General features: G+C 73.3%; 41 protein-coding genes, 1 other RNA gene and 1 pseudogene (2 of these 43 cut by a window edge). 14 read left to right on the forward strand and 29 right to left on the reverse strand.

Translation table 11 applies throughout. The features are described from left to right. The 6 genes from AB0C96_RS23070 to AB0C96_RS23095 all read right to left on the reverse strand — a co-directional run. Positions 1-170: the start of a xanthine dehydrogenase family protein molybdopterin-binding subunit gene (locus AB0C96_RS23070; RefSeq protein WP_362919582.1), read on the reverse strand. It extends 2,164 nt beyond the left edge of the window; 170 of the gene's 2,334 nt are visible here — the first part of the coding sequence; it begins with the start codon at positions 168-170; the stop codon falls past the left edge of the window. After that, a complete protein-coding gene (locus AB0C96_RS23075) occupies positions 167-2,230 on the reverse strand; it encodes a 2Fe-2S iron-sulfur cluster-binding protein (RefSeq protein WP_362919583.1) in 2,064 nt (687 codons plus the stop codon). The genes AB0C96_RS23070 and AB0C96_RS23075 overlap by 4 nt, the downstream gene beginning before the upstream one ends. Then, complete coding sequence (locus tag AB0C96_RS23080) at positions 2,227-3,123, reverse strand: FAD binding domain-containing protein (RefSeq protein ID WP_362919584.1); 897 nt, start codon at positions 3,121-3,123, stop codon at positions 2,227-2,229. Before AB0C96_RS23080 ends, AB0C96_RS23075 begins: the two co-directional genes overlap by 4 nt. Before the next feature lie 332 nt (positions 3,124-3,455). Further along, a complete protein-coding gene (locus tag AB0C96_RS23085) occupies positions 3,456-5,108 on the reverse strand; it encodes a beta-N-acetylhexosaminidase (protein WP_362919585.1) in 1,653 nt (550 codons plus the stop codon). A 317-nt stretch (positions 5,109-5,425) separates the two neighbouring features. After that, complete coding sequence (locus AB0C96_RS23090) at positions 5,426-5,719, reverse strand: DUF3039 domain-containing protein (RefSeq protein WP_362919586.1); 294 nt, start codon at positions 5,717-5,719, stop codon at positions 5,426-5,428. After that, positions 5,706-6,959, reverse strand: coding sequence for an MFS transporter (locus AB0C96_RS23095; RefSeq protein WP_362919632.1), 1,254 nt, complete (start codon positions 6,957-6,959; stop codon positions 5,706-5,708). The genes AB0C96_RS23090 and AB0C96_RS23095 overlap by 14 nt, the downstream gene beginning before the upstream one ends. A gap of 133 nt (positions 6,960-7,092) precedes the next feature. On the opposite strand from AB0C96_RS23095, the gene AB0C96_RS23100 reads away from it, so the two are divergent. Next, a complete protein-coding gene (locus AB0C96_RS23100; protein ID WP_362919587.1) occupies positions 7,093-8,019 on the forward strand; it encodes a LysR family transcriptional regulator in 927 nt (308 codons plus the stop codon). A gap of 48 nt (positions 8,020-8,067) precedes the next feature. On the opposite strand, the gene AB0C96_RS23105 is transcribed toward AB0C96_RS23100, so the two are convergent. Both AB0C96_RS23105 and AB0C96_RS23110 read right to left on the reverse strand, forming a co-directional pair. Then, a complete protein-coding gene (locus AB0C96_RS23105; RefSeq protein WP_362919588.1) occupies positions 8,068-8,748 on the reverse strand; it encodes a hypothetical protein in 681 nt (226 codons plus the stop codon). Positions 8,749-8,909: 161 nt separating this feature from the next. Continuing rightward, positions 8,910-9,581, reverse strand: coding sequence for a YqgE/AlgH family protein (locus AB0C96_RS23110; RefSeq protein WP_362919589.1), 672 nt, complete (start codon positions 9,579-9,581; stop codon positions 8,910-8,912). Between the two features lie 315 nt (positions 9,582-9,896). On the opposite strand from AB0C96_RS23110, the gene murA reads away from it, so the two are divergent. Then, entirely contained in the window at positions 9,897-11,243 is a 1,347-nt protein-coding gene (gene murA, locus AB0C96_RS23115; protein ID WP_362919590.1) for a UDP-N-acetylglucosamine 1-carboxyvinyltransferase, read from the forward strand. Between the two features lie 343 nt (positions 11,244-11,586). On the opposite strand, the gene AB0C96_RS23120 is transcribed toward murA, so the two are convergent. From AB0C96_RS23120 to AB0C96_RS23145, 6 genes are all read right to left on the reverse strand, one after another. Next, positions 11,587-11,868, reverse strand: a complete 282-nt coding sequence (locus tag AB0C96_RS23120) for an HU family DNA-binding protein (protein WP_006605312.1) — start codon at positions 11,866-11,868, stop codon at positions 11,587-11,589. 333 nt (positions 11,869-12,201) lie between these two features. After that, positions 12,202-13,635 (reverse strand): NAD-dependent malic enzyme, encoded by a 1,434-nt coding sequence (locus AB0C96_RS23125; protein WP_362919591.1) that lies wholly within the window; start codon positions 13,633-13,635, stop codon positions 12,202-12,204. Between the two features lie 405 nt (positions 13,636-14,040). After that, positions 14,041-16,587 (reverse strand): UvrD-helicase domain-containing protein, encoded by a 2,547-nt coding sequence (locus AB0C96_RS23130; RefSeq protein WP_362919592.1) that lies wholly within the window; start codon positions 16,585-16,587, stop codon positions 14,041-14,043. 164 nt (positions 16,588-16,751) lie between these two features. Continuing rightward, a complete protein-coding gene (locus tag AB0C96_RS23135) occupies positions 16,752-17,498 on the reverse strand; it encodes a zf-HC2 domain-containing protein (protein WP_362919593.1) in 747 nt (248 codons plus the stop codon). Then, positions 17,495-18,025, reverse strand: a complete 531-nt coding sequence (locus tag AB0C96_RS23140; RefSeq protein ID WP_362919594.1) for a sigma-70 family RNA polymerase sigma factor — start codon at positions 18,023-18,025, stop codon at positions 17,495-17,497. The genes AB0C96_RS23135 and AB0C96_RS23140 overlap by 4 nt, the downstream gene beginning before the upstream one ends. A gap of 110 nt (positions 18,026-18,135) precedes the next feature. After that, positions 18,136-18,846, reverse strand: a complete 711-nt coding sequence (locus AB0C96_RS23145) for an ABATE domain-containing protein (RefSeq protein ID WP_362919595.1) — start codon at positions 18,844-18,846, stop codon at positions 18,136-18,138. A 278-nt stretch (positions 18,847-19,124) separates the two neighbouring features. Between AB0C96_RS23145 and AB0C96_RS23150 the strand changes: the two are divergent. Next, a pseudogene (locus AB0C96_RS23150) lies at positions 19,125-19,748 on the forward strand (class I SAM-dependent methyltransferase); the annotation flags it as partial. A gap of 21 nt (positions 19,749-19,769) precedes the next feature. On the opposite strand, the gene AB0C96_RS23155 reads toward AB0C96_RS23150, so the two are convergent. Both AB0C96_RS23155 and AB0C96_RS23160 read right to left on the reverse strand, forming a co-directional pair. Further along, the gene (locus AB0C96_RS23155; protein WP_362919596.1) at positions 19,770-20,960 is read right to left on the reverse strand and encodes a uroporphyrinogen-III synthase; all 1,191 of its coding nucleotides are present in this window, start codon (positions 20,958-20,960) and stop codon (positions 19,770-19,772) included. Positions 20,961-21,218: 258 nt separating this feature from the next. After that, positions 21,219-22,661 (reverse strand): nitrate/nitrite transporter, encoded by a 1,443-nt coding sequence (locus tag AB0C96_RS23160; RefSeq protein WP_362919597.1) that lies wholly within the window; start codon positions 22,659-22,661, stop codon positions 21,219-21,221. A 343-nt stretch (positions 22,662-23,004) separates the two neighbouring features. On the opposite strand from AB0C96_RS23160, the gene AB0C96_RS23165 reads away from it, so the two are divergent. After that, entirely contained in the window at positions 23,005-25,083 is a 2,079-nt protein-coding gene (locus AB0C96_RS23165) for an asparagine synthase-related protein (RefSeq protein WP_362919598.1), read from the forward strand. Positions 25,084-25,149: 66 nt separating this feature from the next. On the opposite strand, the gene AB0C96_RS23170 is transcribed toward AB0C96_RS23165, so the two are convergent. Then, positions 25,150-26,130: a LysR family transcriptional regulator gene (locus tag AB0C96_RS23170; protein WP_362919600.1), complete on the reverse strand. Its 981-nt coding sequence runs from the start codon at positions 26,128-26,130 to the stop codon at positions 25,150-25,152. A 119-nt stretch (positions 26,131-26,249) separates the two neighbouring features. Here AB0C96_RS23170 and AB0C96_RS23175 point away from each other — a divergent pair, with 119 nt between their 5' ends. Beyond that, positions 26,250-27,554: an MFS transporter gene (locus tag AB0C96_RS23175; protein ID WP_362919601.1), complete on the forward strand. Its 1,305-nt coding sequence runs from the start codon at positions 26,250-26,252 to the stop codon at positions 27,552-27,554. A 98-nt stretch (positions 27,555-27,652) separates the two neighbouring features. Here the strand turns inward: AB0C96_RS23175 and ssrA are convergent. The 5 genes from ssrA to ftsE form a co-directional block, all read right to left on the reverse strand. Continuing rightward, positions 27,653-28,023: a transfer-messenger RNA gene (gene ssrA, locus AB0C96_RS23180) on the reverse strand. Between the two features lie 104 nt (positions 28,024-28,127). Then, the gene (gene smpB, locus AB0C96_RS23185; protein WP_362919602.1) at positions 28,128-28,634 is read right to left on the reverse strand and encodes an SsrA-binding protein SmpB; all 507 of its coding nucleotides are present in this window, start codon (positions 28,632-28,634) and stop codon (positions 28,128-28,130) included. Positions 28,635-28,652: 18 nt separating this feature from the next. Continuing rightward, a complete protein-coding gene (locus AB0C96_RS23190; RefSeq protein WP_362919603.1) occupies positions 28,653-29,873 on the reverse strand; it encodes a S41 family peptidase in 1,221 nt (406 codons plus the stop codon). Positions 29,874-29,942: 69 nt separating this feature from the next. Next, positions 29,943-30,854, reverse strand: coding sequence for a permease-like cell division protein FtsX (gene ftsX / locus AB0C96_RS23195; RefSeq protein WP_362919604.1), 912 nt, complete (start codon positions 30,852-30,854; stop codon positions 29,943-29,945). Positions 30,855-30,863: 9 nt separating this feature from the next. Beyond that, the gene (gene ftsE / locus AB0C96_RS23200; RefSeq protein WP_362919605.1) at positions 30,864-31,553 is read right to left on the reverse strand and encodes a cell division ATP-binding protein FtsE; all 690 of its coding nucleotides are present in this window, start codon (positions 31,551-31,553) and stop codon (positions 30,864-30,866) included. A 251-nt stretch (positions 31,554-31,804) separates the two neighbouring features. On the opposite strand from ftsE, the gene AB0C96_RS23205 reads away from it, so the two are divergent. Further along, entirely contained in the window at positions 31,805-31,999 is a 195-nt protein-coding gene (locus AB0C96_RS23205) for a hypothetical protein (protein WP_362919606.1), read from the forward strand. A gap of 112 nt (positions 32,000-32,111) precedes the next feature. On the opposite strand, the gene AB0C96_RS23210 is transcribed toward AB0C96_RS23205, so the two are convergent. From AB0C96_RS23210 to AB0C96_RS23225, 4 genes are all read right to left on the reverse strand, one after another. After that, positions 32,112-32,987, reverse strand: a complete 876-nt coding sequence (locus tag AB0C96_RS23210) for a hypothetical protein (protein WP_362919607.1) — start codon at positions 32,985-32,987, stop codon at positions 32,112-32,114. A gap of 365 nt (positions 32,988-33,352) precedes the next feature. Beyond that, a complete protein-coding gene (prfB, locus tag AB0C96_RS23215) occupies positions 33,353-34,459 on the reverse strand; it encodes a peptide chain release factor 2 (protein ID WP_362919608.1) in 1,107 nt (368 codons plus the stop codon). 78 nt (positions 34,460-34,537) lie between these two features. Beyond that, complete coding sequence (locus AB0C96_RS23220; RefSeq protein ID WP_362919609.1) at positions 34,538-35,878, reverse strand: protein kinase; 1,341 nt, start codon at positions 35,876-35,878, stop codon at positions 34,538-34,540. 189 nt (positions 35,879-36,067) lie between these two features. Next, positions 36,068-37,711, reverse strand: a complete 1,644-nt coding sequence (locus AB0C96_RS23225) for a serine/threonine-protein kinase (RefSeq protein ID WP_362919610.1) — start codon at positions 37,709-37,711, stop codon at positions 36,068-36,070. A gap of 518 nt (positions 37,712-38,229) precedes the next feature. Between AB0C96_RS23225 and AB0C96_RS23230 the strand changes: the two genes are divergently transcribed. From AB0C96_RS23230 to AB0C96_RS23250, 5 genes are all read left to right on the forward strand, one after another. Continuing rightward, positions 38,230-41,775 (forward strand): FtsK/SpoIIIE domain-containing protein, encoded by a 3,546-nt coding sequence (locus tag AB0C96_RS23230; RefSeq protein WP_362919633.1) that lies wholly within the window; start codon positions 38,230-38,232, stop codon positions 41,773-41,775. Positions 41,776-42,743: 968 nt separating this feature from the next. Then, positions 42,744-44,078: an ABC transporter substrate-binding protein gene (locus tag AB0C96_RS23235; protein ID WP_362919634.1), complete on the forward strand. Its 1,335-nt coding sequence runs from the start codon at positions 42,744-42,746 to the stop codon at positions 44,076-44,078. 247 nt (positions 44,079-44,325) lie between these two features. After that, positions 44,326-45,621, forward strand: coding sequence for a sugar ABC transporter permease (locus tag AB0C96_RS23240; protein WP_362919611.1), 1,296 nt, complete (start codon positions 44,326-44,328; stop codon positions 45,619-45,621). Further along, positions 45,618-46,532, forward strand: coding sequence for a carbohydrate ABC transporter permease (locus tag AB0C96_RS23245; RefSeq protein ID WP_362919612.1), 915 nt, complete (start codon positions 45,618-45,620; stop codon positions 46,530-46,532). The genes AB0C96_RS23240 and AB0C96_RS23245 overlap by 4 nt, the downstream gene beginning before the upstream one ends. 435 nt (positions 46,533-46,967) lie before the next feature. After that, positions 46,968-47,921: a class I SAM-dependent methyltransferase gene (locus AB0C96_RS23250; RefSeq protein WP_362919613.1), complete on the forward strand. Its 954-nt coding sequence runs from the start codon at positions 46,968-46,970 to the stop codon at positions 47,919-47,921. A 57-nt stretch (positions 47,922-47,978) separates the two neighbouring features. Here AB0C96_RS23250 and AB0C96_RS23255 read toward each other — a convergent pair whose 3' ends face one another. Beyond that, positions 47,979-48,665, reverse strand: coding sequence for a class I SAM-dependent methyltransferase (locus AB0C96_RS23255; protein ID WP_362919614.1), 687 nt, complete (start codon positions 48,663-48,665; stop codon positions 47,979-47,981). A 247-nt stretch (positions 48,666-48,912) separates the two neighbouring features. Here AB0C96_RS23255 and AB0C96_RS23260 point away from each other — a divergent pair, with 247 nt between their 5' ends. The 3 genes from AB0C96_RS23260 (at position 48,913) to galE (ending at position 55,461) form a co-directional block, all read left to right on the forward strand. Further along, entirely contained in the window at positions 48,913-52,512 is a 3,600-nt protein-coding gene (locus tag AB0C96_RS23260; RefSeq protein WP_362919615.1) for a CDP-glycerol glycerophosphotransferase family protein, read from the forward strand. Between the two features lie 279 nt (positions 52,513-52,791). Continuing rightward, positions 52,792-54,438, forward strand: a complete 1,647-nt coding sequence (locus tag AB0C96_RS23265; protein ID WP_362919616.1) for a glycosyltransferase family 2 protein — start codon at positions 52,792-52,794, stop codon at positions 54,436-54,438. A gap of 45 nt (positions 54,439-54,483) precedes the next feature. Beyond that, a complete protein-coding gene (gene galE, locus AB0C96_RS23270) occupies positions 54,484-55,461 on the forward strand; it encodes a UDP-glucose 4-epimerase GalE (protein WP_362919617.1) in 978 nt (325 codons plus the stop codon). A gap of 137 nt (positions 55,462-55,598) precedes the next feature. Here galE and AB0C96_RS23275 read toward each other — a convergent pair whose 3' ends face one another. Beyond that, positions 55,599-55,874 carry a DUF1876 domain-containing protein gene (locus AB0C96_RS23275; protein WP_362919618.1) on the reverse strand — a complete coding sequence of 92 codons (276 nt, stop codon included), beginning with the start codon at positions 55,872-55,874 and terminating at the stop codon, positions 55,599-55,601. 73 nt (positions 55,875-55,947) lie between these two features. Further along, positions 55,948-57,671, reverse strand: the 3' portion of a protein-coding gene (locus tag AB0C96_RS23280; protein WP_362919619.1) for a glycosyltransferase. Its footprint extends 178 nt past the window's final position; only the last 1,724 of its 1,902 coding nucleotides appear in the window; its start codon lies beyond the right edge, outside the window; its stop codon occupies positions 55,948-55,950.

A 57,671-nucleotide genomic window follows, 5' to 3' on the forward strand; every position in this document is an offset into this window, starting at 1 on the left:
TCGGCCCACAGGTCGGCGGCGTACGGGAAGGTGCCCTCGGTCTTCGCCGCGGCGTCGGCGGGCGGCAGGGAGACGCCCAGGCCGCGCAGCGGCGGCTCGTCGGGCGGGATCGGGACGCCCGCCGCGGGGGTCGCGGTGATGGCGGCGGCACCATCCGGCGTGCCACTCATGCGGTGCCTCCCGGGTACGGGTCCTGGTCGTGCGGGGCATGGCCCATGGGGTCGGCGGGGCCTGCCTGGTGGGGGATGCGGGCGGTGTCCGCCGGGGTCGCCCCGGCCGGCTCGTCCGCCGCGAAGGGCGCCTCGGCGGCCTCCGCGCGGGACTTGACGACCTCTTCGACGGCGTCCAGCACGCCCCGGTAGCCGGAGCAGCGGCAGAGGTTGCCGCACAGCGCCTTGCGGGTCTCCAGCTCGGTGGGGGCGTGGTTGCCCTCCAGGAGGTCGTGCACGGTCATCGCCATGCCCGGTACGCAGAAGCCGCACTGCACGGCACCGGAGGCGGCCAGGGCGCGCTGGACGTCGGAGGGCACGCCGTTCTGGGCGAGGCCCTCGACCGTACGGACCTCGCTGCCCGCGGCGGTCGCCGCGGGCACCAGGCAGGACGCGACCAGCCGCCCGTCCACCTGGACGGAGCAGGCGCCGCACTCGCCCTGCGAGCAGCCGTCCTTGGCGCCGGCCAGACCGAGCCGCTCGCGCAGCACGTACAGCAGCGACTCGCCGATCCAGGCGTCGGTGACCGGGCGGTCGATGCCGTTCACCCGCAGGACGTAGGAGGCGGCGGGGTGTTCGTCGTGGTCGTCGGCGGACGCCTCGCTGCCGGGGGCCGCGGCGGGGTCCTCGACGGCGGGGACCCCGGCGCCCGTGGGGCCGGTGTCCTCGGCGGTGTCCGCACCGGTGGCGAGGCCGGTCGCCCCGGTGCCACCGCCGTCGTGGTCCGCGGGCTCGCCGGGGGCCTCGGGGCCGGTGGCGACGTCCGGTACGACGGCGTCCAGGGGCGCGTCCACCGCGGCCGCGGCATCCACTGCGTCCACGGGGCGCTCGGTGTCGCCCCCGGCCGCTCCGGCGGCCGGGGCAGCCGCGGACGAGGCGGGCACGACGGGACCGGTCGGCTCCGCTTCGCCGGACCCGGTGAAGTCGGCGGGGTCCGCCGGGTGTTCGCCGTCGGCCGCCGGGGCCGCCCAGCCCTCCGCGCCGGCCGGGGCGGGCACGTCGGACGCCGTGTCGTGTGTCGACGGAGCGTGCTCGGTGGCCGGCGGCCACTGGGCGAGCGCGTCGGCCGGCAGCGACCAGTGCCCGGTCGCCGCGCCCCCGGCCGCGGCGTGCGGGTCGCCCGCGACCGGCGGGTACCCGCCGGCGCCCGACAGACCGCCGCCGGGCAGTTCGACGCCCGGGTCGCCGGCGTGGCCCGGGGCGGGCGCCGTGCCGTGACCCGCAAGGCCGCTCTCCGGCGCGTACGGGCCGCCCGCGGGGTCGCCGTAGGCGTCGTCGGCCGGTGCGCCCGGCGGGGCCTCCTGCGGCTCTCTGGAGTGCGTCTCGGCCCCGCTCGTGGCGCTCAGGCCGGCGGTGAAGTTCCAGTGGCCGGTGCGTGCGGTGGCACCGGCGTCCGCGCCGCCGGGCGCGCCGTCGTACGCGCCGGCGCCCGGGTAGCCGCCCGGGTAGCCGCCGGTCGGTCCCGGGTGTCCTGCCGGTCCGTCGTGGCCGACCAGGTACTCGCCGGACTCCTCCAGGCCGTCGTCGGCCGCCGCCGGAACCGTCCACGCGCCGCCGCCCGCCTCCGGGCTGCCCGCCACGGGCCACTCCACGGGGGCGCCGCCCCAGGGCTGCGCCACCTCGGGTGCGCCACCCGGGTAGCCCGCGGACGGGCCCTGGTGGGCCGCGTGCTCGGGGTGGGCGGGGTAGCCGGTGGACGGGTCGGCGTATCCGGCCGACTGGTCCGCGAACGGCATCGTCCACTGGCCGGTGGCCGCCGGGTCGGCGTTCCCCCCCGCGACCGGCGGGGCGGCGTGCGGGGTGAACGAGGACGGCGGAGTGTAGCCGTGGCCGGGCGCGGCGAGCGGGTCGGCGCCCGGGGGGTAGCCGGGCGTCCGGCCGCCGTAGACCCCGGTGGTGAAGCCCTCGGGCAGCTGCACGAAGGCCGTAGCCTCCGACTCGTACTCGCCGCCCTGCGGCAGCGGTTGCCAGCCCTGATCGGCGTGCGGCTGCTGCGGATGGCGGTTGTCTGCCTCACTCACGAGAGCGCCCTCCCAAGTGCGCGGCGGGCCAGGGCTGCCACCGTACGCCGCAGGTGCAGCGCGGCCGGCGGCAGGGTCGCCGGTTCGGAGCCGTCCTCCGGTGGTGCCGGGTCCGGGATGCAGGCGGCGGCGACGTAGTCGCCGAAGGCGGTCAGCGCCTCGGGCACCAGGCCGCGTTCGCCGTCCCAGTCGATGATCGAGGCCACCCACTGCTCGGCCTCCAGGGGCCGCAGCGGCATGGCGGCGACCGCGCCGACCGCGCAGCGCACACCGCGCCGGGCGGGGTCCAGGACCAGCGCGACCGACGCGGTGGCGCGCCCGGGGCCGGTGCGGCCGCTGGCCTTCAGGAAGGTCTGCGGGGCGTGCAGCAGCGGCACCCGTACGAAGCCGACGAGTTCGCCGGGGTGCAGGATCTCGCGGCCGGCCAGGAGGTGGCTGACCGGGATCTCGCGACGGCTGCCCCCGGGGCCGGCGACGATCACGGTGGCTTCCAGGGCGGCGAGCACCGGGAGGGTGTCGCCCGTGGGTGCCGAGGTCACGATGTTGCCGCCGAGCGTGCCGGCGTTGCGGATCTGCGGCGGGCCGGCCGCACGGGCGGCGGCGGCCAGGGCCGGGATCAGGGCGGCGAAGTCGGGGCGTCCCATGCGGGCGAGGGTCAGTCCGGCGCCGAGCAGCGCATGGCCGTCCAGGTACTGCCAGCCGCGGATCTCACTGATCCGCCCCAGGCCCACCAGGCCTGCGGGTCTGAGGAGTCCGGCGTTGACCGCCGCCATGAGATCGGTGCCGCCCGCGACGGGCACGGCGGCGGGCATGGCGGTGAGCGCCGCCACCGCCTCGTCGAGCGAGGCCGGCAACGTCACCGTGTGCGACGCGTGCGGTGCGTGCGTGGTCAAGCCAGCTGCCCCTTCCCCGGGTGTCCCGGCAGTTCCGCTCCGCCGTACGGTACGTGCTCACTGCCCGGACGTGGCAACTCTGGCACATCTTCCCGGCCCCTCGGCGCGAGGGTCCAGGAAGCGACGATCCGTCCCCGAACAGGGTGCTGGTCCGGTTTCGTCCGCCACAGCCGGTGAAGGATGCGGCGTCAGGGCGTCGGGGGCGCTGTACGGGGAGCGCCCCGGCGGTACGGCGGTGCCCCCGGGGTCCACCGCGGCGCGGGGGTGGCAACCGCCGTACGCCACCAGGGTCCCAGGGACCGGCCGACCGGGGGCCGTCGGTGCACCGGGGCTCACACGTTTGGGGGCGCCCCGTCGATCGGGCGTCCGAGCACTCCGGGGCGTTTCTGCCAGGGGCGGGGGCCGCCGGGCGGGCGGTAGTCGACGCCGAGGGCGTCGAGGCGGGTGTAGTGGACGGCCATCCTCCGGGTGAAGTCCCGGTAGTCGCGGTCGGCCGGGGCCGGCAGTCGTGACCAGGCGACCTCGGCGAACGCGGCCAGCCGCGGGAAGACCTGGTAGTCGAGGCGCGCCGGGGTGTCCATGACCTCGGTCCAGGCGTTGGCCTGGGTGCCCAGGACGTGCGCGGCCTGTTCGTCCGTCAACTCGGATGGCACCGGCTCGAAGCGGTAGACGTCCTCCAGGGTCCGTACGAAGCCGATCGGTACCGGCTCGTCCGGGGAGGGGTGCTGACGGTGGTCCAGGTACACCTGTTGTTCGGGGCACATGACGACGTCGTGGCCGGATTTGGCCGCGGCCACACCGCCGGCGTAGCCGCGCCAGGAGGAGACGGCGGCACCGTCGGCCAGGCCGCCCTCCAGGATCTCGTCCCAGCCGATGAGCCGCCGGCCGCGGTCGGCGAGCCAGCGGTCGAAGTGCCGGATGAACCAGCTCTGCAGCTCGTCCTCGCCGGACAACGACAGCTCGGCGATCCGGGCCTGGGCGGCGGCGGACGCCCGCCACTGGTCCTTGGGGCACTCGTCGCCGCCGATGTGCACGAACGGCGAGGGGAAGAGGTCGAGGACCTCCGCGAGGACGTGCTCGTAGAACCGCAGGGTGGTGTCGGTGGGTGCCAGTACGTTGGGGTTGACGCCCCAGGTGTCCCAGACCTTCAGGGAGGTGGTGTCGACGACGTCGGCGTTGCCGAGTTCCGGGTAGGCGGCGATGGCGGCCTGCGAGTGTCCGGGGACGTCGATCTCGGGGACGACGGTGATGTGCCGCTGGGCGGCGTAGGCGACGATCTCGCGGATGTCGTCGTGGGTGTAGTAGCCGCCGTGCGGACGGTCGTCCCACAGCGGGGAGGCGCGGTGTCCGAGCTTGGTGCGCTCGCGCCAGCCGCCGATTTCGGTCAACTTGGGGTAGCGCGCGATCTCGATGCGCCAACCCTGGTCGTCGGTGAGGTGGAGGTGGAGGACGTTGAGCTTGTGGGCGGCGAGCAGGTCGAGGTAGCGCAGCACGCCGTCCTTGGGCAGGAAGTGCCGGGCGACGTCGAGCAGCATGCCGCGCCAGCCGAAGCGGGGGCCGTCCTCGATGGTCTGCTGGGGCAGGACGACGGGGCGGTCCGGGGCGAGCGGGGCGCGGCGGAAGGCGAGCGGGCCGAGGAGCTGACGGAGCGTCTGGGTGCCCCAGAAGACGCCGGCGGGACCGCCGCCGGTGATCCGTACGCCCCACCGTGCGTCGGCCTCCAGGCGGTAGCCCTCCGCCGGGAGGGCGGGGTCGAGGGCGAGCGCCAGGGTGTCGGTCGCCTCGGGCGAGCCGGGCGGCAGTGGCAGGCCGAAGGCCGCGCCGAGGGTGGCGCGCAGCCAGCGCGCGGTGTCCTCGGTGCCCGGCGCGGCGGCGAGGGCGGTGTCGGCGCCGAGGCGGACGGTGCCGCGGTGCGGGCCGTCGATGCTCAGCGGCGCCGGGACGAGGCCGGCGGCCCGTCCCGGGTGGGTGTCTGTGTCCGGCATGCCGTCAGTCCTTCACCGCGCCGCCCGGGCCGCAAACCCGTCGGCGCCGTACGCATGCGGAGAAGACCCGCCCGGCGGCCCCTCCCGGTCGGTGGCGCCGCCTGCACAACGGACTCTCGCCCGGCACAACTGCCGCGGGCCCGAAGGGAGTTGATCACTCCGCCGAGGGGGCGGGAACGACGACCGGCCGGGAACGCCGGCGGGCCCGGGTCCCCGAGGAACCCGGGCCCGTCCTCACGGCGGGGCACCGTTACCGCATGACCGACGGCTCCGTCACACGGCTGCTGCTGTTCGACCGGGCGCTGCGCCCGCGGTCGCTACTTCTTGCCGTCGCCCTTGCCGCCCTTGTCCTTGTCGCCGCCGGCGCCCATGGACTCGTAGATCTCCTTGCACATGGGGCACACGGGGTACTTCTTCGGGTCACGGCCCGGCACCCACACCTTGCCGCAGAGCGCCACGACGGGGGTCCCGTCGAGCGCGCTCGCCATGATCTTGTCCTTCTGGACGTAGTGGGCGAAGCGCTCGTGGTCGCCGTCGCCGTGCGACACCTGCGGCGTCGGCTCTACGAGGGTGCCCGTACCTGCCCCGCGCTCGGGCTCAACAGTGCTCATAACTGCCAAGGGTACTCACGCCCGCGGCGACCCGGGCGCGTCGGCCCGCCACCACGTGGAGCAGGAGGCCCACCGCCGCCACCCCGGCGGCCGCCCACGGCAGCGCGTACGGGGCCAGCCCCGATCCGAGCGCCAGCCCGCCGAGCGCCGAGCCGACCGCGCTGCCCAGATAGAGCGCCGAATTGTTCAGGGCGAGGGCGACCGTGCCGCGCCGTGCGCTCAGCCGGAGCAGCCGGTGCTGCTGGGGCACCTGGAGCGCCCAGCCCGCGGCGCCCCACACCACCAGCGCGGCCACCGCACCCGGCAGCGCCGTGCCGGCCAGCCACGGCAGCAGCGCCTGTGCCGCGACGATCGCCACCAGCACCCCGCCGACCAGCACCCGGATCCGGCGCCCACCGTCCACCGCCCGCCCCGTGGGGTCCGCCGGGGTCCGCCCGGTCGGGCGCCCCGGCCCGGACGGTCCGCTGCGGTCCACCAGCGGCCCGACCAACAGACTGCCCAGCACGCCACCGACGCCCCACGCCCACAGGTACGGGGCGACCTCGTCGACACCGCCCGCCGCGGCGAGCACCGGCGCGAGGTAGGTGTACAGCCCGAGGCTGGCCACCGCGGCGAGGAAGGACACCCCGACGACGGGGGCCAGCGCGCGGTCCGTGAGGGCCGCCAGCCGGGCACGGACCGGCACCGCGGGACCGGCCGGCACCTGTGGCAGCAGCACCGCCAGACCGGTGAGCGCCAGCCCGCCGAGGCCGGTGAGCAGCCACATCGTGGCCCGCCAGCCGGTGTGTTCGGCCAGCAGCACCCCGATCGGCACGCCCAGCACCGTGCCCGCGCTCATCCCGCCCATCACCAGCGCCAGCGCCCGGCCGCGCCGCCCCTCCGGCGCCAGGGCGGCGGCGGCCGCCGTGGACAGCGCCGAGTAGACCCCGGCCCCGGCGCCCGCGACCGCCCGGGCGGCCAGCAGCGCGCCCAGCGAGGGGGCCAGCGCCGTCGCGCCGTTCCCGAGCGTGAAGACCGCCAGCGCGGCGAGGATCAGCAGCCGGGGCCGGGCGCCGGAGAACAGGCCGGCGACCAGCGGGGCCGAGACCGCGTAGGCCAGCGTGAAGACCGTGACCAACTGGCCGGCCAGCGACACCCGGGTGCCGATGTCCGCCGCGAGGACCGGTAGCAATCCGGCCATCACATAGGCGTCCAGGCCGAGGGTGAACGCCCCCAGCGTCAGCAGCCAGACCTTGCGCACCGCACTCAACTCCCCTGATCGTCCGGGCGCCGGGCGGTGTGCCCGGCGCCCGGGTGGAACCGACCAAGGAACCGTAGGGAGTCTCCGGATCCCGCGGGAAATGCTCGACGGGGTGCACTTATGCTGGGTCGGCATGAATGACGAGCGCCCCCCTGCCGCCCTCGACGGCGTGGCACTGCGGCATCTGCGCGGCTTCCTCGCCGTCGCGGAGGAGCGCAGCTTCACCCATGCCGCGGACCGGCTGCGGATCGGCCAGCCCGCGCTGACCCGCACCGTCCGCGCGCTGGAGACCGCGCTCGGCGCCCGGCTGCTGGACCGTACGACCCGCCGGGTCGAGCTCACCGACGCCGGGCAGCGGCTCTACGCCGACCTGGCACCGCTGCTCCCCCGGCTGACCGCGGCGCTGCGCCCGCCCGACGGGCCCGCGCTCCTGCGGCTGGGCTTCACCTCGCTGCTGCCCGCCGTCTGCACCGCGCTCACCGCGACCTTCGAGGCGGCGACCGGTGCCGGCGTGCGGCTGGTGCGCCGGGATGCGCCGCTCGCCGGGCTGGAGAGCGGGGAGTCGGACGTGGTGGTGTTGCGCGGCGAGGTCCCCGAGGACGCCGGGCTGCGCAGCACGCTGCTGCTGCACGAGCCACGGGTCGCGGCCCTGCCCCGCCACGCGCCCGGGCTGCCGGCCGCCGTCTCGGCCCTGGCCGGCCGGCGGGTGCTGGACTGGACCGAGCTGGCCGGACTGCCGCTGGTGGTCAACACCGTCACCGGCAGCACCCGGCCCGAGCTGTGGCCCGCGGCGTGGCGGCCCCACCTCTCCTGCACGGCGGGGAACGTGGACGAATGGCTGGAGGCGGTCGCCGCCGGGCACGGCGTCGGGGTGGCCCCGGAACCGCTGGCCCGGCGCCACACCCACCCCGGCATCCGCTACATCCGCCTGAAGAACGCCCCCGCCGTACCGGTCCACCTGGCCCTGCCGGCGCGCGACGCCCATCCGCTCGCCGAGCGCTTCTTCGCCCTGGGTGTCCAGGCGGGCCCGGGCGGGCCGGCCGCACCCGGCGGCCGGTGACCACCGCCGCCGCAGGGTGGCGGTGACCTCGTAGGGCCGACCCGCGCCCTACGAGGTCACCGCCACCCCACCGCGGTCGCCGGCCGTCAGGCCCAGTGTCTGCGCGAACTCCAGCGCGGCCGCCGGCCGGACCTCGTACCAGGAGTCCTCGTCGCAGACCGCGCCCAGCAGCGCGGTGACGTCCTGGGCGCCGACCGTGCGGGCCTGGGCGGCGGCGAGGAAGGCACGGACCGCGGGCGCGGCGTCGACCTCGGTCTCGGTGCGCGCCACGAGGTCGTCGACGATCCGCCCGACCGCGGCGTCGCCGGGCGCGACCCAGCTCATCGCCATCGCCAGGCCGTCGTCCGGCAGCTTCTCCGGGTACGGCGCGCGGGCCCAGGAGCCGTCCTGCCACCAGTAGACGAAGCCGAAGAGGTTGCCCTCGGCGTCGTGCCGCAGCCGCTCCCAGGGCAGCCACGCGGGGCCGCCGGCCAGGAAGTCGATCTGCCGGCCCCCGTCGTGCGTGTAACTGCCGTCCGAGTCCTGGCCGCACAGCAGCGCCCGGCCGTCGTCGTAGAGTTTCAGCCGCCACCAGTACGCGCCGCCGTCGTTCCAGCACTGCAACCCGTGGGCGCCGAAGGAGAATTCGTCCCAGTCGTCCACGGCGGCCGCCACCACCGCGAGCGTCGCGGCGCGCGCCCACAGCCGCTCCGGATGGTCCAGATCCTCGGGCTCACTCGGCCTGTGCATGGCGCTCACCCCCGTTGTCCAGCGCGGCCCGCCGGGGCGTCCGCGCACCGTCCCCTCTCACGTCGCACCATAGCGACGGGGACTGACAATTCCCCATGACGAGACCGTCACAATAATCCAAGCCTCAACGAAGTTCCGGGCGTTCGACCGGCCCGCCCCGCTCAGTTCAGCGACGGGTCGTCCGGGTACGTCGCCACCATCGCCAGCTCGTTGCGCTGCCGCCGCAGCACCGCCCGCCACAGCTGCTCGGGATCGGGCGAGGAGACGTCACCGGGCTCGGACTCGACGACGTACCAGGCCCCCTCCACCAGCTCGTCCTCCAGCTGGCCCGGCCCCCAGCCCGCGTACCCGGCGAAGATCCGCAGGCTGCCGAGCACCGCGGCGAGGAGCTCCGGCGGGGCCTCCAGGTCGACCAGGCCGATCGCGCCGTGCACCCTGCGCCAGCCCAGCGGCTCGTCACCCGACTCCACCTCGGCCCGGTCCGCGGCCTGCACCCCCGCCGTCCCGTCGCCGTCGTCACCGGACCGGCCGCCGCCCTCCACGGACGGGATGCCGCTCTCACCGGACGGCCCACCGGGCACCACGGCGACCCCGAGCGCCGAGTCCAGCGAGACCGGGCCGCCCTGGAAGACCACCCCGGGCTCACCGGCCAGCGCGGCCCACGGCGCGAGGATGTCGGCGACGCCGACCGGAGTGGGGCGGTTGAGGATCACGCCGAGGGAGCCCTCCTCGTCGTGGTCGAGGAGCAGCACCACCGCACGGTCGAAGTTCGGATCGGCGAGCGCGGGCGTCGCGACGAGCAGCCGGCCTGTGAGCGAGGACACCTCGGTCATGGCCACATGATCCCGCACTTCTGCCCGAAGCGGGGAGTCAACGCCCGATCCCGTGCGAGAGCAGGGCAGGGCGTACGGCGGCAGCCCCGGGCGCACGTGAGGAACACCGCGGGGCCGTTCAGGTCACTGAACGACCCTTCGGGGCAATTCACACCAATTCCCCCAAAAGGCGATTACGGATCAAAGGCGGATCGTAGCCGAGCGTGTTGTGACAGAGCCATTACATGCCCAGGGACTGCACGGGCCTACGGAGACCCCCTCGGCCGCCCTTACCATTTCAGCTTGGCCCTGCCCGTCTCCAGGAACGCGAGATCCATGACCGTCTCTACTGACGACGTACTGCTTGTCCACGGCGGCACCCCGCTGGAGGGCGAGATCCGGGTTCGCGGTGCGAAGAACCTTGTGCCGAAGGCCATGGTCGCCGCCCTGCTCGGCAGCGGACCCAGCCGGCTGCGCAACGTGCCCGACATCCGCGACGTGCGCGTGGTGCGCGGACTGCTGCAGCTGCACGGCGTCACGGTCCGCCCCGGTGACGAGCCCGGCGAGCTGGTCCTCGACCCGTCGCACGTGGAGAGCGCCAACGTCGCCGACATCGACGCGCACGCCGGCTCCTCGCGGATCCCGATCCTGTTCTGCGGCCCGCTGCTGCACCGCCTCGGCCACGCCTTCATCCCCGGCCTGGGCGGCTGTGACATCGGCGGCCGGCCGGTGGACTTCCACTTCGACGTGCTGCGCCAGTTCGGCGCGAAGATCGAGAAGCGCGACGACGGCCAGTACCTGGAGGCCCCGCAGCGGCTGCGCGGCACCAAGATCCGCCTGCCGTACCCGTCGGTCGGCTCGACCGAGCAGGTGCTGCTGACGGCCGTCCTGGCCGAGGGCGTCACCGAGCTGTCGAACGCCGCCGTGGAGCCGGAGATCGAGGACCTGATCTGCGTGCTCCAGAAAATGGGCGCGATCATCTCCATGGACACCGACCGGACGATCCGGATCACCGGTGTCGACAAGCTCAACGGCTACACCCACCGGGCCCTTCCGGACCGCCTGGAGGCCGCCTCCTGGGCGTCCGCGGCGCTGGCCACCGAGGGCAACATCTACGTCCGCGGCGCACAGCAGCGGTCGATGATGACCTTCCTCAACACCTTCCGCAAGGTCGGCGGCGCCTTCGAGATCGACGACGAGGGCATCCGCTTCTGGCACCCGGGCGGCTCGCTCAACGCCATCGCGCTGGAGACCGACGTCCACCCCGGTTTCCAGACCGACTGGCAGCAGCCCCTGGTGGTCGCCCTCACCCAGGCCTCGGGCCTGTCCATCGTCCACGAGACGGTCTACGAGTCCCGGCTCGGCTTCACCTCCGCGCTCAACCAGATGGGCGCGCACATCCAGCTCTACCGCGAGTGCCTGGGCGGCTCCGCCTGCCGCTTCGGCCAGCGCAACTTCCTGCACTCCGCGGTCGTCAGCGGCCCGACCAAGCTCCAGGGCGCCGACCTGGTCATCCCCGACCTGCGCGGCGGGTTCTCGTACCTGATCGCGGCGCTGGCGGCGCAGGGCACCTCCCGGGTGCACGGCATCGACCTGATCAACCGCGGCTACGAGAACTTCATGGCGAAGCTCGTGGAACTGGGCGGCAAGGTGGAGCTGCCCAACGGCGCGCTGAGCAACTGACGCGGCGCCGCAGCCGGCCCACGAAGGGGCGGCCACCCGGTCCGGGTGGCCGCCCCTTGGTGCGCCCCGGGCACGGTCGCGCCGCTCGCCCGGCACGACCGTGCCCGGCCTCCTGCGCGCCGCCACCCCGATCGGCCGGCAGGAGTCCGCGCCCACGGCCGCCCGGGAGACCCCTGAGGCCGCCGCTGCCGCGCCGGGCGGGGTCCGCCGAGGTCCCGGACTCCCGGGCCTCACACCCGGGCCTGCACGGCCGTGGTGGCCCGGGGACGACGCCCGGCCGGGGACACGAAAAGGCGGCCACCCCTGGAGGGGATGGCCGCCCTGTCACGTCGTGCTGAGGGTCTTACTTGCCCTTGGCGGCTTCCTTGAGCTTGGAGCCCGCGGAGACCTTCACGCTGTAGCCGGCCGGGATCTGGATCGGGTCGCCGGTCTGCGGGTTGCGCGCGGTGCGAGCGGCACGGTGGGTGCGCTCGAAGGTGAGGAAGCCGGGGATGGTGACCTTCTCGTCGCCCTTGGCGACGACCTCGCCGGTCACCTCGGCGAGGGCGGCCAGAACGGCGTCGGCGTCCTTGCGGGTCACCTCGGCGCGATCGGCCAGAGCGGCCACCAGCTCACTGCGGTTCATGTTTGTACTCCCGTGTTCTTCTTGCCAATGAGGCGTGCCACGCGGCATTAGCCGCATGTAGGGCACAGCGAAGCCGATGCTGCCAGGGTCCTCGGACACTCTCCGGACCCAGGTCTGGTGCCAGACCCTCTCGCCCGGTTACGCATCCTGCCCCTACCTGCGGCGGTAAAGCCAATCCGGCACCCAGCAGGGTCACACGAAAAGCGCCACTGACTCCTCGTGGTGACGCTCCGTGCCCGTCCCGCTCCGTACCGACCCCAGAAGACGGCGGCCACATACTGTCCGCCACCCTATGGGGCCCCCAACAAGGGCGTGTCTCGCGACGCGCCGTACTCAGACCGCCGTGGCGGCCGTCACAGTCGGCTCGCTGTCCTTGGCCGCCGCCCGGACCGCTCCGGCCACCGCGCCCGCGACCTTCTCGTTGAAGACGCTGGGGATGATGTAGTTCGGGTTGACCTCGTCCTCCAGGACGACGTCCGCGAGAGCGCGGGCCGCGGCCAGCATCATCTCGGTGTTCACCGTACGGGAGTGGGCGTCCAGGAGGCCGCGGAAGACGCCGGGGAACACCAGGACGTTGTTGATCTGGTTGGGGAAGTCGGAGCGGCCGGTGGCCACGACGGCGGCGGTCTGCCGGGCGACGGCCGGGTCGACCTCCGGGTCGGGGTTGGCGAGTGCGAACACGATCGCACCGTCGGCCATCTTCGCCACGTCGTCGCCGTCGAGGACGTTGGGCGCGGAGACGCCGATGAAGACGTCCGCGCCGACCACGGCCTCCCGCAGGGTGCCGGTGACGCCCTCGGGGTTGGTGTTGTCGGCGATCCAGCGCAGCGCCGAGTCCGGGTCGGCGTCGACCAGGTCGGCCCGGGCGGCGTGCACCACACCGTGGATGTCGGCGACGACGGCGTGCCGGACGCCGGCGGCCAGCAGCAGCTTGAGGATGGCGGTACCGGCCGCACCGGCGCCGGACATCACGACCCGGACGTCCTCGATCTTCTTGCCGACGACCCGCAGCGCGTTGGTGAGGGCGGCGAGCACCACGATGGCGGTGCCGTGCTGGTCGTCGTGGAAGACCGGGATGTCCAGGGCCTCGCGCAGCCGCGCCTCGATCTCGAAGCAGCGGGGGGCGGAGATGTCCTCCAGGTTGATGCCGGCGAAGCCGGGGGCGATGGCCTTGACGATCTCCACGATCGCGTCGGTGTCCTGGGTGTCCAGGCAGAGCGGCCAGGCGTCGATGCCAGCGAAGCGCTTGAAGAGGGCCGCCTTGCCCTCCATGACGGGCAGGGCGGCCTTGGGACCGATGTTGCCGAGACCGAGGACGGCGGAGCCGTCGGTGACGACCGCGACGCTGTTGCGTTTGATGGTCAGCCGGCGGGCGTCCTCGGGGTTGTCGGCGATGGCCTGGCAGACCCGGGCGACACCGGGGGTGTAGACCATGGACAGGTCGTCACGGTTGCGGATGGGGTGCTTCGACGACATCTCGATCTTGCCGCCGAGGTGCATCAGGAACGTACGGTCGGAGACCTTGCCGAGCGAGACGCCCTCGATGGTGCGGAGCTGCTCGACGATCTCGTTGGCGTGCGCGGTCGAGGTGGCCGCGATGGTGACGTCGATGCGGAGCTTTTCGTGTCCGGACGCGGTGACGTCGAGGCCGGTCACCGAGCCTCCGTTGGACTCGACGGCCGTGGTGAGCTGGGAGACCGCGGTTCCACTCGCGGGCACCTCCAGCCGGACCGTCATCGAGTAGGAGACGCTGGGCGCCGTTGCCATGGCCGACTTCCTCTGCTTTCACCGTTTCGCTGTGTTTCGCTGCTTGTCACAGCGTTGTGCCGTCCGATCGTCGCACCTACCCCTGAGTACGTGGTAGCCGCCCGGGATTGCGAACGTTGTGTTCACCAGCAGGCATCGACTTCGGAAATCTTCTTCCACCATACGAGAATTGATCAGCCAAGCAAAGAGGCCCACGTCACGTGGTGACGTGGGCCTCTCAGGGCTATGACACCGACCCGCCATGCTCGCCTCGCGGCAAGTGGTCGCTCGTAGCGACGATGGTTGGGCCCGGGGGCTTGGATCGAGCCGGTGCCGTCACCCAGGCTAACAAACCATCTCCGGAAGCGAATCCCGTCGCGGGGGACGGATTTCAGGACCCCCCGGACGGCGGTCGGCCCGGCGGGCTCAGTCCCGCAACAGGTCGGGCACCCCGGCCGCGTCCGGCTCGTCCCGTTCGGCGGACAGCACCGTCAGCTGCTGGGTGGCCCGGGTCAGCGCCACATAGAGCACCCGCAGCCCGGCCGGCGACTCGTCGGCGATCTCGGCCGGCGAGACCACCAGCGTGGCGTCGTACTCCAGGCCCTTGGCCTCCAGGGAGCCCAGCGCCACCACCCGGTCCCCGAGCGGGGCGAGCCAACGGCGGGCCTGCTCACGGCGGTTCATGGCCACCACGACGCCGACCGTGCCGTCCACCTCGCCCAGCAGCCGCTCGGCCTCGGCGACCGTGGCCCGCGCCAGCGCGCCATCGCCGCGGGAGCCGGCCACAGAACCAGCCGCAGAACCGGCGGCGGAGCCGGCCGCGGGCCCGGCGCCGTCAGCGGCGAACGCGAAGCGCGGCTCCAGTCCCGTCGAGCGGACCGCCTTCGGCGACACCATGCCGGGCATCGCCAGCGCCAGGACCCTGGCGGCCAGCTCGGCGATCTCCGCGGGGTTGCGGTAGTTCACGGTGAGCGTGAACCGGCGGCGCGGGCGGGTGCCGAGCGCCTCGTCACGGGCGAGCGCGGCCTCGTCCGGGTCGGACCAGGAGGACTGCGCCGGGTCGCCGACGACGGTCCAGGTGGCGTGCCGACCGCGGCGGCCGACCATGCGCCACTGCATCGGCGTCAGGTCCTGCGCCTCGTCGACGATGACATGGGCGTAGTCGGTGCGCTCCTCGTCCAGCCGTTCCCGGCGGCTGCGGCCGCCGCCGTTGCGGTCCGCGTAGGTCGTCAGCTCCTCCAGACCGGTCAGCTGGTCGAGCGGGTCGGCCTCGCGCGGGCGGGCCGGGCGCATCGGGGCGCCGAGGATCTGCTGGAGCTCGTCCAGCAGCGCGATGTCGTGCACCGACAGCGGGCCGTGGCCGGACGCGTCCAACCGGCCCAGGGAGCGGGCCAGTTGGCGCACCTCGCGGGGGTTGAGGATCCGGCGGGCCCAGCGGCCCAGCCGCCGTTCGTCGGCCATCGCGGCCAGCACCCCGCGCGGGTTCAGCTCGGGCCACCAGGCGTCCAGGAAGGCCTGGAACTCGGGCTCGGTGGTGATGTCCTCGTCGAAGCCCTGGCGGGCCTCGGCGGCCAGCTCGGGGTCGGTGTAGCGGCGGCCGGCGCCCGAGGCGCTCCACAGGGCGTCGAGGATCAGCCGGCGGGCGCGCGGGCGGAGCAGGTTGACCGGGGCGGTGCCGCCGAGCGCCGACTGCCGGATGGCGTGCAGGGCGTCGGCGTCCAGCTCGATGCGCGAGCCGAACGCGACGACTCGCAGCCGGGCGGGCGCGGCGGGGGCGGGCCGCGGGGTCCTGGAGCGGGTCCGGCGGCCGGCCCGGTCCTCGGGCGCGGGGGCCGGCGCGGCGGCGAAGAGGTCCTCCAGGGACAGCTGGGCGTCCTGGCCGGCGCCCGGCCCGGCGGCTTCCCGCTCCGGCCCGGCCGGGCCCGGCGCCGCCAGCTCCAGCGCCCCGCGGGCCGCCTTGCGCAGCAGCTTCTGCATCCGCGAGGAGCCCTTGACGCGGGCCACCGCCGGCGGGTCGTAGGCGGTCGCCTCGGCGCCGTCGACCAGCGAGCCCAGCGCGCGGATGGCGACCTGGCCCTCCTCGCCGAGCGAGGGCAGCACGCCCTCGGTGTAGGCGACCAGCAGCGGCGTCGGGGAGACGATCAGGATGCCGCCCGCGTAGCGCCGACGGTCCTGGTAGAGGAGGTAGGCGGCGCGGTGCAGGGCGACCGCGGTCTTGCCCGTGCCGGGTCCGCCCTCGACTTCTGTGACGGAGGCGGCGGGGGCCCGGATCACCATGTCCTGCTCGGCCTGGATGGAGGCGACGATGTCCCGCATGGTGTGGCTGCGGGCCCGGCCGAGCGCCGCCATCAGCGCGCCGTCGCCGACCGCCGGCAGCTCCTCGCCGTCGAGCGTGGCGGTGACCTCCGGGCGCATCAGGTCGTCCTCGACGCCGAGGACCCGGCGGCCCTTGGAGCGGATCACCCGGCGGCGGACGACCCGGCCGGGGGCGACCGGGGTGGCGCGGTAGAAGGGCGCGGCCGCCGGTGCCCGCCAGTCGATGACCAGCGGGGAGTAGTCCGCGTCGAGGACGCCGAGGCGGCCGATGTGCAGCGTCTCGGCGATCGCGGCGCGGTTGTTCTCGATGGCTCCTTCGGCGGGCTCGACGGAGGTGTAGGCGCCGTCCGGGCCCTTCTTGCCGTCCTTGCCCAGGAGCAGGTCGATCCGGCCGAAGAGGAAGTCCTCGTACTCGGAGTTCAGCCGGTGGAGGTGGACGCCGGCCTGGAAGACCTGGGCGTCCCGCTCGGCGAGCGCGCCGGGCGTGCCGACCTGGCCCCGCTTGGCGGCGTCGTCCATCAGGAACTCGGCCTCGTGGATCTTCTCCTCAAGGCGCCGGTAGACGCGGTCCAGGTGCGTCTGCTCGGCCTCGATCTCACGGTCGCGAACGGAATCCGGTGCGTGGTCCGGTGCGTGCGTGGCGTTGTGCGCGGCCACCCAGGCCCCCTTCTGCTGTGCGTAGGGCAGCCGTCAACCGTACGCGAACCGGGCACCATGCGCACCTGGTGAGAGGGACAAACTCGGGCGGAATCGGTCGGATGTTGATGCAGTCCTTTACTTCCCTTTACTTCGGGCGTCCGAGAACGCGCTCTTCGGCCGTCTCAGACCTTCACCGTGGCCAGTCGCCTGCCCTCCAGGGTGCTGATCTCGAAGTGGTCGATGTCGGCGCGGTCCAGCGCCGCGCCGCCGGCCGCGTAGAGGGGTTCGCGGTTCCACTTGGTGGCGCCGCCCGGAATGCCGTAGCCGCCCTCGGGGACGGCCCAGGTGGTGACGGTCTGCCGCCTTCCGTCCTTGCCGACCGCGACCAGGTCGCAGGCGAGCGGTCCCTTGACGTTGGCGAGTTCGAGGACGACCTGGGTGCCCCAGGTCCGGGGCGCCATGGAGACGCCGGCCGAGACCTTGGTGACCGGGTCGACGGAGCTGACCTTCTCGCCCTCGGCGTACTGGGCGCGGACGGCGCTCGCCAGCGGCGGGGCGGCCGGCGGCGTGCCGTCCGCCCCGCCCGTGAGGGAGACGGCGGCGAGCGGCCCGCCGACGATCAGCACGACGGCGGCGGCGACCAGGAACAGCCGGCGCCGGGCGCGTCCGCGGCGGGTTGCGGCGACCTCGTCGAGCACTCCGTCGAGCAGCGCGCGGCTCGGGACGGCGGTGATCGCCTCCGGGGTGGGGGCGGACGCCTTGAACTCGGCCAGCGCCGGCGTCAGGCCCATCAGCTCCTCCAGCTCGGCCGCACACCGGTCGCAGCCGACCAGGTGCACCTCGAACCGTTCCGCGTCGGCGGCGTCCAGGACGCCCAGCGCATAGGCGCCGACGTCGGTGTGCCGGTCCGGCTGCGTGGGCGGGGTCACTCCGTCACTCCTCGTTCTTCGAGCGAGAGCTTCAGGGAGCGCAGCGCGTAGAAGACCCGGGACCGTACGGTTCCGGCCGGTACGCGCAGCACCTCCGCTGCCTCGTTGACCGTACGCTCCTTGAAGTACGTCTCGACGAGGGCGTCTCGGTGGGCCTGGCTCAGATCGCCGAGCGCCTCGGAGATCGTCATCGTCCGCAACGCCCGGTCGATCACGTCGGCGGCGGGCATCGTCTCCAGGGGCGTCGGGTCGACCTCCTGGGGGCGGGCCTTCCGGCTGCGGTGTCCGTCGATCACGATCCGTCGGGCGACGGTCACCAGCCACGGGCGGATCGAGCCGGTGGCGCGCTGTAGCTGGTCGGCGTTGCGCCAGGCACGCACCAGGGTCTCCTGCACCACGTCCTCCGCGCGGTGCCGGTCCCCCGCCACCAGTCGCAGGACGAAGGCGAGGAGCGGGCCCGCGTGCTCGTCATAGAGAGCTCGCATGAGCTCCTCGTCAGGTGTCGTCCTGTCTGCCACGACGTGCATCCTTACGCACTCCAACTCCCGGGTCGATAGCGCGGATCACCCGAGAACGCCGGGACCCTGGCCATGAATCGGACTTGCGGTGAGGAGTACGCACAGGACGGACCGGGTGTTCACCCGCCGGCCGGAGAATTTTTCGCGGGTGCCGCGGGTGCCGCGGGTGCCGCGGGTGCCGCGGGGACGGCGAGGGTGGTGGCGGCGGCCGGGGCGACGGGTGCCGCGGTGGCGCCCCCGTCGGGCGCGCCACCGGCGCCCTTCCGGGTCCGCCTGCGGTGGCGCGCCACCCGCTCGCGGTTGCCGCACACCTCGCTGGAGCACCAACGGCGGCGCCGGCCGCGCGAGGTGTCCAGATAGACCACCCGGCAGCGCTCCCCCGCGCACTCCCGCAGCTGCCCCCGCGCCACCGCGTCGGTCAGCAGCCCGACCGCGTCCCGGGCCACCGCGGCCAGCAGCCCGGCGCAGTCGGGCGGGGCGGACAGGGCGCGGGCCAGGGTGCCGTCGGCGGTGCGCACCGCGCGCGGGGCGGGCGGCTGCCCGGCCGCCGCCGCGGAGTTGAGCTCGGCCAGGTCGGCGTCGGCCGCCCGGTGACGCAGTTCGTCGTGCACCACCCGGCGCAGCAGTTCGCGCAGCGCCTGGAAGCGTGCGACCCAGCGGCCGTCGACGCCGTCCAGCGGCGCCCCGTGCGGCACCAGCCCCGCGCCGACCAGCCAGGCCGCCAACTGCCCGGGTCCGGTGAGCCGTTCGGCGGGCACGCCGCCCGCGGTGGCCACCAGGTCCAGGCAGATCCGCCCACAGTCGAACCGCAGGTCGCAAGGCGCTGCCATGTGCCTGTCACTCCTTAGGGCCTGTCCGATGGGTCAGGGTCGGAAAGGCCCCGGGAACCCCACCACGCGTGTGCTCCCAGAGTGCCCGGCGCACGGGCCGGCCGGAACCCTCCGGCAGCGACCGCGCCCCGCGGTGGGCGAGGGGTCGGCGGCACGCATGCACCGCACGTGGACACACCAAGTACACACTGCGCGTATACATCTGATGTATAGTCCGCGACACGACGGCTCGGGGCCCGCACGCCCGGCCCGCCGTCCGCCGTACGCCCTCGGGCAACCGGGCGGTGATGGCCTCCGACACCAGCCGCGACCCCGAGGCCGCGGTCGGCAGCCGCAGCCACCAGCGCTGGCTGGCGCTGGGCGAGATGCAGTTCGCCTACTTGACGGAGCACGGGCTGAAGCCCGGCCACCGGATGCTGGACATCGGCTGCGGCAACCTCCGGGCCGGCTGGCGCTTCATCGCCCACCTGGACGCCGGCAACTACTACGGCATCGACATCTCGCCGGACATCCTGATCTCCGCCAAGCAGACCCTGACCACGTACGAACTCCAGGACAAACTGCCGCACTTGACGATCACCCAGGACCTGAAGCTGGACTTCCTGCCGGCCGGGCACTTCGACGTCGTGCACGCCCACAGCGTCTTCTCGCACTCGCCGATCGAGGTGATCGACGAGTGCCTCGCCCACGTCGGCCGGGTGCTGGCCCCCGGCGGCTTCTTCGACTTCACCTTCGACCGCACCGAGGGCACCGAGCACCAGGTGCTGCGCGAGGACTTCTACTACCGCACCGAGACCCTGCTGCGACTGGCCCGCCGGCACGGACTACAGGCGCGCTTCATGGACGACTGGGAGAGCCGCCCGCACGGCCAGTCCAAGATCCGGGTCGACAACCCGGCGTGAGCCGCCGGCCCGCCCAGGGGCTCACGCCGCCCCGTACTTGTCGGTGTCCGCATGCGGATCCAGCGACAGCCGGTACCCGCGCTTGACGACCGTCTGGATCAGCTTGGGCGCGCCCAGCGCCACCCGCAGCCGGGCCATCGCGGTCTCCACCGCATGCTCGTCCCGGCCCGCCCCGGGCAGTGCGCGCAGCAGCTCGGCGCGGGAGACCACCCAGCCGGGGCGGCGGGCCAGCAAGCGCAGCAGCGCCATCCCGGCCGGCGGCACCGGCCGCAGCTCGCCGTCCACCACGACGGCGTGCCCGCGGATCTCCAGCCGTCGGCCGGCCACCGGCAACGACCGTGCCCGTCCCGGGAGTTCACGGCACAGCAGCTGCACCAGCGGCCCGAGCCGGAAGCGCTCCGGCTGGAGCGTGGGGACGTCCTCGGCCTCCAGCGGCAGCGCGGTCACCGGGCCCACGCACACCGGCAGCACCTCGCTGCGCAGCGCCGCCAGCAGCCCGTCCCGGAGGCCGCGCTCCTCGGCCCGGCGGAGCAGGGAGGCGGCGGCCGGGGCGCTGGTGAACGTCACCGCGTCCAGGCCGCCCGAGGTCACCGCGTCCAGCAGCCGGTCGACCGGGCCGATGTCCTCCGGCGGCATCCAGCGGTACACGGGCACGCCGACGACCTCGGCGCCACCGGCCCGCAGCGCCTCCACGAACCCCGGCAGCGGCTCCCCGTGCAGCTGTACGGCCACCCGGCGCCCGGCCACGTCCCCGGCCAGCAGCCGGTCCAGCACCTCGGCCATCGACTCGGAGGCCGGTGACCACTTCTCGGTCAGCCCGGCGGCCCGGATGGCGCCGCGCACCTTCGGCCCGCGCGCCAACAGCTCCACCCCCGCCAGCCGGTCCAGCAGGGCCTCGCCGAGCCCCCAGCCCTCCGCGGCCTCTATCCAGCCGCGGAAGCCGATGGCGGTGGTGGCGACGACGACGTCGGGGGCGTCGTCGATCAGGCCGCGGGTCACCGCGAGCAGCTCGGTGTCGTCCGGGAGCGGGACGATGCGCAGCGCGGGCGCGTGCACCACCTGGGCGCCGCGCCGCTCCAGCAGCGCCCCCAGCTCCTCCGCCCGCCGGGCCGCGGTCACGCCGACGGTGAACCCGTCCAGCGGTCGGAGGGCCGGCCCCGTTTCCGGCTCGGTCCGCTGGTGTTCGCCGTGGTCCTGCTGCTGATCGTGCATGGTCGTCCCGCTCCGCCCAGAGTGGTTGTGCTGCCCGTCGCCCGGCCGCCGCGGCTCGGGCGACACGGGTGCCAAGGTGCCCAGGCTGCCAACGCCACGTGACAGGCCCGGTCCTCCAGTATTTCCCCGCGGTTACGCCGGCGGCGCGGGGCGGCCCGGACGGCCACCCGCACGCCGCCCGGCCCGGCCCGGTGCCGGCGGCCCGGACACGGGCCCGCGGCGGCCCCGGACGCGGCCGCCGCCCCTGCCCCGCCGGTCTCACACCTCCGCGTAGACCGGCCGCCGCTCCCCGTCGGCGGCCGCCGCGCCGGTCGCCGCCGGCACCGAACGCCGCCCGCGCGCCACCGGCCGCAGGTATACCGCCCAGGTCACCGCGCCGCACACGCCGTAGCAGACCAGGAAGGAGACGAAGGCCGGAGTACCCGAGCCGGTCGTCAGGAACGCCTGGCGGAAGGCGAGGTTGATGGCCAGCCCGCCGAGCGCGCCCACCGCCCCGATCAGGCCCATCGCCGCGCCCGACAGTCGCCGTCCGTACGCCGCGGCGGCCTCCCCGGCCAGTCCGCGGCGCACCGCCTGGGCCTGGAAGATGCCCGGGATCATCTTGTACGTGGAGCCGTTGCCGAGCCCGGACAGCACGAACAGCGCGATGAACCCGACGAGGAACACCGGCAGCGACTTCGCCGCCGACGCGTAGATCACCACGCCGGTGGCCAGCGCCATCGCCGCGAAGTTCGCCAGCGTGATCCGGGCGCCGCCGAACCGGTCGGCCAGCCGCCCGCCGACCGGCCGGATCAGCGACCCGAGCAGCGGGCCGATGAAGGTCAACGAGGCCGCCTGGAGGGGCGTACGGGCGAACTGGTTCTGGAGGACCAGGCCGAAGGCGAAGCTGTAGCCGATGAACGACCCGAACGTGCCGACGTACAGCAGCGACATCACCCAGGTGTGCGGCTGCCGGGCGGCGTCCCGGGCCGCGCCGGTGTCGTTGCTGACCGGCGCGAGGTTGTCCATGAACAGGGCCGCGAGCACCGCCGCGAGCACGATCAGCGGCACGTAGACGGCCAGCACGATCCGCGGACGGGCGGCCCCGGCCACCCCGATGACCAGCAGCCCCAGCAGCTGGATCACCGGCACCCCGATGTTCCCGCCGCCGGCGTTCAGGCCCAGTGCGTACCCTTTCTTCCGCAGCGGGAAGAAGGAGTTGATGTTCGTCATCGACGAGGCGAAGTTCCCGCCGCCGACCCCCGCCAGCATCGCCACCGCCAGGAACGTGGTGTACGAGGTGCCCGGGTGCATCACCAGCGCGGCCGCCCCGGTCGGCACCAGCAGCAGCAGCGCGCTGAGCACCGTCCAGTTGCGCCCGCCGAACAGCGCCACCGCGAAGGTGTAGGGGACCCGCAGTACCGCGCCCACCAGCGTCGGCATCGCCACCAGGAAGAACTTCCCGGCCGGGTCGATCCCGTACTCCGGCCCCATGAACAGGACCATCACCGACCACAGGCTCCAGATGGAGAAGCCGATGTGCTCGGAGAGCACGGAGAACGCCAGGTTCCGGCGGGCGACCCGTTCTCCGGTCTCCCGCCAGAACGTCTCGTCCTCCGGCGCCCAGTGCTCGATCCACCGCCCGCCCCGCCGGGGGCGGCCTTCGGTGGGGGTGTCGCCAGGACTGTCGCTTCGGGTGCCTGCCGTGGCCTCGGCCGTCATCGCGCCTCCCAGGGGGTCGGGTCGTCCTTCCCGAAGCTAGGGACGGCGGGTTTCGGTGCCGTGGCGGGAGGTCACCGCTGCGAAACCTTGCGCTCACGAGGCGCGCGGAGGATACGTGAGCGATCGCGGGTGCACCGGCGTACGCGCCGTGCGGGGCCGCGCCGAGGAACCCCACGCGCCCCCGGAACCACTCCTTCGAGGCAATGCCACCTTGTCGTGGACACTGCCAGCATGGCGATCACATGCACAGCGTGAGGGTCTCGGTACGGATCGTGTCGGACATGGCGTTCCCGCCGCACCCGCCCGTCCCGCCCTCACACCCCGAGTGGAGTGGTACCCCCCCGTGGACTTCCTCGTCTTCCCCGATCACCCCGCGACCGACGCGCTCACCCGCTGCCTGCCGGCGAGCCCGTCCCGCCGCACCCTCCACCACCCCTCGGGCCGCCCCTGGATCACCGGCCACTGGTCCCCCGACGAGGCCCTGACCGCCGAGGCCGGACCACGCCGCGCGGTGCTGCTCGGCACCGCCGCCGCGACCGGCGACTCGCTGGCCCGGCTGCTGCACGGCCCGGGCCACCTCGACGGCATCGGCGAGCGCGCCCGCCGGATCCCCGGCAGCCACTTCCTGCTGACCGCCGTCGACGGCGACCTGCGCTGCCGGGGCGACCTCGCAACGGTCCGCCAGATCCACCACACCCGCACCGGCGGCGTCACCGTCGCCGGCAACCGCCCCCAGGACCTGGCGGCGCTCACCCGCGCGGCGGCCCTCGCCGGGCTGCCGCTCGGCACCCCCGGCAGCGGCTCCGTCGACGAGGAAGCACTGGCGCTGCGCCTGCTGTTCCCGTACGCCCCGCTGCCCCTCGCCCTGCGCCCGCTCTGGCGCTCGGTGCCCGCGGTCCCCCCGGGCCACCACCTCACCCTCTACGCCAACGGCCGCCACTCCCTTGCCCGTTGGTGGCAGGCACCGGAGCCGGAGGTCCCGCTGGAGCACGCCGCGGAGACCGTCCGCCGGGCCCTGACCAACGCGATGGCGGCCCGCGCCCAGCGCGCACGGCGACAGGCCGGGATCCACGGCGACCGGGGCGAGGGCCGCGGCACGCTGAGCGCCGACCTCTCCGGGAGCACCGGCTCCACCGGCCTGTGCTTCCTCGCCGCCCGACAGGACGTCCGGCTGATCACCACCTCCTGGACGCACCGCGACGCCGGCCCCGAGGACGCACTGTGGAGCGCCCGCAGCGCGGCCCACCTGCTCGCCGCGGACCGGCAGCGCACCCGCTCCGCCGGCCCCGGCCCGGGCACCCCCACGGTCCCGGGCGCCGGCAAGGGCACCCGCAGGAGCAGGCGCCGCGGCAGGGTCGCGGCCGACGAGCCGCCCCCGCCGCCCGGCGGAGCGCACCTGCCCCTGCCGTACACCGACGTCCCCACCTGGTACACCCCGCCCACGCACCCCGTCCACACCGGCCCCGCCGACCCGGCCGCCCCGCTCGCCGTCATCCGCGAGGCCGCCCGGATCCTGCACCGGTCCCGTCTCGTCGCCGAGCACGGCTCCCGGCTGCATCTGGTCGGCATCGGCGGCGACGAGCTGTTCGCCCACCGCCCGGTGGCCCTCAACTCCCTCGCCCGCCGGGCCCCGTACACCGCGGCCCGGCGCGCCTGGACCGCCCACCACCTGTGCCGCTGGACCGCCCCCGACACCCTGGGCACCCTCTTCGGCGGCCGGTCCTACCCGCAGTGGCTGGCCGGCTGCACCCGCCACGTGGCCGCCGGCACCGGCCCCCGCAGCGCCGGCGCCGACTGGGAGACCGTCCCGGGCCTGCCGCCCTGGACCCACCCGGACGCCGTCGCCACCGTCCGCCGGCTGCTGCGCGAGGCCGCCGCCGAGCGGCCCGAGCCGTTCGCACCGCTGCGCTCCCAGCACGAAGCCCTCCGCGCCGCCGTCCACGCCGGGGAGACCGTCCGCGGCACCGACGCCCTCACCGCCCCGTACCACGTCGGCTGCGAGGCGCCGTTCCTGGACGACGCCGTCATCGAGGCGGCGCTCGCCCTCCACCTCGCCGACCGCACCCGGGCCGGCGTCCACCAACCCCTGCTGACCCGCGCCCTGCACGGCATCGTCCCCGACGGCGTGCTGGGCCGCGGCGCCGCACCCGAGCTCACCGCCGAGGTCCACTCCGGCCTGCGCACCCACCGCGGCGACCTGTCCGCGCTCTGCGACGACTCCCTCCTCGCCGAACGCGGCCTGATCCACCCCGAGGTGCTCCGGCAGCACCTGACGTCCCGCCGGCCGCACCCGCACGCCGTGCGCGGCCTGGACCCCACGCTGGCCACCGAGTACTGGCTCCGCGCCCTAGCCCCCACCGACGTCCCCGCACCGGCCGTCCCGCTCACCACCACCGCCGGCCCCCGGCTGGTGCCCACCTGACCGCCCGGCCCCGCGCCGCGCCCGCACCGCCCGGTGACGCGCACCCGGCGCGGGCGCCCCGAGGCGCTACCCCGCCCGCCCGGCCACCCCCATCGCACAGGCGTCCTCCGGCGGCAGCCAGCCGCCGTCCGGTACGGTCAACCACCCGTCCTGCCGGGCGAGTTCGCGGGCCACCGAGCGCAGCGCGGCCAGCCCGGGATGCCGCAGCCCACGCCGCCACACCATCGACACCGGCGACAGCGGCACGGGATCCACTACCGGCCGCAGCACCATCCCCGGCACCTCGATGAACTCCACGCTCGCCAGCACCGACCACCCCCGCTTCCGCACCACCCGTATGAACTCCTGCGCGCCCTCGATCTCCGGGAACGGCTCGGCCATCGCGATTCCGCGCCCCTCGAAGAGCCGCGCCGCCAGCTCCGTCCACTCCGCGGTCCGCGGATTCCCGGCCCCCGCGTAGAGCGTCTCGCCGGCCAGCGCCGCCAGCGGGACCGCGGACCGCGCCGCCATCGGATGGTCCGCGGCCAGCAGCACCGCCATCGGCTCCAGCCGGACCGGCTGGTGGTCCAGGCCGGCCCGGACCGCGGGCGGCAGGCCCGCGTACCGGCCGAAGGACACATCGAGCCGCCCGTCCGCCAGCTCGGCCGCCGCGCCGGTCAGCCCGCTGTGGAAGCGGGCGACCAGCTCACAGCTGTCCGGCACCCGGCCGCGGGCCACCTCCAGCACCCGGTGCCCGGTACCGACCGGCGCCCCGACGTCGACCAGCAGCGGCCGCTCCGGTGCCGGCCGGAAGGCCGCGGCCAGCTCCTCGTGCGCGGCCAGCACCCGCCGGGCGTGCGGCAGCAGCCGCTCGCCGTCCGCCGTCAGGGCGACCTGGCGGGTGGTCCGTACGAACAGTGCGCTGCCCAACTCCCGCTCCAGCCGCCGGATATCGCGGCTCAGCGCCTGCTGGGCGACGTAGAGCCGGGCCGCGGCGCGGGTGAAGTGCAGTTCCTCGGCGGCGGCGGTGAACGCCCGGAGCAGACGCGGATCGATATCGAACGGCATGCGGCCATCCTGGCAGCGCCCCCGGCCCCGGCCACCGCCCCGCATTCACAACACAGTTGCGTGAAAGGGTGCTGATCAGGTGTTGGACCGCCAGCCGGGGCAGCCGGGATCGTGGACGCATGATCCTCTTCCTCGCCTCCCGGCCGGTGACCTCCCCCACGCTCGGCTCCGCTCGCGCGGGGAGACCCCCATCGCCCGTACGCCCCGCCCCGCGCCGCCGGGCCCGCTTCCGTCCGCTCGCCCCCTACCGCCGGATCTTCGCGCTCCCCGGCACCCGCGCGTTCACTGCCGCAAACCTGCTGGCCCGGCTCCCCATGGGCATGCTCAGCGTCAGCGCGGTCCTGATGATCGCCGGCTCCCGGGGCTCCTTCGCACTCGCCGGAGCGGTGACCGCGACCGGACTGGCGGCGACCGCGCTGGTCGGCCCGTGGACCGCCCGACTGATCGACCGCCACGGCCAGTCCCGGATCGCCGTCCCGGCCACCGCGCTCGCCGCCCTCGGCTCGCTCTCCCTGCTGCTCTGCGTCCACATCGGCGCCCCCGACTGGACCCTCTTCGCCTCCTACGCCGCCACCGCCACCACCCCCAACACCGGCGGTATGTCCCGCGCCCGCTGGGCGCACCTCTTCCGCGACGACCCGGCCGCCCGCCACACCGCCAACTCCTTCGAACAGGCCGCGGACGAGCTGTGCTTCATGCTCGGGCCGGTGCTCGCCACCCTGCTGTGCACCACGCTCTTCCCGGAAGCGGGAACGGCGGTGGCCGCGGCGATGCTGCTGACCGGGGTCCTGCTGTTCGCGGCCCAGCGCCGCACCGAACCACCGGTGGCCGCACCGTCGCCGGACCGCGCCGCCGCCCCGTCCCTCCTGCGCCTCCCCGGCCTGCCGCCCCTCCTGCTCACCTTCCTCGCCACCGGCGCGATCTTCGGCTCACTGGAGGTGGTGACCCTCGCCTACGCCGACGACCAGGGCATCCGCACCGCCGCGGGCGGCCTGCTTGCCCTCCAGGCGGCCGGGTCCTGCGCGGCCGGCCTGCTCTACGGCCTGCTGCGCCCGGCAGGCCGGGCCGGCAACCGTTTCGTCCACTGCGCCGGCGCGATGGCCGCGCTGATGCTGCTGCCGCTGCTCGCCGCGTCCACCGGCAGCCCGGCGGTGCTGGCCGCCGCCCTCCTGGCGGCCGGCATGGCCACCGCGCCGACGATGGTCACCGGCATGGGGCTGGTGCAGTCCCGCACCCCGGCCCACCGGCTGAACGAAGGGATGACACTCGCCGTGACGGCCCTCCTGGGCGGCATCGCGGCCGGCTCGGCGGCGGGCGGCTGGGCGGTGGACCACCTGACCGGCCCCGGCCTCGCCTACACGGTGCCGGCGGGGGCGGCCGCCCTGGCGCTCACCGTGGCGCGGTCGGTCCGTAGCGCCTCATGACGGAACGGGCCTACCGGCACCATGTGGGCGAGGCCGTCGCGGCACAAAGAAAGCAGGGGCCCGCGAGATACTCGCGGGCCCCTGCCGACACATGGGATGAGTGGAGATGGCGGGAATCGAACCCGCGTCCAACGGTGCAGAATCAGGGCTTCTCCGTGTGCAGTTCGCTGCGATTTTCTCAGCCCCGGAGATCACGCGAACAAGTCTCCGACGGGCTCAGTCACTGTTTGATGTCTCCACTGTGCCCCGTGACCGGACTCAGTGGATAAGACCCCCAGCTGATGCCAGGATCCGGGTCGGGATCATCCCCGGGCTGACACTTCGCAGGTCGCTACTTAGGCAGCGAGGGCGAAGGAATCGCGCTTGGTGTTGGCGATTATTGGTTTCGGCATATGGTTTACGAGATCATTGCCGCTTCCTCGACACGCTTCCCCTGCTTCGACATCCGCTGTCGAAACCGATCATCCCCATGTTCTTTTTTCAATCCGTGCACCCCGTCCCGCGGGGTGCACCTGCATCGTACGGGAACAACGCTGTCGGGTGCCAGCGTATTCCCCCGGCCCCACCCGCAGGTCAGGCCCGCTGCCGCCGGCGCGCCGCCGAGATCGCCCGGTCCGCCTCACGGCGGTCCTGCTGCTCGCGGAGCGTCTGCCGCTTGTCGTACTCCTTCTTGCCCTTGGCCAGCGCGATCTCGACCTTCGCCCGGCCGTCCTTGAAGTAGAGGGAGAGCGGCACGATCGTGTGCCCCGTCTCCTGGCTCTTGGACTCCAGCTTGTCGATCTCGAAGCGGTGCATCAGCAGCTTCCGCTTGCGCCGGGCCGCGTGGTTCGTCCACGTGCCCTGGGCGTATTCGGGGATGTGGACGTTGTGCAGCCAGGCCTCATTGCCGTCTATCTGGACGAATCCGTCCACCAGCGACGCCCGGCCCTGACGCAGCGACTTCACCTCGGTGCCGGTCAGCACCAGGCCACACTCATAGGTGTCCAGAATGTGGTAGTCGTGCCGCGCCTTCTTGTGCTGGGCCACGAGCTTCCGCCCGGGCTCCTTGCCCTTGTCCTTGCTCTTGGTCTGCTTGCTCATAGTGCCGCCATTTTCGCACTAGGCACCGGTTCCGAGGCCACTCAATACTGTGCGGGCCCGCTCCTCGGCATGGTCGTCGACGACCAGGTCGGGGATGATGCCGGCGCCGTCGACGGTCCGGCCGGACGGCGTGCGGTAGTGGCCGACGGTCAGCTCGGCGACCGAACCGTCCGGCAGCCGGCTGGGCATCTGCACCGAGCCCTTGCCGAAGGTCGGGGAGCCCACCAGCACCGCCCGGCCCCGGTCCTGGAGGGCACCGGCCAGCAACTCGGCGGCGCTCATCGTGCCGCCGTCGACCAGCACCACGAGCGGGAGGCGGGTGTTGCCGCCGCGCTCGGCGTACAGGGCACGCTGGTCGCCGCGCACGTCGTACGTGGCGACCAGGCCGCCGTCGAGGAAGGCCGAGGCGGTGGCCACCGACTCGGTGACCAGGCCGCCGGTGTTGCCGCGCAGATCGAGCAGCAGACCGCCTTGCGGGGAGGCCCGGCGGACCGCGCGGCGGACCGCGTCACCGGTGCCCTTGGCGAACGAGGCGACCTTGACGCGGGTCGGGTCGTGCGCCCCGGCCGGCCGGTCGACGGTGACGTTCTGGGCGCGCAGCCGGACCCGGCGCAGGGTCGTGCTCCAGCGGCGGTCGCCGCGCTGGAGGTCCAACCGCACGGGGGTGCCGGCACCGGCGCCGGCACCGTGCGAGCCCTGGGGGGCGTCGCCGCGCAGCCGGGCGACGACCTCGGTGACCGGCCGCCCCCGCGTGGCCCGGCCGTCGACGGCGCGCAGCCGGTCCCCCACGGCGATACCGCCCCCCGCGGCGGGGCTGCCCGGCTGGACCCGGGACACCTCGGTCCGGCCGTCGGCCGTCTGCCGCACCCACAGGCCGACACCGACGTACGCACCGTCCAACTGCCGCTCGAAGTCCTCGAACTCGCCCGGTGTGTAGATCGTCGACCAGCGGTCGCCGCTGCGGCTGACGACCTCGGCGGCGGCCTGCGAACCGGACTTGCCGTCCGCGATGGCTTCGGACGCGGCCCGCTCGACGGCCGCGCGGTCCGCGGTGGCGGCCTTGGGTGCGTGTGTGCCGAGCGCCGCGCGGTCCGGGGCGCCGCGCTCCCCGGCGCCCTCCGCCTCGTGGCTCCAGGTGCCGGTCACCGCGCCGGCGGCGAGCACACCGGCGAGGAACAACGTCAGGGCCGCCCCGCGGCGAAAGCGGCGGGGCCGGTCGTACGAACACGGGCCCGACATGGCGGTGAGTCTAGGGGACAAAGGGGCGCCGTACGGCAAAGTTGCCCGTACGGCGCCCCTTGGCGAAGCTCACACCTTGAGGTACTTGCGCAGCGCGAAGAACGCGGCGAGCGCGGGCATCAACAGCCCGATCAGCAGGACCAGCGGGAGCACCGTCACCACCGAGTCCCAACCGATGAAGTTGATCACCTGGATCTTCTTCGCCAGCCAGTTGTTGACGAGGAGGTACTTGCCGCCGACGATCAACACGCAGGCGAAGGTCGCGCCGAGCAGCCCCGCGATGGCGGCCTCCAGGATGAACGGCATCTGGATGTAGAAGCTGGACGCTCCCACCAACCGCATGATCCCGGTCTCCCGCCGACGGCTGAACGCCGACACCCGCACGGTGTTGACGATCAGCATCAGCGCAACGACCAGCATCAGGCCCATCACGCACAGCGCGGCGATGTTCATGCCGTTGAGGAGGTTGAACAGCGGCTCAACGGTGTCCCGTTGGTCCTGCACCTCCTGCACGCCGGGCCGCTCGGAGAACGCAGACTTGATGACCTTGAACTTCGTCGGGTCCTTGAGCTTGACGCGGAAGGACTCCGGCAGCTGGTCGGGCGTCACCAGACCGGCGACGGGCGTGTCGCCGAACTGCTCCTTGTAGTGCTTGTAGGCCTGGTCGCTGGACTCGTACGTCACGCTCTGGACGATCGGCAGATTCTTCAGCTCGGCCTTGATGTCGTCCTTCTGCTGCTGGGTGGCCGCGCCCTTGGCGCAGTTGGCACCGGTTTCGGCGTCGTTCTTGTTGCAGAAGAAGATGGAGACGTTGACCTTGTCGTACCAGTAGCCCTTCATCGTGCTGACCTGGTCGCGCATCAGCAGCGAGGCGCCGAACAGGCCCAGCGAGAGGGCCACCGAGACGATGACGGCGACCGTCATCGTGAGGTTTCGTCGGAGACCGACGCCGATCTCCGACAGGACGAACTGGGCGCGCATGGCGTCCTTTCAGTGCTGGTAGCCGTACACGCCGCGCGACTGGTCGCGTACGAGCCGGCCCTTTTCGAGTTCCATGACCCGCTTGCGCATCTGGTCGACGATCTGCTGGTCGTGGGTGGCCATGACCACCGTCGTACCGGTCCGGTTGATCCGGTCCAGCAGCTTCATGATGCCGACCGAGGTCTGCGGGTCGAGGTTGCCGGTGGGCTCGTCCGCGATGAGCAGCATCGGGCGGTTGACGAAGGCCCGCGCGATCGCGACGCGCTGCTGCTCACCACCGGAGAGCTCGCCCGGCATGCGGTCCTCCTTACCGCCGAGGCCGACGAGTTCGAGGACCTCGGGGACCGTCTTGCGGATCTGCCCGCGCGGCCTGCCGATGACTTCGAGAGCGAAGGCGACGTTCTGCCCGACGGTCTTGTTGGGAAGCAGCCGGAAGTCCTGGAAGACCGTCCCCACCTGGCGCCGCATCTGCGGAACCTTCCAGTTGGAGAGCTTGCCGAGGTCCTTGCCCAGTACGTGCACATGGCCATGGCTGGCCCGCTCCTCACGGAGCAGCAGCCGCAGGAAAGTGGACTTGCCGGAGCCCGAGGAGCCCACCAGGAAGACGAACTCGCCGCGCTCGATCTCAAGCGAGACGTCCCTGAGTGCGGGACGGTTCTGCTTCGGGTAGGTCTTGGAGACGTTGTCGAATCGGATCACTGATGCACCACGGTCGGCCTGGATAGCGGCACGGGTTGCCGAGTTGCGGCTCCCGTCGGTGTGCGTGACCCTACGCGAACCTCGCGGGGCGGTGCAGTCGCCGGAGGGGCTTGGTGCGTTTATTCACGGCACCATTGGGACAAAAAGCCGCACAATTCCGCGGGACGCGCCGTTCTGCGCCGGAGCTGGCACAGTGGATGAGGGAACCAATGCGCCTTCCGGTGCGTTGGTGCAGTGGAGAAGGAGGTCGCATGACGTACGACCGACTGGTGTGCGCCAACTGCGCGGCCCCTGTGAACGAGGGCCGCTGCCCTGTGTGCCGGGCGAGCAGAGAACGGCTCCAGCAGCAGGCGGGCGGTATCTTCGCCCAGCTCAACCCCACGATGCTGGTGGCTCTGATGATCATCCTGATCGCGGTCGGCATGATGCTGCACCAGGCCGCCTGACGGCGCTGGTCACGTGGCGCGTACGCCGATGTGCCGTCGGTAGCGAGGGCGTGAACGCCGAGGGGCCCGGGGCGCTGCTGCGCCCCGGGCCCCTTGTGGTGCCGCGTCAGCGTCAGGCCGCTGCCGCGCCGCCGCCGTTCTTGTTGATCAGACGGGGCAGCATACGGAAGCCGACACCGCCCGCGATCATCGTGGCCGCACCGATGAGCAGGAAGGTGGTGCCGGAGGAACCGGTCTCGGCCAGCTCCCCGCCCTTCGCCTGCTGCTTGGCCTGGCCGGGCGTGTCCGTGATCTGAGTCTTGCCCTTGCCGGGCTGCTCGACCGGCTTGGAGCCCTCGTTGTCGGTGCCGGTGCCGGTGGAGTCGCCGCCGGTGTTGCCACCGCCGTTGTTCCCACCGCCGTTGTTGCCGCCACCGTTGTTGCCACCGGCGTTGCCGCCGTTCTGGCCACCGTTCTGACCGCCGGCGTTGCCGCCGTTCTGGCCGCCGTCCTGGCCACCGGCGTTGCCGCCGTTCTGGCCACCGTTCTGGCCGCCATCCTGACCGCCGGCGTTGCCGCCGTTCTGGCCGCCGTCCTGGCCACCGGCGTTGCCGCCGTTCTGGCCACCGTTCTGACCGCCGTCCTGGCCGCCGTTCTGGCTGCCGGTCTGACCGCCGTCGTTCGAACCGCCGATCTCGCCGCCGGTCTGACCGCCGTCGTCCGAACCGCCGATCTCGCCACCGATCTGGCCGGTGGTGGTGCCGCCGTCGGTGGAACCGGTGGTGGTGCCGGAGGTGTCGCCGCCGGTCTGGCCGCCGTCGTCCGAACCGCCGGAGTCGCCGCCGCCGATGATCCCGCCGATGATCCCGCCGATGATCCCGCCATCCTGGCCGCCGGCGTCACCCGGGCTGGCCGCGGAAGCGGCGCCGGCGGCGGTGAGCGACGCACCCGCCGCGATCACCGCACTGGCCGCAATGCGCGCTACGCGCAGCCGCGTCTTCTTCGTCATGTACTGCTACCCCCAGTAGCTGAACTCGTCATTGGAGCACCGCTGTACGGGGCGACGGGCCGATGGGGGTACGCGAGCATCGGCTCCGCACTGCGGACTCGCCGCTCATCTCCCCGTTCATACACGCGCCCCAGACATACGCATGCCGCGCCCAGCCTTCCCAGTTCGGCCAACATCGTCAAGGCCGAATAAAGTCCGGATGCCCGAATTGCTGGGAGTTGGGCGGTACATGGACATACGACTGTGACCAAACCGCCACGGCAAAAACAACTGCCTCCCTGAAGGAGGCAGTTGTTCCGGTGTCAGATGGCGTGCGTTCCGGTGTCGGGCGGGCCTTCCCGGACCGGGAGGACGCGCCCGGCGCCCTACTTCTCCTGCTGCTTGCGCCAGCGGATGCCGGCCTCCAGGAAGCCGTCGATCTCGCCGTCCAGCACCGCCTGCGGATTGCCGACCTCGAACTCCGTCCGCAGGTCCTTGACCATCTGGTAGGGGTGCAGCACGTACGAACGCATCTGGTTGCCCCAGGAGTTGCCGCCGTCGCCCTTGAGCGCGTCCATCTTGGCCTGCTCCTCCTGGCGGCGACGCTCAAGGAGCTTCGCCTGGAGGACGTTCATCGCGCTCGCCTTGTTCTGGATCTGCGAGCGCTCGTTCTGGCAGGAGACGACGATGCCGGTGGGGAGGTGCGTCAGCCGGACCGCGGAGTCGGTGGTGTTGACGCCCTGGCCGCCGGGGCCGGACGAGCGGTACACATCCACCCGCAGGTCCGATTCGTCGATCTCGATGTGGTCGGTCTTCTCGACCACGGGCAGCACCTCGACACCGGCGAACGACGTCTGGCGGCGGCCCTGGTTGTCGAACGGCGAGATGCGCACCAGGCGGTGCGTGCCCTGCTCGACGGAGAGGGTGCCGTAGGCGTACGGGACATTGACCGCGAAGGTGGTCGACTTGATGCCGGCCTCTTCCGCGTACGAGGTCTCGTAGAGCTCGGTCTTGTAGCCGTGCCGCTCGGCCCAGCGCAGGTACATCCGCTGCAACTTCTCCGCGAAGTCGGCGGCGTCCACGCCCCCGGCCTCGGCACGGATGTTGACGACCGCCTCACGAGCGTCGTACTCGCCGGACAGCAGCGTGCGGACCTCCAGCTCCTCGACGGCCTTGCGGACCTCGGCCAGCTCGGCCTCGGCCTCGGCGCGGGCGTCCTCGTCGTCCTCGGCGTCGGCCAGCTCGAAGAGCACTTCGAGGTCGTCGACCCGGCTCCGCAGCTCCTCGGCGCGACGCAGCTGGCCCTGGAGGTAGGACAGCTGGCTGGTGACCTTCTGGGCGCTCTCCGGGTCGTCCCACAGGGACGGCGCCGCCGCTTGCTCCTCAAGCACGGCGATGTCGGCCCTCATCTTGTCGAGGTCCAGGACGGCCTCGATCGACCCCATGGTCGAGGAGAGGGACTTCAGCTCTTCGGATACATCGACGACTGCCACGCACCCAGCCTAACGGCTACCACCGACAACCTGACCCGCCCCGGCAGGTCGGGCCTGCCGGGGCCGGTGACCGGACCGTCACGGAGCGTCCGGCTCGGGCTGGTGGACGCCCGGTGTGGCATCGCCGGAGTCCTCTCCGCCGGACGCCAGCCAGCCGCCCAGCCCCGCCGCCACGACCACCGCGGCGGCCGCCGCACCCAACTTGATCCGGCGACGGCGCACCGCCTCCGGCGACGAACGGTGCCGGGCCGAACCCGCCCGGCGCTGCCCGGCGACGCGCGGCGTCCGGGCCGTGCCGTGCGCACCGCCCGCCAGCTCGTCCGGGCCCGGAACCCGCATGCTGGTGTGGGTCTCCCGGTTGGAGTCCGGCGCCGAGCCTTGGACCAGCGGGACCGCGCCGCGCGGCGGAGTGGCCTCCCCCGCGGCCGCGGACGGGTAGAACGCCTCCTCCCGCGACCCGGCGGCCGCACCGTCCGGCCCGTCCTCCGGCTGCTCGCCCTCCGGCTCGTCGATGTCCAGCGGCGGCATCCCGGCCAGCCCGGGCAGCAGCTCGCGCAGCCGGGCGGCCAGCTCCGGGGCGCGCAGCCGGGAGGCCGGCGCCTTGGCCAGGCACTGCACCAGCAGCTGCCACAGCTCGTCGGGGATGCCGGGCAGCGGCGCCACGCTCTCGGTGACATGGCGGCGCAGCACCGCCCCCGGGTGCCCGCCGCCGAACGGCGTGAACCCGGCGAGCAGCTCGTACAGGACCGTCGCCAGTGCATAGACGTCCACCGAGGCGCGCGGCGGCAGTCCCTCGATGATCTCCGGGGCGAGGTAGTCGGGGGTGCCGATGACCTTCGCCGAACGAGGCGAGACGGGGGTCCCGCCGGCCGGCGTCCCCCGGCTACCGCCGGGAGGTGCCCCCAGGGGGAGGGCGCGGCGCGGGGAGTCGACGAGCCGGGCGATACCGAAGTCCGTGAGCAGCGCGGGGTGCGCACCACCGGGGCCGAGCGGGCCCTGCATGTCCAGCAGGACGTTCTCGGGCTTGACGTCGCGGTGCACGATCCGGGCGGCGTGCGCCGCGGCGAGCCCGTCGGCGACGTCCGCGGCGATCGCCACGGCCGCCTCCGGGGCCAGCCGACGCTCCCGCTCCAGACGGGTGCGCAGGTCGGTGCCCCGCACCAGGTCCATCACCAGCGCCAGGTCGTTGCCGTCGACGACGAGGTCGCGGACGCCGACGACGTGCGGGTCCTCCAGCCCCAGCAGCGCGGCCCGCTCCTGTACGAAGCGGCCGACGAGCTCCTGGTCGGAGGCGAGATCCTCACGCAACAGCTTGATGGCCACGGCCCCCTCGGGACCCTCGCCCAGCCATACCGTGCCGGCACTGCCGCGCCCCAGGATCTGGTGGGCGGTGTACCGGCTGCCGATCTTCCGTGCCAAGACTGCTCCGACGTGTCGGGCCCCCGAGCGTCCTGCGGGGGCTGAGGTTGGCGTCAAAGCTACGCGGATGCCACCGGGTTCAGTGCCCCGGACGGCGGCAACCTTCACTTCTGTGGGCGAAATTGCCCCTCGGAAGTCGACAAATCCATGAAGCCGCCCCGGACCCAGGGGTCCGGGGCGGCTTCATGGTCAGGCACTGAGTTGGTTCACGAAGTGCTCCACCTGCCGGTACATGTGGCCGATCTGGGCGAAGAAGCCCCGGGTCGTACCGATCCACTCCTGGAGCGGGGTGAGCTCCCAGATCAGCCAGCCCGCCACGAAGAGCAGGAGCAGCGTGAACAGACAGCCCTTGAGGCAGCCGAGACCCGGGATCTTCATCGGGTTGGCGCTGCGCGGACGCGGTTCCCGCCGCGGCCGGGGCTCCGGCGCGGGCGGCCGCTGCGGCTCGTAACGCTGCGGCGGCGGCTCCTGACGACGCTGCGGCGCCTGCGGCGGCTGCTGCTGCTGCGCGTACGGCACCGGAGCGGGCTGCTGACGGTACTGCTGCGGCGGCGGGGCGGCCGGCCGGCGCTGCGGACGGCGGCGCAGCGGATCCTGGCCGGGGTCCAGGTACTGCACCTGCGTCTGCTCGTTGCGGTCACGGGCGGCCCGCATCTGGGACTCCCACGGATGGGGCCCCTCCGGCTCCTGCGGGCCGGCCGACGGCGCCCCCATCGGCATCGGCGGCACCGGCGGCATCGCCCGGGTCGGATCGGCATCCCGCCCATCGGGACCACCCGGCCCGGACGGCCCCGTCGACGGCAGCACGCTCGTCGCCGCCGCCGGGTCGTACGCACCCGCGCCCGGCCCCGACGGGAGCACCTGCGTCGGATCGGCGTCGCCACCGGCGGCACCCGTACCCGGAACCGTCGCCGGCGCCGGGTCCGGAGCCAGCAGCGCGGCGACGCCGAGCGCCGCCTCGGCCTCGGCCGGACGGGCGTGCACCCCGATGCCGGCCGCGACCGTGCGCAGCGCACGGGCCAGGTTCTCGGCGCTCGGCCGCTCCTCGGGGCGCTTGCGCAGACAGCGCTCTATGACCGTCCACAGCGGCTCGGGGAGCGTGCTGGGACGGCGCGGCTCCTCGCTCAGATGCCGGTGCAGCACCTCCAGGGCCGTCGCCCCGGCGAACGGCGGACGGCCGGTGACCAGCTCGTACAGCAGGATGCCGGCACCGTAGATGTCCACCGCGGAGGTCTGCGGACGGCCCTCGGCGGACTCCGGCGCCACATACGCGGGGGTGCCGACGAACTCGTGCGTACGGGTCAGGCCCGGGGAGTCGGCCAGCCGGGCGATGCCGAAGTCGGTCAGCATCGGGTGCATCTCGCCGCTGGCGTCGGCCCCGGCCAGCAGGACGTTCGCCGGCTTCAGGTCGCGGTGGACCACCCCGTCGGCGTGGCTGGCCGCCAGCGCATCGGCGATCTGGGCGGTGAGCAGGGCGGCCGCCACCGGGCTGAAGGGCCCGTTGTCCCGCAGATAGCGGTGCAGGTCGGGGCCGTCCACCAGGTCCATCACCAGCGCGAGCAGATCGCCCTCGACGACCAGGTCACGGGTGCGGACGATGTTGGGGTGGGTGAGCCGGAGCAGGACGGAGCGCTCGCGCAGGAAGCGCATCACCACGTCCGCGTCGTGCGCCAGCTCCTCCTTGAGGACCTTGATCGCGACCGTCTCACCGGGCTCTCCTGCCACGGCGGCCTCGGCGCCCGCCGCCTCCCGCTGGCGGGCACGCCAGACGGTGCCCGTGGCGCCGCGTCCCAGCGGCTCCTCGAGCAGGTACTTGCTGCCTACCGGCCGCACGTCATGCGCTCCCTGGTCGTGATGGATCTCTTTCCCGGGCCCGCTGGGTCAGCTGGTCCGGCCCCGCGCGGCCGGTCGACCGAAGGTCATCTCCGCGCGGCCCGTCCGATCCACTGTAGTGCCGTCGCACAAGCTTCTCGGTCCGGCGAGCCGGGCCCGGCTCGTGGGGAAGACGCGCGTTCCGGACGGATGGTTGCCCACCCCCGCGGCGACGCGTGAACCCTGCGCACCACTCGGTCGGGGACGATTCCGCACTGACCATGACGGTCCGAATCCGCCCGGACACCATGCGCAAGCAGGCACTTTTTCGCCTTTAGACGACCAATCAAGATCACTGAGTGACGGTCGGCGGGCGTGTTGTCAGTGGCAGGTGCGAGGATGCATCCAGCACGATGCGGTGGGGGCGCGCGGTCTTTGTCGCGACGTGCACTTGGGACTTGTACGTGCCGACGTGCTCGGGTCGGCGGGGGAAGTGAGCGGCCCCCTGCCCCTCCCGGCAGAAGGGACCGTTGACGGCGATGCAGATCCGGCTGACCGTCCTCGGGCCGCGCAGCGGCCACACCACACGGGCCTGCGACGTGCTCGTGACGGCCCCCGCCGGGACCGCGCTGGCAGCGGTGGCCGGCTCCCTCGCCGCCTCCGTGGCAGGCACCGGCGCCGACGTCGGCGGCGCGGGCGGCGGCAGCGGCCCGGTCGTGGTCTACGCCGGATCCGAGCGGCTCGACCCCCAGCGCGCCGCCATCGGCGAACCCCCACTGATCGACGGCGCGGTGCTCTCCCTCCACGGCCCGGGACCGGCCCCCGCCCACGGCCTGCCGCACGGCTCCGCCCGCCTGCGCATCATCTGCGGCCCCGACGCCGGCGGCGTCCACCTCCTGCACGGCGGCCAGATCCGCATCGGCCGCTCCGCCGACGCCGACGTCCCCCTCGACGACCCGGACGTCTCCCGGCTCCACTGCGCCGTCACCGTCGAACCCGACGGCTCGGTGTCCGTGGCCGACCTGCGCTCCACCAACGGCACCGCCGTCGACGGCATCGAGCTCGACGAACAGCCCGCCCCCCTGCTCCCCGGCGCCCTGCTGCGCATCGGCGAATCCGCGCTCCGCCTCCAGTCCGCCCCCAGCGCCCCGGCCCCCGCCCTGCGCACCACGCCCGACGGCGAAGGCCAGCTGCGGATCGCCCCGGGCGACGACGCCCCCTACGCGATCACCGCCACCGACGGCACCGGCGCCCCGCACCCCGTAGGCGCCGCCGCGGCCCTCCCCGTACCGGCCCCGCGCACCCCATCACCGGACCCGGCCGCCCGGCGCGACACCCCACTGCGCGGCACCACCGCCCCGCACACCGGTCCCCGGCCCGACACCCCCGACCACCACGCCACCGCCCCCCGAGCCCCGTACGGCAACGCCACCGCCTTCCCGCACGCCCCCGCTCCCGACGCCTCCCACCCGGCCGCGGCCACCGCCCACGGCTACGGGCACGGCCTCGACCGCGCCCCGGAAGCCGACCTCCCTCCGACCGGCTTCGCCCCCGGCGTCCGCGACGAACACGCCTACGGAGCCCCGACCGGCGCCACGGACCGGACGCACGGCGGCCAGCAGTCCCTCGCCCCGGCCGACGACGCACCCGCCGACGAGGCACCCAGAAAGGCCGGGCGGCGCGGCGGAATCGGCGCCTGGGCCCGGCGTCTGACCGGCGGCCGGCCCGCCGCCGAACGGCCCTACGAGGACCGCACCGCACCCACCACCGACCACCAACCGGCCGGCACCGCCGCCGCCCCGGCCGGCGCCCCCGGTGACGCACCCGCCGGCCCGGCCACCGGACCCGCCGCGGACGAACGATGGCCGGACGCCGCCACGATCCTGCTCACCGCACTCGGCCCCGGCCCCCGCCTCTGGGAACGCGGCCAGGACCACCCCGACGCCCTGACCGTCCGCCTGGGGACCGCCAGCCGGGCCGGCGGCCGGGCCGCCGTACCGATCGCCGTCGAACTGCGCCAGGTCGGCTCCCTCGGCCTGGCCGGCCCCCGCACCCGACTCGCCGGGCTGGCCCGGTCCGCCATCGCCCAGCTCGCCGCCCTGCACTCCCCCCACACCCTCGACATGGTGCTGATCAGCACCGACCGGGCACGCAGCACTGGGGACCGGGTGGCGGACTGGTCCTGGCTCGGCTGGCTGCCGCACGTCCGCCCGGCCCGCGGCCAGGACTGCCGCCTGCTGCTGGCCTACGACAAGGATCAGGCCACGGCCCGCACCACCGAACTCGTCCGGCGACTCGACGACGGCCCGCTGGGCCCCGGCTGGGCCAGCGCCGACCGCACCGAGGTCGCCGCCGCCGCGGCCCACCACCAAGGCCCCCACACCCTCGTCATCGTGGACGGCGACCCCGGCTCCTCCGCACTGCGCGAAACCACCGCCCGACTCGCAGCGGGCGGCCCGGCGGTCGGCATCCACCTCCTGTGCCTGGCGGAGACCCCGGCCGCCTCGCCCTCCTTCCCCCTGGCCGCCACCTACGAGGCGGCCCGCACCGCCTCACCCGCCTTCGGCGAATGCGGGGCGGTGGCCGTACTCAGCGGCGACGTCGCCACCGCGCTGCGCGTCGTCCACCCCGGCTCCGGGCCGAACGGCACGGTGGCGACGGTCGACGCGGTCTCCGCCGCCTGGGCCGAACGCTTCGCCCGAGCACTGGCACCACTGCGCGAGGCCGACACCACCACGGCCGGCGGCCCGGCGCACCGCACCGCCGCCCCGCTGCCCGAATCGGCCCGACTGCTCGACGAACTGGGACTGGCCCGCGCCACCCCCGCGTCCCTGATGGCCCGTTGGGCCGCCGCACTGGACACCGACCAGCCCGGCGCCCCCGCGGTCCTCGGCGCCGGACCCCACGGCCCCCTGTGCGCCGACCTCGCCGCCGACGGCACACACCTCCTCCTGGAAGGCGCACCGGCCACCGGCAAGACCGAACTGCTCCGCTCGCTGGCCGCTTCCCTGGCCGCCGCGGACCGGCCCGACCTGCTGTCCCTGGTGCTGGTCGACGGCGGCGGCAGCGAGCGCGGCGAAGGCCTGCGGATGTGCACCGACCTCCCGCACGTCACGACCTACCTGGCGGCCTCCGACCCGATGCGCATGCGGGAGTTCGCCCAGGCCCTGTCCTCCGAACTGAAGCGCCGCGCCGAAATACTCGCCGGCACCCCCTTCGCCGAATGGCGCGCCAAGCACCTCCCGGCACCGCAGATCATCGCGCCGCGCCGCTCCACCGAAAACGGTGACACAGCGCAGGAACAAATCACTCTCCGTAATCGTTGCCGTAACAAGGAGGAGGCAGGCGGCACCCCGGCAGACCCGTCAACCACCGGCACACTGCGCCTCCGCGCACGCACCACACCCCCCACCGACACCCCCGAGAACCACCACGCCTCCCCCACCCCCCAAGAAACCCCCTACACCCGTCCCACCCACGCCCCCTCCCCCACCCACGCCCACGGTCAACCAGCCCCCGACCAACCGGCCCCCCACGGCACCGAGGGCAGCCCTACCCCGGCCGCCGCCCCCATGCCCCGCCTGTTCGTCCTGGTCGACGACTTCGACGCCCTGGTCGCCCCGGCACTCGGCAGCCCGGGCCGCCCGGCCGCCGGCTCGGTCGTCCGTGCGCTTGAGGCCGTGGCCCGGGACGGAGCAGCACTCGGTGTCCACCTGATAGCCGCCACCGGCCACCCGGACCGCACGGCAGAGACGGCGACCAACGAACGGGCCGGCCTGCGCGTCGAGTTGGGCACGACCACCGACCCGTCCGAGCCGGTGCCGACCGGCCGCGGCCGACTGCACCGCGCGGCGGACGGCTCCACGACACCGTTCCAGGCAGGCCGGGTCACCGGCCGGATACCTCGCACCTCCACGCTGCGCCCGACGGTCGTCCCCCTGGAGTGGCAGCGGATGGGCGATCCCCCGGCCCGGCGCCCACTGCGCGAGTTGGGCAACGGCCCGACGGACCTCGCCCTCCTGGCCAGCGCCCTGCAACGAGCCGCCCAGTCCTCGGACGCCCCACCCGCCCCGCCTCTGGTGTGAGCTCTGGTGTGAGCGCGCCCCCGCTTCTGGCGTGAGGGCCGGACGGGCGTGGCTCCGGCTGTGGTGTGAGTGCAGGCCGGGGCGTACGCGCCGACCGGGCCGAGCTCGATGTCGTGTGGCGCGCCCGTAACAGCCGCATCACGAAAGGTGAGTTGGCGCCGGACGCGGTATTGCGGAGGTTGTGGGCAGGGCGTAGACCTGACGGACACCGGGACGGACACCGGGTGGGACCTGTCGGACACCGGATGGCACGTGAGGGCGCAGGCAGGTACCAGGCAGGCACCAGGAAGGCACCGGGCAAGCACACCGAACGTTATTCGGGAACGTTACTCGGAACGGCGCTCCGAACGGCAGATCGAACGACACTGAACGGCGCTGCACGACTCTGAAGGAATCTGAACGGCGCTGACACGAGGGCGGGCATCACCGCTCAGCAGCAGGGTTCTGAGCGCGGTGGTCGAGCGGGCCCCGCGAGCACGACCTAGCAGCCCGCCCTAGCAGTACGCCCTGGTGGCACGGCCTACAGCACGGCCGTAGGTGGCGCCGCTGCTCTTGGGAGCAGCCGGGCGGGCCGGTGTCGGGCTGCTGCGGTCAGGTGCAGCGGCGCGGCAGCACCGAACCACCACCGGAAGAGCGCACAGCGCGACAGCACACCACCACCGGACAGCACGACAGCACGGCACACCGGGACAGCGCACAGCGCATCACCACCACCGGACAGCGCGACAGCACGGCAGCGTCGGACGGCACGGCAGCGCCGGACAGAGCAAGTGCGAGCGCGCGTACACGGACGAGCACCAGCGCCGCCGGTGCGTGGCAGGCGCAGTGACAAGGGGCTACGACGAGGGGTTACGGGGATGCGCAGAGGACTCGATCGCAGGGCGGGACGGGGCACGGGAATCGACCGTGTCAACGGGTTCGGTCGTGTGGGTGGGCGGCGTGTGGGTGGGCGGCGGGGCGTGACCGCGGTGGCGGGAGTCGCGGTGCTGGCGCTGGCGTTGGGGGCGTGTGGGGGCGGGGGGGCGAAGGACACGAAGGACGGTGGGGGCGACGGCGGGAAGGATGGGGGTGCCGCGCCCACGGTGCGGCTGCCAGCGTTGGGTGGCCAGAAATTGCAGGTCACGGCGGTGTGGACGGGGGCGGAGCGGGAGAACTTCGTCAAGGTGCTGGACGAGTTCGAGCGGCGGACCGGTGCCAAGGTCGACTTCGTGCCCAGTGGTGACGACATGGCCGGGTTCATCGGGTCGAAGATCGCCGGTGGGGGTCCGCCGGATGTGGCGATGCTCCAACAGGTGGGAGTGCTCAATGAGTTCGCGGAGAAGGGCTGGTTGAAGCCGCTCGGCCCTTCCGCCAAGGCGCAGTTGGCCAAGGACTACAGCAAGGGTTGGCAGGATCTGGGGGCTCATAAGGGCACCGAGTACGGCGTGTACTTCAAGGCCAGCAACAAGTCGTTGGTCTGGTACAACGCCAAGGCGTTCGAGAGTGCGGGGGTCGGTGAGCCCAAGACCTGGAAGGACTTCCTCAAGGCGGCGCAGACGGTCTCCGATTCGGGTGTGGAGCCGGTTTCGGTGGGGGGTGCGGACGGTTGGACGCTGACCGACTGGTTCGAGAACGTCTATCTCTCGCAGGCGGGGCCGGAGAAGTACGACCGGTTGGCGCGGCATGAGATCGCGTGGACGGATCCTTCGGTCCGGCAGGCGCTGACGACGCTCGGGGAGCTGTTCGGGCGTAAGGATCTGCTCGTCGGCGGGAATGCGGGGGCGTTGCAGACGGATTTCCCGACGTCGGTGACGCAGACGTTCAGCGGGGGTGATTCCCCGAAGGCTGCGATGGTCTCGTCGGCCGATTTTGCGGCGGCGAACATTTCCCAGACCAAGGCCAAGGTCGGTACGGATGCGAAGGTGTTCCCGTTTCCGGCGGTGGGGGCGAAGTCTCCCGTGGTGACCGGCGGAGATGTGGCGGTGGCCTTGAAGGACGGCAAGGCGGCGCAGGCGCTGCTGACGTTTTTGGCGTCGACCGACGCGGCCAGGATCTGGGCGCAGGCCGGCGGTTTCATTTCGCCGAACAAGGAGCTGGATCAGGCTGCCTATGCGGATGGTGTGATGCGGAAGATCGCGAAGGCGTTGATCGGGGCGGGGGATGATTTCCGCTTCGACATGTCCGATCAGGCACCGGCGTCGTTCGGTGGGAAGCCGGGGCAGGGTGAGTGGAAGGACCTACAGGACTTCCTGAAGAACCCGAAGGACGTCGCGCGGACGCAGGCCAGGTTGGAGAAGGACGCGGTGCGGTCGTTCGGGCGCTGAGCGCCTGCCGCCGAATGCCGTCGTCGATCGCTTCGACCGGGACCGGGGGTTCGTCACGATGAGCGATGCAGGGGCCAGTCCTGTCGATGGGCATGACAATGGACACGACGATGGGCTTGGCAATGGGAATGGCAGTAGGAATGGCAGGGGGGATTCCCACGCCCGTTTCGGCGGCCGGTTCGGTGGCCGTTTAGGTGGCCGGTCGAGTGGTCGGTCCGGTGGGGGTGCGGGCGGTGGCCGGGGGCGGGTGCGTGGGGGTGTGACGGGTGGCCGGGCGTGGGCTGCGGCGGTGTTTCTGTTGCCGGCGTTGGTGTTGCTCGGGGCGTTGGTGGTCTATCCGATCGTGTTCTCCGTCTATCGCAGTCTGTTCGATGCGTCGGGCAGCGGGTTCGTGGGACTGGGGAATTACGGGGAGTTGTTTTCGGACGACGCGATCCGGACGGCGTTGAAGAACAACGTCGTGTGGGTGGTGGTGGCGCCGACGGTGTCGACGGCGCTGGGATTGATCTTTGCGGTGTTGACGGAGCGGGTTCGGTGGGGCACCGCGTTCAAGTTGGTCGTCTTCATGCCGATGGCGATTTCGATGCTGGCGGCGGGGATCATTTTCCGGTTGGTGTACGACCAGGATCCGCAGCGTGGTGTGGCCAATGCGGTGTGGGTTTCGGTGCATGACACGTTCGCGGATCCGGCGCCGTTTCCCGGTGCCAAGCCGCGGCCGCGTGCCGAGCTGCGGGCGTCGGGTGGGGGTGGGTTCACCACCCGGTCGGTGGTGCGGGCGGGGTCGTTCGTCGGTCTGCCGTTGGTTGCGGTGCAGCAGGACGATGTGCGGGGTGCGCGGGCGGCGGTGGTGGCGCGGCCGCGGCCGGGGGAGGTCTCCGGCACCGTGTGGCTGGACTTCACCCGTGGTGGTGGGGGGCGGCCGAATGTGGTCGACGCCGGTGAGAGGGCGCTGGCGGGGGTGCGGGTCGAGGCGGTGCGGGGCGGGGTGGTGGTGGCGTCGGCGGTGACCGCGGCCGACGGGACGTATGCGCTGCCGGCGAAGCAGGCGGCGGGGGCGCGGTTGCGGCTTCCGGGGTCGAATTTCGCGGAGGCGTATCGCGGTGTCGATTGGCTCGGTCCGGCGTTGGTCACGCCGGCCATCATCGGCTCGTATGTGTGGATGTGGGCGGGTTTCGCCATGGTGTTGATCGCGGCGGGTCTGGCGGGGGTGCCACGAGAGTTGTTGGAGGCGGCGCGGGTGGACGGGGCCGGGGAGTGGCAGGTCTTCCGTCGGATCACGGTGCCGCTGCTGGCGCCGGTTCTGGTGGTCGTGCTGGTCACGTTGATGATCAACGTGTTGAAGATCTTCGACTTGGTCTACATCATTGCGCCGGGTTCCAGTCTGCGGTCGGCGAATGTGTTGGCTCTGCAGTTGTTCCAGTCGTCGTTCGGTACGGATGTCGATGAGGGGCTGGGCAGTGCGATTGCCGTGTTCTTGCTGCTACTGGTGATGCCGGTGATGTATGTGAATCTCCGGCGCCTGCGGAAGGAGCGTCGCCGATGACGGCCGTGGACGGTGACGTGGCGGTCGAGGGCCGTGGCGCACGGGGCGTGTCGGGTGCCCGGGCTTCGCTGGCGGCGCGGATTGCGGCGCGGACCGGTGGCGGTGCGGTGCGGGTTTTCCTGCTGCTGGTGGCGTTGTTCTGGTTGATGCCGTCGGTGGGCTTGTTGCTGTCGTCGTTGCGGAGTCCGGCGCAGATCGCCGAGTCCGGTTGGTGGCAGGTTTTGGGGAAGCCGGCGCAGATCACCTTCGACAACTACGCTCAGTTGTTGTCGAACGGGAAGGTGATGGGTTCGCTGCTGACGACCGCGGAGATCACGGTGCCTGCGACGGTGCTGGTGGTGGTGATCGGGTCGTTGGCCGGTTATGCGTTCGCGTGGCTGGACTTTCCGGGCCGTGACGGCTGGTTCCTGGCGGTAGTGGGCCTGCTGGTGGTTCCGGTGCAGGTGGCGTTGATTCCGGTGGCGAAGTTGTTCGGGGCGGTGGGGCTCTTCGAGACGACGGCCGGGGTGATTCTGTTCCATACGGCGTTCGGGCTGCCTTTTGCGGTGTTTCTGCTGCGGAATTTCTTTGCCGAGATTCCGCGGGAGTTGTTGGAGGCGGCGCGGTTGGACGGGGCGGGTGAGGTGCGGTTGTTCACTCGGGTGGTGATGCCGTTGGGTGGGCCGGCGATCGCCTCGTTGGGGATCTTCCAGTTCCTGTGGGTGTGGAACGACATGCTGGTGGCGTTGATCTTCGCGGACAGCGGGAGTCCGCCGATCACCGTGGCGTTGCAGCAGGAGGTGCGGCAGTTCGGGAACAACATCGATGTGCTGGCGCCGGGGGCGTTCCTGTCGATGGTGGTGCCGCTGATCGTGTTCTTCGCGTTCCAGCGTCAGTTCGTGTCGGGTGTGATGGCCGGTGCGGTGAAGTGAGGTGAGGGCGCGGCCCCCGCGGGCACGGGCACCGGCGCCCCGGAGGGGGTGCCCGCGTGCGGCCCGTGTCCGGCTCACGTGCGGCCCGTGTGCGGCCCACATGGACTCGGGGTGAGGGCCGTGTGACGTCTGGGTGGGGCCTGATACCGGGGTCCGCGTTGTTATCTCCCGTTCATGTCCGTCCCCCTACGATGTCGGTCACTGCCGCGAAACCCATGGTGCGTCGGCGCGTGGTCGTGGAGACTGCGTAACGGCGTTCGACCGGTACCGGGTCGGGCGAGGGTGCCTCGGCTCCTGCGGGGGCCGCGCCCGTGTGCTGCGGCCGTGCTGCCGGGCGCATCCATAACTGCACATTTCGCACGTTTCGCGAGCATCACCTCACCTTTTGCATCGCGTACCGCCCTACGTTCCCGACCGTCTGGAGACGGACCGCACATGACTGCCCCCATCGCAGACCAGAGTGCCGAACAGCTCCCGCGCCCCACCCGGCTGTCCGAGGTCAAAGGCTGGTTCTTCACCGCCGATCAGTTGCTCTTCGACTGGTTCCTGGCACATCAGCAGGAGCGCTCCGAGCCGGGTGATCTGCTGGAGCTGGGCGCGTACATGGGCAAGAGCGCGATCTTCCTGGGTGCGCGGCGGCGCCCCGACGAGCGCTTCACGGTCTGCGATCTCTTCGACTCCCCCGCGGAGGACGCCTCCAACTCGAAGGAGATGAAGAAGTCCTACGCGACCTTGACCCGCCGCGCGTTCGAGGCCAACTACCTCTCGTTCCACGATGAGTTGCCGACCATCGTGCAGGGCCTGAGTGCGCTCGTCAGCGAGCACGTCGAGAAGGGTTCGGTGCGCTTCGCCCACATCGACGCCTCGCATCTGTACGAGCATGTGCACGGCGACATCCTCGCGGTGCGGGAGCTGCTCACCGACGCGGGTGTGGTGGTGCTGGACGACTACCGCGCCGAGCACTGTCCGGGGGTGGCAGCCGCGACCTGGCAGGCCGTGGCGAACGAGGGCCTGCGCCCCATCTGCATCACGGGCACCAAGTTCTACGGGACCTGGGGTGATCCCGAGCCGGTACAGAAGGCGCTGGTGGAGTGGATCAAGGCTCGTGGGGACGTCTGGCACGAGGTGCAGTACGTCAATGACGCCCCGCTGATCCGGCTGAGCGCCAAGGGTGCCAAGGAGCCCGCGCACCCGCTCTCGCGCCACCAGCCCGCACCCCGTCCCGCCCGCCCGGCGACGCCGCAGGCCCCCCGGGCGGGCGCGGCCCGGCCGGTGTCGCGCCCGCCGGTGCCGACCCGCGGCACGGTGCGCAAGGTCGCGCTGGACGTGCTGCCGCCGATCGTCACGCGGGCGATCGTCCGGGCCCGGAAGCGGGCCCGGGCGCGCTGAGGCCGGCGGACGTGGGCCGGGCGGTGCGGCGGGGCCCGGTCCGCGCGCCGGCACCGCTCACCGGGGCACCTGCCCGACCAGGACGAACACGTTGGAGCGCAGCAGCATCCCGGCGGGCCGCGGCAGCGGTGCGGAGTAGGTGCGCCGGACGCGCAGGCCGGCGGATTCGGCGAAGGCGCGCAGCAGGGCGAAGTCGGTGAAGCGGACGGGGGCCGGGCCGGCGCGGTGTCCGGCCTCCTGCGGGGTGATCAGCAGTACCCCGCCGCCGGGGCGGACGTAGCGGACGTAGGCCCGTAGGAGGCCTTCGACCTGTTCGTCGTCGAGGTGCTCCAGGACGTGCGCGGTCAGCAGGGCGTCGAAGGCGCAGGGTCGGGCGTGCGGGCCGGCGAGGAAGGCATCGGGGGTGTAGGCGGTCAGGCCGCGGGCCCGGCAGCGTGCCACGGACTGCGGGTCGTGGTCGATGCCGACGCTGCCGGGTGCGCAGCCGGCGAGGGTGTCGCCGTCCCCGCAGCCGATCTCCAGGACCGCTCCGGCGCCGATCCGTCGTAGTTGGCGGCGGTAGGGGGTGCGGGCGGGCAGCAGTCGGGCCGGGCCGCGGCGGGTCTCGTCGGCCGGTAGCCGGACGGTGGAGGCGGCCGGGGCGGTGCCGGTGGGGCAGGCGGCTTCGGCGGTCCGGGGGTCGCGGTCGGGTGGTGGGGTGTCGGTGCTGTCGGTGGCGGCGGAGCTGTCGGTTCGGCCGGGCATCGGGACGCGGTCACCTTCCCTGGGACTCGGCGCACGGGGCGCCACAACGCTGTGCAACGGGTCTACGGCATCGGGTGCGGCCCGGCGTCGTGGCGCGCCGACGTTCCCTACTGAACGTAACCGTCCGAGCACGTGGTGTCGACGGTGCGCTCACCCTTTCAGCGCAGATCCGGTGACCGTGCCGCCGATGGGTGAGTTGAAGGGACCGGTCTTGTGCATCGCCCGTCCCGAAAGGCGTGGTCCGCGTATGAAGCCTCGACTCACCGTCGTCATCCCGGCGCATCGCACCGAGGGGTCCGAGCGGAATGTGGAGGAGTGCCTGGAGTCGGTGGCGGCGCAGACGCTGACCGAGCTGGATGTGGTGATGGTGGACAGAGAGCCCGGGGCGGGCGGCGCGGGGGCGGGGGGCGCTGCCGCGGCCGTTGCGCACCGGTTCGCCGAGCGTGATCCGCGGTTCCGGATCGTCCGTCTGCCGGGAGGCGGTGCGGCCGCCGGCTGTGGTGCGGTCCGCAACGCCGGTGCCCGGCACGCCTATCCGCACACCGCCTATCTGGCGTTCCTCGATACGGACGACGTGCTGTTGCCGCGTGCGTACGAGGATCTGGTGGGGCTGTTGGAGGCATCCGGTTCGGATCTGGCGACCGGCAACGTCTACCGGCTGGGTGCGGCCGGCCGGAGCCAGTCCGCGCGTCACCCGGCGACGTACGGGACGGCGCTGCGCACCCACATCACCGAGGACCTGACGCTGCTGTCCGACGACTTCGCGCGGAACAAGGTCTTCCGCCGGGCGTTCTGGGACCGTCATGAACTCGCTTTTCCCGAGGGCGAGTTGTGCGATGACGGGGCGGTGACGCTGCCGGCGCACTTCCTGGCCAGGACGGTCGACGTGCTGCATGAGCACGTCTGCTACTGGCGGCTGCCGGAGGGGCCCGGCCGGTACCGGCGCACCGATGCGCAGGGCGTACGGGACCGGTTCGCGGCGGTGGACGGCGTCCGTCGTTTCCTCGGGGACCCGGCGCGGTCTCATCTGCATGCGTATCAGCGCGACTACGACCGGTCGCAGTTGGTGGAGGGGCTGCTCGATCTGGTGGAGGGGCTGCCGGTGGCGGCTCCGGAGGCGCGGACCGCGTTCCTGGACTGTGCCCGCGGTTTCCTCGCCGGTGTCGATCCCCGGGTGCTGCGCGGGCTCCCGGTGGAGTTGCGGATGCGCTGGTATCTGGTCCGTGCCGGGCGGATGGCGGATCTGCTGGCGCTGCTCGGGCACGAGGCGCGCAATCCGGCCGGGTTCGCGGTGGCCGGGCCGCCGCTGCGGAAGCGGGCGGTGCTGCCGCTGAGTCCGCCGCTTGAGCTGCCGCCGGGGGTGGTGCGGCTGGAGCGTGGTGACTTCCCGGTGCGGGCGAAGGTGCTCGAAGCGGTGTGGCGGGACGGGGCGCTGCTGCTGCGCGGCTATGCGTACCTGCGCAATCTGCCTGCGGCGCACCGGCACGGCTATCTGCGGACGTTGGTGCTGTCGTGCGGCCGGCGCCGGATCCTGCTGCCGTTGCGGCCGTTGTTGCTGCCGGAGGCGACCGCCGACTCGGGTCAGGAGCAGCACTGTTACGACTGGGCGGGTTTCCGGGTGCGGGTCGATCCGGCGCGGCTGCGCAGGGCGGGGCGTTGGGAGGAGGGCGACTGGCGGGTGGGGGTGGTGCTCGCCTCGGCGGGTGTGGTGCGGGCCGCGGCGCTGGGCGCGGCGGAGTCCGGTTCGGGTGCCGCTCCGTTGGCGCACGAGGTGGCCGGGGAGGGCGCCGGCGAAGGCGCCGGGGAGGGTGTGCGGATCACACCGTGGTACCCGGAGGGGCGGCTGCGGCTGTCGGTGTCCCGGCGTACCCGGTGGTTGGCCGGGCACCGTGCGGCGGCGGCCGGGGCGTTGGACGTCACGGTGACCGCGCCGGGGGCGGCGCCGACGGCGCTGCGGCTGACCCACCAGGGGACGGGCACGGTGGTGTCGTTCCCGGTGGAGACCGGCCCGGTCACGCCGGATGTGGTGGCGGTCGCGCCGGGGCATCTGACGTTCCGGGTGCGGTTGGACGCGGTGGCCGCGGCCCGGCCCCCGCGGGACGGGGCGCCCTCGGCGATCGGGCCGGTGCACACCGAGAGCTGGGTGCCGGAGCTGGTCTTGCCGGACGGGCGGTGCGACCCGATCGCCTGTGATCCCGGGCTGGTGCCGGTGGCGTATCCGCTGTCGCACGGCCGTGAGCTGGTGGTGGCGGCCACGCCGGGCGGGGACCTGGTCCTGCACGACCGGACCCCGCAGCCGTATCTGGACCGGGTGGTGTGGCGGTCGGACGGGTCGCTGTCGGTGGCGGGCCGGCTGCCGGACGCGGCGCCGCACGCCACCGAGCTGGTCCTCAAGGACAGCGCGCACGCCGCGGAGTTGACCTTCGTCACCACGCACGACGAGGGCCGGTTCCACGGCGTGTTGCCGTTGGGGGCGCTGCCGTCGTTGGCCGGGCCGGTGCCGCTGCGGGAGGGCCGGTGGACGGTGCATCTGCGGGAGCGGGGGGTGCCGGGCTCGGCGGCGGACGCCCCGGTCCGCCTCGCGCCGGCGGTACTGAACGGGCTGCAGGCCCGCCGTACGGTCGGCGGCAAGCCGGTGGCCGTCGACCGGCACCGGGTCGACGAGGCGGTGGTGGTGGCGGGGCCGGCGGTGCCGGCCAGCGACCGGGGGCCGTACCGGCGCCGGTTGCTGCGTGAGCAGCACTATCCGTTGCACCGCTCGCGTCCGTTGCGGGACACGGTGCTGTACAGCAGTTTCGGGGGGCGGGCGTACGGGGACTCGCCGCGGGCGGTGCACGAGGAGCTGGTGCGGCGGGGGATGGACGTGGAGCACCTGTGGGCGGTGCGGGATGCGCAGACCGCGGTGCCGGACACGGTCCGGGCGGTGGTGGTGGGCAGCGCCGAGTGGCACGGGGCGTTGGCGCACAGCCGCTGGGTGGTGACCAACACCCATCTGCCGTCGTGGTTCACCCGGCGCGGGGGGCAGCGCACGATCCAGACGTGGCACGGCACTCCGCTGAAGCGGATCGGTGCCGATCTGGCGGGCACGCTCTGTGCGGGGCTGGCGCATCTGGCGCCGCGGCCGCGGGTGAGTCGGCAGTGGAGCGTGCTGCTGTCGCCGAATGCGCACAGCACGCCGGTGTTGCGCTCGGCGTTGGGCTACTCGGGGCGGCTGGTGGAGACCGGGCTGCCGCGGACCGATGCGCTGTTCGCCGCGGACCGTGCGGTGCGGGCGGCCGCGGTGCGGGACCGGCTGGGTGTCGAACCGGGGAAGAAGGTGGTGCTGTACGCGCCGACGCCGCGGGACGACCGGGCGTACGACGCGCGTCACCAGCGGCTGCATCTGCCGCTCGATCTGGACCTGGCGCGGCGGGAGTTGGCGGACGACCATGTGCTGCTGGTGCGGGGGCATCCGCTGGTCGCCGACCGGTTGCCGGGCCACCATGCGCCGTTCGCGGTGGACGTGTCGGCGCACCCGGACGCCACCGAGCTGCTGTTGGCGGCGGACGTGCTGGTCACCGACTATTCGTCGCTGGCCGCCGACTTCGCGAACACCGGCCGCCCGATGTTGTTCCTCACCCCTGATCTGTCGCACTACCGCGACGCCCTGCGGGGTTTCACCCTGGATTTCGAGGCGCGGGTGCCGGGGCCGCTGCTGACGTCGACGGGCGAGTTGATCGAGGCGCTGGGCGAGGTGGACGCCGTCGCGGCGGCGAGTGCGGAGGCGTACGCGGACTTCCGGGAGGTGTTCTGCCACCGGGACGACGGCGGGGCGGCGGGCCGGGTGGCGGATCTGATGGAGCGGTGAGGCGGGGGGAGGGGTGCGCGGTGTGGTCCGCCGGAAGGTGATGGCGTACGGATCGGCATCGCACGCCCCTCGCGTCGTTACAGCATGTGCGGGCGTCCTCACGGGCTCCTGCACACCCGAGCCCCGGCGTCCGCCCGGTAAGAAGACGGCAAGAGGCGGAAAACCGGGGAGGACGGGTGCAACCGCACGGCGGGTTTCGCCCTCTGACCCATCGGATACGGGTTCGGAGCCCGCTCGTGCCAAGAGATGCTGTCGACACGAAATGTAGATTTAGTGACTGTGAAAGAAGCCCTAGAGCCACTGCCGGGGCCCACCATCACGCCATCCGCGCAGGTCAGCATCGTCGTCATCGCCTTCAACGATGCCGTCCATGTCGGCGATGCGGTGCGCTCCGCACTCGCGCAGGAGACGTCCGCGGAGACGGTCACCGAGGTGATCGCGGTGAACGACGCCTCCACCGACGGCACCGGCGCCGCTCTGGACGCCCTCGCCCGTGACGAGCCGCGACTGCGGGTCCTGCACCGCGACGAGAACAGCGGTGGCTGCGGCACCCCGCGCAACGACGGGCTGCGCGCCGCCACCGGCCGCTTCGTGATGTTCCTGGACAGCGACGACGTGCTGCCGCCGGGCGCGGTGCGGGCGCTGCTGGACGCCGCGCTGGAGCACGACGCGCCGGTCGCGGCGGGCGCCTGCGTGCGCCGGGAGCTTCCCGCGCAGCGGGACGTGCCCTGGCAGCCGGCGCTCTACCGGGAGCCGGCGGTGTACGACTCCGCCGAGTCCAGCGCCGCCCTGGTGCGGGACACCCTCTGCGTCAACAAGCTCTACGACCGGGCGTTCCTGGCCGAGCACCGGATCACCTTCCCCGAGGGCCGCTACACCTACGAGGACTTCGTCTTCACCGCCCGGGTGCTGGCGGCCGCGCCGCGCATCGTGACGGTCCCCGACAGCGTCTACATCTGGCATGTGCGGCGCTCGGCCGCCAAGCAGTCGATCTCCCTGGACCGCAAGGACGTCACCAACTGGCAGGCGCGGATCGAGGCGCACCGGGCCAGTGTGCGGATCTTCCTGGACGCCGGGCAGAAGGCGCTGGCGGATGCCGCGGCCACCAAGTTCCTCGACCACGATCTGCGGATGTACGTGCGGGAGCTGCACACCCGCGGTGCCGACTACCGCGCCGAGTGGTGGCGGCTGACCCGTGACTACCTGGCCGAGTTCGACGAGTCCGCGCTGCGGGCGGCCCGGGCGCCCGCCCGGTGGCTGGCGCGGGTGGTGCTGGCCTCGCCCGCCCCGCGTGACCTGGACCGGCTCACCCAGCTGGCGGCCCGCCCGGGTCGGCTGCTGCCGCCGTACGCGGAGGCGGACGGCCGCGCGGTGTGGTCCGCGGACCTGCCGGGCGTGGAGCTGGAGGACCTCGACAGCAAGCCGCTGCACCGGCTGCCGGTGACCGTCGACGCGGAGCCGGCCGCCACCGGCCGCAGTGTGCTGCGGCTGCGGGTGCACGATCTGTACGGGCGGCTGGCCGCGGCCGGTCCGCAGAGCATCGACGTCGAGCTGCACCGCCGCCGTGACGACCACCGGGGCCCGGTGCACACCGCGGCCCTCTCGCCGGCCCCGGACGGTGCCGGCCCGGCGGCCTGCTGGACCGCCGAGGTGGTGTTGGACATAGCGGCGCTGGCCGAGCCCGGCGGCTCGGCCGACCCCGAGCCGTGGGACGTGATGGCCGAGGTCAACTGCGCCGACGGTGCCGGGTTCCGGGCCGCGCTGCGGGCCACCGGGCCGGGCCTGCGCCGCCGGGTGCTGCCCAGCCGGCGGCACGCCGTGCTGCTGGTGCAGCCCTACGCCACCACCGGCGGTGCGCTCTCCCTGCGGGTCGCCTCCGGTCTGCGCAGCGTGTGGCGCATCGCCGCCCGCCGGCTGCGTCGCTGAGCGGCGACTCCTCGACTGTCCGACCCCGAGCCTAGGATTGGCGTTATGTCTTACTTGATCACGGGTGGTGCCGGCTACATCGGCGCCCATGTCGTACGGGCCCTTCGGCAAGCCGGCGAGCAGGTCGTGGTGCTCGACGACCTGACGACGGGGGTGGCCGCCCGGATCCCCGAAGGCGTACCGCTGGTCGTCGGCTCGACCCTCGACCGCACGCTGCTCGACGCGACGATCGCCGGGCACGGCGTCACGGACGTGGTGCACCTGGCGGCGAAGAAGCAGGTCGGCGAGTCGGTGGAGATGCCGCTGCGGTACTACCGCGAGAACGTGCACGGGCTCCAGACGCTGTTGGAGGCGATGGCGGCGGGCGGCGTGGGCCGGCTGGTGTTCTCCTCGTCGGCGGCCGTGTACGGCATGCCGGACGTCGACCTGGTCACCGAGGACACGCCGTGCGCGCCGATCAACCCGTACGGGGAGACCAAGCTCATCGGTGAGTGGATGTCCCGTGCGGCGGGGAAGGCCCACGGGATCTCCACGGCCTGCCTGCGCTACTTCAACGTGGCCGGCGCAGCCACCCCGGAGCTCGCGGACACCGGTGTGTTCAACATCGTGCCGATGGTGTTCGAGCGGCTCTCGGAGGGCGCCGCGCCGCGGATCTTCGGTGATGACTACGACACCCCCGACGGCACCTGCATCCGTGACTACATCCATGTCGCGGACCTCGCGGACGCCCATGTGGCGGCGGCCCGCAAGCTCGCCGAGCCCGGGCCGGTGCGCGATCTGACGCTGAACATCGGCCGCGGCGAGGGCGTCTCCGTACGGGAGTTGATCGACCTGATCGCGGAGCTCACCGGGCATACGGGGGTGGTGCCGGAGGTGACGCCGCGCCGGCCCGGTGACCCGGCCCGGGTGGTGGCGGCCGCCGACCGGATCGCCGCCGAGCTGGGCTGGAAGGCGCACCACGACGTCCGCGACATGATCACCTCGGCGTGGGCGGGGTGGCGGCACCACCATCCGCAGGACTGACGCCGTCCCGCAGGACTGACGCCGGCCGCCGCCGGTGGAAGGCGGAAGGGGCCGGGGGCTGCGGCTGGTCGGTCATGGCCGGGCACCCTGCCCCGCGGGTGTCGTTGCCCGCGGTGGGGTGCCCGGTGCGCTGCGGCTCAGGTCGTCAGCGGATGCGACGTCCGGCCGGACGCCTCGTCGATCTCGTCGTGTGCCTTCGTCAGCAGCTTCATCGCCAGTTCGTTGAGCGCTCTGGCTCCCGCGACCTCCTCGCCGACCCTCGGCTGGTTGGAGTCGGCCGGGTGACGGCTGGCGTACCCGTGTGCCCGCACCTCGGTTCCGTCGGGGAGCCTTACCAGTGCGGCGGCGCGGGTGCGATGGGTGTCCTCCTCGAATTCCAACTCGACATGCCATCCCACAGCGGTCTTGAGCATCGTGATCACCTCCGGAACCGCTGCTACCAGCATGCGCCTGCCGTGCCGCCGGTGCACGGGTGCGGCGCCGGGGTCAGCGGGTGGTGACGGTCAGGGGTGCCCGGCCGTCGAGGGTGCGGACCGTCAGGTCGTGCCGGAGCGGGCCGGCGGTCAGGCGGAGGGTCACCTGCCAGCTGCCGGGCGGGGCGCCGCGCAGCCGGGCGCGGACGGTGTAGTGGTCGGCGGCGCCGGGTTCGACGGTGGTGGGCAGGGCGACGGTGCGGCCGGCCGTCCGGTCGTGGAGGTGCAGTCGCAGCCCGGCGTCGAGGGGGCGGCCGGGCAGGGTGAGGCGGGCGGTGAGGGTGGTCCGGCCGGTCCGGCCGGTGGTGGCGGTGCCGTGCAGGTCGGCGCCGAGGGGGTGGTGCTCCGCGTCGCGATCCAGGGCGAGGTTCAGGTGACCGTGCGGCCGGGAGCGGAAGAGGGCGGCGGTGGTCGGGCCGGCGGGGCCGCGGCCGACGATGCGGGGTACGAAGGCGGTGGGTTCCGGTGCGTCCTCGCGGTCCTCGGGGACCAGCCAGGCCGCGCGGCGCACGGCGGTGTCGTCCCTGCCCGCTGCGGTGACCTCGATCTTGCATCCCCAGGTGCCGTCGGGGAGCGGTCCGCCACCGGCGGCGGTGGCCGGGTCGACCGAGGCCCGCCAGGTGTCGCCGTCGTACCGGGCCGGTATGCGGTGTTCGGCGCCGGCGCAGCGCAGCAGCACCTCGACGGTGTCGCCGCCGAGTCCCGGCAGGGTGGCGGTGCCGCGCAGGTGGAGTACGCCGCCGGCCCAGGAGCAGCCGGTGAGGCGCTGGCGCAGGGCGAGTCGGTCGGTGAGGTCGTAGCAGGTGTCGGGGATGCCGCGGGCGGGGTCGCGGAAGTAGGGGTAGGCGGCGTAGACGCGGCCGTCGGGGTCGATGTGCGGGGGGCCGGGCCGATGCTCGGTGTCGGCGCGGACGACGGCGGTCAGTTCGTCGTCGAGGGCGGCGTGCAGGCAGTGGGCGCGCAGTCGGAGGCGGGGCGGGAGGGCGGCCCGTACCCGGTCGGTGAGGTAGCGCTCGACGAGGGGGCGGGCGGCGGCGGCCATGGCCCGGCGGCCGGACGGGTCGCGGGCGAGGTAGGGGGCGGCGAAGGGCATGAGGATCTCGCCGTGGAAGTGCCGGACCATCAGGGCGTCGCGGTCGGGGCCGGGTGGGACCTCGGCGGCGACCTGGGCGAGGACGGTGCCGATGTAGTCGAGGTACTCGCACCAGTCGAGGTCCTGGCGGCTGGCGTTGCTGTCGTCGGGGCGGCCGTGGAGGTAGTAGCAGTCGTAGTCGGCGAGGACGGAGACGGTGTCGGCGCGGAGCAGGGCGGTGATGCCGAAGGGCAGGTCCTCGGCGAGCAGGCGGCCCTCGACGAAGCGCAGCCGGTGCTCTTCGAGGAAGGCGCGGCGGAAGAGCTTGTAGGCGGCCAGGGTCCAGTAGACGGGCGAGTGGAAGGGGGAGACGCGGGGGCTGGTGGTGCGCAGGTCGACGGGGGCGGCGCGGCCGTCGGTGCCGACGATGCGGCCGTAGACGATGTCGGAGCCGTGGGTCTGGGCCATGCGGGTGAGCCGGTCCAGGGCTTCGGGGCCGAGGTGGTCGTCGGAGTCGAGGAAGAAGACGTAGTCGCCGGTGGCGTGCTCCAGGCCGACGTTGCGGGGCTTGCCGGCGCCGCCGGAGGCCGGCTGGTGGACGACCGTCAGGTGGGGGTGGTCGCGGGCCCGGTCATCGAGCCACTCGGCGCTGCCGTCGGTGGAGC

The organism is Streptomyces sp. NPDC048506 (assembly GCF_040651315.1).
Classification (GTDB): Bacteria; Actinomycetota; Actinomycetes; order Streptomycetales; family Streptomycetaceae; genus Streptomyces.

What these genes read in the sequence shown, in the direction of transcription:
- AB0C96_RS23170 (WP_362919600.1), bottom strand. Translation starts at nt 26,130, where the DNA reads ATGCCGTTCGATATCGATCCGCGTCTGCTCCGGGCGTTCACCGCCGCC.
- AB0C96_RS23205 (WP_362919606.1), top strand. Translation starts at nt 31,805, where the DNA reads ATGACGTACGACCGACTGGTGTGCGCCAACTGCGCGGCCCCTGTGAAC.
- AB0C96_RS23155 (WP_362919596.1), bottom strand. Translation starts at nt 20,960, where the DNA reads ATGCACGATCAGCAGCAGGACCACGGCGAACACCAGCGGACCGAGCCG.
- AB0C96_RS23245 (WP_362919612.1), top strand. Translation starts at nt 45,618, where the DNA reads ATGACGGCCGTGGACGGTGACGTGGCGGTCGAGGGCCGTGGCGCACGG.
- murA (WP_362919590.1), top strand. Translation starts at nt 9,897, where the DNA reads ATGACCGTCTCTACTGACGACGTACTGCTTGTCCACGGCGGCACCCCG.
- AB0C96_RS23210 (WP_362919607.1), bottom strand. Translation starts at nt 32,987, where the DNA reads ATGACGAAGAAGACGCGGCTGCGCGTAGCGCGCATTGCGGCCAGTGCG.
- AB0C96_RS23250 (WP_362919613.1), top strand. Translation starts at nt 46,968, where the DNA reads ATGACTGCCCCCATCGCAGACCAGAGTGCCGAACAGCTCCCGCGCCCC.
- ftsX (WP_362919604.1), bottom strand. Translation starts at nt 30,854, where the DNA reads ATGCGCGCCCAGTTCGTCCTGTCGGAGATCGGCGTCGGTCTCCGACGA.
- AB0C96_RS23160 (WP_362919597.1), bottom strand. Translation starts at nt 22,661, where the DNA reads ATGACGGCCGAGGCCACGGCAGGCACCCGAAGCGACAGTCCTGGCGAC.
- AB0C96_RS23230 (WP_362919633.1), top strand. Translation starts at nt 38,230, where the DNA reads ATGCAGATCCGGCTGACCGTCCTCGGGCCGCGCAGCGGCCACACCACA.
- AB0C96_RS23105 (WP_362919588.1), bottom strand. Translation starts at nt 8,748, where the DNA reads ATGCACAGGCCGAGTGAGCCCGAGGATCTGGACCATCCGGAGCGGCTG.
- AB0C96_RS23145 (WP_362919595.1), bottom strand. Translation starts at nt 18,846, where the DNA reads ATGGCAGCGCCTTGCGACCTGCGGTTCGACTGTGGGCGGATCTGCCTG.
- AB0C96_RS23110 (WP_362919589.1), bottom strand. Translation starts at nt 9,581, where the DNA reads ATGACCGAGGTGTCCTCGCTCACAGGCCGGCTGCTCGTCGCGACGCCC.
- AB0C96_RS23255 (WP_362919614.1), bottom strand. Translation starts at nt 48,665, where the DNA reads ATGCCCGGCCGAACCGACAGCTCCGCCGCCACCGACAGCACCGACACC.
- AB0C96_RS23100 (WP_362919587.1), top strand. Translation starts at nt 7,093, where the DNA reads ATGAATGACGAGCGCCCCCCTGCCGCCCTCGACGGCGTGGCACTGCGG.
- AB0C96_RS23120 (WP_006605312.1), bottom strand. Translation starts at nt 11,868, where the DNA reads ATGAACCGCAGTGAGCTGGTGGCCGCTCTGGCCGATCGCGCCGAGGTG.
- smpB (WP_362919602.1), bottom strand. Translation starts at nt 28,634, where the DNA reads ATGAGCAAGCAGACCAAGAGCAAGGACAAGGGCAAGGAGCCCGGGCGG.
- AB0C96_RS23090 (WP_362919586.1), bottom strand. Translation starts at nt 5,719, where the DNA reads ATGAGCACTGTTGAGCCCGAGCGCGGGGCAGGTACGGGCACCCTCGTA.
- AB0C96_RS23175 (WP_362919601.1), top strand. Translation starts at nt 26,250, where the DNA reads ATGATCCTCTTCCTCGCCTCCCGGCCGGTGACCTCCCCCACGCTCGGC.
- galE (WP_362919617.1), top strand. Translation starts at nt 54,484, where the DNA reads ATGTCTTACTTGATCACGGGTGGTGCCGGCTACATCGGCGCCCATGTC.
- AB0C96_RS23260 (WP_362919615.1), top strand. Translation starts at nt 48,913, where the DNA reads ATGAAGCCTCGACTCACCGTCGTCATCCCGGCGCATCGCACCGAGGGG.
- AB0C96_RS23190 (WP_362919603.1), bottom strand. Translation starts at nt 29,873, where the DNA reads ATGTCGGGCCCGTGTTCGTACGACCGGCCCCGCCGCTTTCGCCGCGGG.
- AB0C96_RS23140 (WP_362919594.1), bottom strand. Translation starts at nt 18,025, where the DNA reads ATGCACGTCGTGGCAGACAGGACGACACCTGACGAGGAGCTCATGCGA.
- AB0C96_RS23085 (WP_362919585.1), bottom strand. Translation starts at nt 5,108, where the DNA reads ATGCCGGACACAGACACCCACCCGGGACGGGCCGCCGGCCTCGTCCCG.
- AB0C96_RS23275 (WP_362919618.1), bottom strand. Translation starts at nt 55,874, where the DNA reads ATGCTCAAGACCGCTGTGGGATGGCATGTCGAGTTGGAATTCGAGGAG.
- AB0C96_RS23125 (WP_362919591.1), bottom strand. Translation starts at nt 13,635, where the DNA reads ATGGCAACGGCGCCCAGCGTCTCCTACTCGATGACGGTCCGGCTGGAG.